General features: G+C 67.8%; 50 protein-coding genes (1 of these 50 running past the window's edge). 27 read left to right on the top strand and 23 right to left on the bottom strand.

The features are described from left to right. On the top strand, positions 1 to 1178 hold the 3' portion of the coding sequence (locus tag BSZ36_RS08175) for a preprotein translocase subunit SecA (RefSeq protein ID WP_094547745.1). It extends 2269 nt beyond the left edge of the window; 1178 of the gene's 3447 nt are visible here — the last part of the coding sequence; its start codon lies off the left edge, out of view; it ends in the stop codon at positions 1176 to 1178. 69 nt (positions 1179 to 1247) lie between these two features. Here BSZ36_RS08175 and BSZ36_RS08170 read toward each other — a convergent pair whose 3' ends face one another. Then, positions 1248 to 6155, bottom strand: coding sequence for a beta strand repeat-containing protein (locus tag BSZ36_RS08170; protein WP_094547742.1), 4908 nt, complete (start codon positions 6153 to 6155; stop codon positions 1248 to 1250). A 282-nt stretch (positions 6156 to 6437) separates the two neighbouring features. Between BSZ36_RS08170 and recN the strand changes: the two genes are divergently transcribed. After that, the gene (recN, locus tag BSZ36_RS08165; protein WP_094547740.1) at positions 6438 to 8171 is read left to right on the top strand and encodes a DNA repair protein RecN; all 1734 of its coding nucleotides are present in this window, start codon (positions 6438 to 6440) and stop codon (positions 8169 to 8171) included. Continuing rightward, on the top strand, positions 8164 to 9135 hold the full coding sequence (gene miaA / locus BSZ36_RS08160) for a tRNA (adenosine(37)-N6)-dimethylallyltransferase MiaA (protein WP_094547738.1): 972 nt from the start codon (positions 8164 to 8166) through the stop codon (positions 9133 to 9135). Before recN ends, miaA begins: the two co-directional genes overlap by 8 nt. 19 nt (positions 9136 to 9154) lie before the next feature. On the opposite strand, the gene BSZ36_RS08155 is transcribed toward miaA, so the two are convergent. Together BSZ36_RS08155 and proS are read right to left on the bottom strand one after the other, a co-directional pair. Then, a complete protein-coding gene (locus BSZ36_RS08155) occupies positions 9155 to 9880 on the bottom strand; it encodes a hypothetical protein (protein ID WP_143536812.1) in 726 nt (241 codons plus the stop codon). Positions 9881 to 9952: 72 nt separating this feature from the next. After that, entirely contained in the window at positions 9953 to 11437 is a 1485-nt protein-coding gene (proS, locus tag BSZ36_RS08150) for a proline--tRNA ligase (protein WP_094547734.1), read from the bottom strand. A gap of 191 nt (positions 11438 to 11628) precedes the next feature. Here proS and BSZ36_RS08145 point away from each other — a divergent pair, with 191 nt between their 5' ends. Beyond that, positions 11629 to 13191 carry a hypothetical protein gene (locus BSZ36_RS08145; RefSeq protein WP_094547732.1) on the top strand — a complete coding sequence of 521 codons (1563 nt, stop codon included), beginning with the start codon at positions 11629 to 11631 and terminating at the stop codon, positions 13189 to 13191. A 270-nt stretch (positions 13192 to 13461) separates the two neighbouring features. On the opposite strand, the gene BSZ36_RS08140 is transcribed toward BSZ36_RS08145, so the two are convergent. From BSZ36_RS08140 to queF, 3 genes are all read right to left on the bottom strand, one after another. Next, positions 13462 to 15036 (bottom strand): hypothetical protein, encoded by a 1575-nt coding sequence (locus tag BSZ36_RS08140; protein WP_143536811.1) that lies wholly within the window; start codon positions 15034 to 15036, stop codon positions 13462 to 13464. 33 nt (positions 15037 to 15069) lie between these two features. Next, positions 15070 to 16170 carry an endolytic transglycosylase MltG gene (mltG, locus tag BSZ36_RS08135; RefSeq protein ID WP_094547728.1) on the bottom strand — a complete coding sequence of 367 codons (1101 nt, stop codon included), beginning with the start codon at positions 16168 to 16170 and terminating at the stop codon, positions 15070 to 15072. 105 nt (positions 16171 to 16275) lie between these two features. Then, complete coding sequence (gene queF / locus BSZ36_RS08130; RefSeq protein ID WP_094547726.1) at positions 16276 to 16851, bottom strand: preQ(1) synthase; 576 nt, start codon at positions 16849 to 16851, stop codon at positions 16276 to 16278. 150 nt (positions 16852 to 17001) lie between these two features. Here queF and queC point away from each other — a divergent pair, with 150 nt between their 5' ends. Together queC and BSZ36_RS08120 are read left to right on the top strand one after the other, a co-directional pair. Further along, complete coding sequence (gene queC / locus BSZ36_RS08125; RefSeq protein WP_094547724.1) at positions 17002 to 17706, top strand: 7-cyano-7-deazaguanine synthase QueC; 705 nt, start codon at positions 17002 to 17004, stop codon at positions 17704 to 17706. A gap of 32 nt (positions 17707 to 17738) precedes the next feature. Continuing rightward, on the top strand, positions 17739 to 18506 hold the full coding sequence (locus tag BSZ36_RS08120) for a 7-carboxy-7-deazaguanine synthase QueE (RefSeq protein ID WP_218827610.1): 768 nt from the start codon (positions 17739 to 17741) through the stop codon (positions 18504 to 18506). Here BSZ36_RS08120 and BSZ36_RS08115 read toward each other — a convergent pair. Continuing rightward, positions 18503 to 18883 carry a chorismate mutase gene (locus BSZ36_RS08115; RefSeq protein ID WP_218827609.1) on the bottom strand — a complete coding sequence of 127 codons (381 nt, stop codon included), beginning with the start codon at positions 18881 to 18883 and terminating at the stop codon, positions 18503 to 18505. The genes BSZ36_RS08120 and BSZ36_RS08115 overlap by 4 nt on opposite strands. 96 nt (positions 18884 to 18979) lie before the next feature. Between BSZ36_RS08115 and BSZ36_RS08110 the strand changes: the two genes are divergently transcribed. Beyond that, on the top strand, positions 18980 to 19288 hold the full coding sequence (locus tag BSZ36_RS08110; protein WP_094551242.1) for a hypothetical protein: 309 nt from the start codon (positions 18980 to 18982) through the stop codon (positions 19286 to 19288). A 157-nt stretch (positions 19289 to 19445) separates the two neighbouring features. Here the strand turns inward: BSZ36_RS08110 and BSZ36_RS08105 are convergent, their stop codons facing one another. The 3 genes from BSZ36_RS08105 to dxs form a co-directional block, all read right to left on the bottom strand. Then, entirely contained in the window at positions 19446 to 21524 is a 2079-nt protein-coding gene (locus tag BSZ36_RS08105; protein ID WP_179271089.1) for a peptidylprolyl isomerase, read from the bottom strand. A gap of 366 nt (positions 21525 to 21890) precedes the next feature. Further along, positions 21891 to 22154 (bottom strand): hypothetical protein, encoded by a 264-nt coding sequence (locus tag BSZ36_RS08100; RefSeq protein WP_094547718.1) that lies wholly within the window; start codon positions 22152 to 22154, stop codon positions 21891 to 21893. After that, on the bottom strand, positions 22151 to 24106 hold the full coding sequence (gene dxs / locus BSZ36_RS08095; protein WP_094547716.1) for a 1-deoxy-D-xylulose-5-phosphate synthase: 1956 nt from the start codon (positions 24104 to 24106) through the stop codon (positions 22151 to 22153). The genes BSZ36_RS08100 and dxs overlap by 4 nt, the downstream gene beginning before the upstream one ends. A 295-nt stretch (positions 24107 to 24401) precedes the next feature. Here dxs and rseP point away from each other — a divergent pair, with 295 nt between their 5' ends. The 9 genes from rseP (at position 24402) to bcp (ending at position 33368) form a co-directional block, all read left to right on the top strand. Further along, on the top strand, positions 24402 to 25874 hold the full coding sequence (rseP, locus tag BSZ36_RS08090; protein WP_179271088.1) for an RIP metalloprotease RseP: 1473 nt from the start codon (positions 24402 to 24404) through the stop codon (positions 25872 to 25874). After that, positions 25867 to 26154: a hypothetical protein gene (locus BSZ36_RS18905; RefSeq protein ID WP_143536810.1), complete on the top strand. Its 288-nt coding sequence runs from the start codon at positions 25867 to 25869 to the stop codon at positions 26152 to 26154. The genes rseP and BSZ36_RS18905 overlap by 8 nt, the downstream gene beginning before the upstream one ends. An 87-nt stretch (positions 26155 to 26241) precedes the next feature. Then, complete coding sequence (locus BSZ36_RS08080; protein WP_094547710.1) at positions 26242 to 27021, top strand: undecaprenyl pyrophosphate synthase; 780 nt, start codon at positions 26242 to 26244, stop codon at positions 27019 to 27021. 257 nt (positions 27022 to 27278) lie between these two features. Further along, positions 27279 to 29714 (top strand): outer membrane protein assembly factor BamA, encoded by a 2436-nt coding sequence (gene bamA / locus BSZ36_RS08075; protein ID WP_094547708.1) that lies wholly within the window; start codon positions 27279 to 27281, stop codon positions 29712 to 29714. Positions 29715 to 29728: 14 nt separating this feature from the next. Further along, positions 29729 to 30277: an OmpH/Skp family outer membrane protein gene (locus tag BSZ36_RS08070; RefSeq protein ID WP_094547706.1), complete on the top strand. Its 549-nt coding sequence runs from the start codon at positions 29729 to 29731 to the stop codon at positions 30275 to 30277. 42 nt (positions 30278 to 30319) lie between these two features. Then, on the top strand, positions 30320 to 30913 hold the full coding sequence (locus BSZ36_RS08065; RefSeq protein ID WP_094547704.1) for an OmpH/Skp family outer membrane protein: 594 nt from the start codon (positions 30320 to 30322) through the stop codon (positions 30911 to 30913). Positions 30914 to 31037: 124 nt separating this feature from the next. Then, positions 31038 to 31871 carry a 3-methyl-2-oxobutanoate hydroxymethyltransferase gene (gene panB / locus BSZ36_RS08060; protein WP_094547702.1) on the top strand — a complete coding sequence of 278 codons (834 nt, stop codon included), beginning with the start codon at positions 31038 to 31040 and terminating at the stop codon, positions 31869 to 31871. Between the two features lie 164 nt (positions 31872 to 32035). Further along, positions 32036 to 32833: a 5'/3'-nucleotidase SurE gene (surE, locus tag BSZ36_RS08055; RefSeq protein WP_094547699.1), complete on the top strand. Its 798-nt coding sequence runs from the start codon at positions 32036 to 32038 to the stop codon at positions 32831 to 32833. A 46-nt stretch (positions 32834 to 32879) separates the two neighbouring features. After that, positions 32880 to 33368 carry a thioredoxin-dependent thiol peroxidase gene (gene bcp, locus BSZ36_RS08050; protein WP_094547697.1) on the top strand — a complete coding sequence of 163 codons (489 nt, stop codon included), beginning with the start codon at positions 32880 to 32882 and terminating at the stop codon, positions 33366 to 33368. On the opposite strand, the gene BSZ36_RS08045 is transcribed toward bcp, so the two are convergent. From BSZ36_RS08045 to BSZ36_RS08035, 3 genes are read right to left on the bottom strand one after another with little or no spacing between them, the layout of a single operon-like run. Continuing rightward, a complete protein-coding gene (locus BSZ36_RS08045; protein ID WP_094547695.1) occupies positions 33365 to 33649 on the bottom strand; it encodes a putative quinol monooxygenase in 285 nt (94 codons plus the stop codon). The genes bcp and BSZ36_RS08045 overlap by 4 nt on opposite strands. Further along, entirely contained in the window at positions 33643 to 34863 is a 1221-nt protein-coding gene (locus BSZ36_RS08040) for a molybdopterin molybdotransferase MoeA (RefSeq protein WP_094547693.1), read from the bottom strand. Before BSZ36_RS08040 ends, BSZ36_RS08045 begins: the two co-directional genes overlap by 7 nt. A 46-nt stretch (positions 34864 to 34909) precedes the next feature. Next, positions 34910 to 35248 carry an SCP2 sterol-binding domain-containing protein gene (locus BSZ36_RS08035; protein ID WP_094547690.1) on the bottom strand — a complete coding sequence of 113 codons (339 nt, stop codon included), beginning with the start codon at positions 35246 to 35248 and terminating at the stop codon, positions 34910 to 34912. A gap of 83 nt (positions 35249 to 35331) precedes the next feature. Between BSZ36_RS08035 and BSZ36_RS08030 the strand changes: the two genes are divergently transcribed. The 4 genes from BSZ36_RS08030 (at position 35332) to uvsE (ending at position 39233) form a co-directional block, all read left to right on the top strand. Continuing rightward, the gene (locus BSZ36_RS08030; RefSeq protein ID WP_094547688.1) at positions 35332 to 35784 is read left to right on the top strand and encodes a hypothetical protein; all 453 of its coding nucleotides are present in this window, start codon (positions 35332 to 35334) and stop codon (positions 35782 to 35784) included. Between the two features lie 125 nt (positions 35785 to 35909). After that, a complete protein-coding gene (locus tag BSZ36_RS08025) occupies positions 35910 to 36701 on the top strand; it encodes a hypothetical protein (RefSeq protein WP_094547686.1) in 792 nt (263 codons plus the stop codon). Positions 36702 to 36768: 67 nt separating this feature from the next. Then, on the top strand, positions 36769 to 38175 hold the full coding sequence (locus BSZ36_RS08020; protein WP_094547684.1) for a M20/M25/M40 family metallo-hydrolase: 1407 nt from the start codon (positions 36769 to 36771) through the stop codon (positions 38173 to 38175). Between the two features lie 116 nt (positions 38176 to 38291). Further along, positions 38292 to 39233, top strand: coding sequence for a UV DNA damage repair endonuclease UvsE (uvsE, locus tag BSZ36_RS08015; protein WP_094547682.1), 942 nt, complete (start codon positions 38292 to 38294; stop codon positions 39231 to 39233). 106 nt (positions 39234 to 39339) lie between these two features. Here uvsE and BSZ36_RS08010 read toward each other — a convergent pair whose 3' ends face one another. From BSZ36_RS08010 to BSZ36_RS08000, 3 genes are all read right to left on the bottom strand, one after another. After that, positions 39340 to 39705: a hypothetical protein gene (locus BSZ36_RS08010; protein ID WP_094547680.1), complete on the bottom strand. Its 366-nt coding sequence runs from the start codon at positions 39703 to 39705 to the stop codon at positions 39340 to 39342. 115 nt (positions 39706 to 39820) lie between these two features. Beyond that, the gene (locus tag BSZ36_RS08005; protein WP_094547678.1) at positions 39821 to 41479 is read right to left on the bottom strand and encodes an ATP-binding protein; all 1659 of its coding nucleotides are present in this window, start codon (positions 41477 to 41479) and stop codon (positions 39821 to 39823) included. Between the two features lie 15 nt (positions 41480 to 41494). Next, a complete protein-coding gene (locus tag BSZ36_RS08000) occupies positions 41495 to 41758 on the bottom strand; it encodes a hypothetical protein (protein WP_094547676.1) in 264 nt (87 codons plus the stop codon). 156 nt (positions 41759 to 41914) lie between these two features. Here BSZ36_RS08000 and BSZ36_RS07995 point away from each other — a divergent pair, with 156 nt between their 5' ends. The 4 genes from BSZ36_RS07995 (at position 41915) to BSZ36_RS07980 (ending at position 46158) form a co-directional block, all read left to right on the top strand. Further along, complete coding sequence (locus BSZ36_RS07995; protein ID WP_094547675.1) at positions 41915 to 42280, top strand: MmcQ/YjbR family DNA-binding protein; 366 nt, start codon at positions 41915 to 41917, stop codon at positions 42278 to 42280. A 68-nt stretch (positions 42281 to 42348) separates the two neighbouring features. Next, positions 42349 to 42984 (top strand): superoxide dismutase family protein, encoded by a 636-nt coding sequence (locus tag BSZ36_RS07990; protein ID WP_094547673.1) that lies wholly within the window; start codon positions 42349 to 42351, stop codon positions 42982 to 42984. Between the two features lie 197 nt (positions 42985 to 43181). Beyond that, positions 43182 to 45878: a DNA mismatch repair protein MutS gene (gene mutS, locus BSZ36_RS07985; RefSeq protein ID WP_094551240.1), complete on the top strand. Its 2697-nt coding sequence runs from the start codon at positions 43182 to 43184 to the stop codon at positions 45876 to 45878. A gap of 43 nt (positions 45879 to 45921) precedes the next feature. Continuing rightward, on the top strand, positions 45922 to 46158 hold the full coding sequence (locus tag BSZ36_RS07980) for a hypothetical protein (RefSeq protein WP_094547671.1): 237 nt from the start codon (positions 45922 to 45924) through the stop codon (positions 46156 to 46158). Positions 46159 to 46274: 116 nt separating this feature from the next. Here BSZ36_RS07980 and BSZ36_RS07975 read toward each other — a convergent pair whose 3' ends face one another. The 3 genes from BSZ36_RS07975 to BSZ36_RS07965 all read right to left on the bottom strand — a co-directional run bounded on the left by BSZ36_RS07975 (position 46275) and on the right by BSZ36_RS07965 (position 47921). Next, entirely contained in the window at positions 46275 to 46670 is a 396-nt protein-coding gene (locus BSZ36_RS07975) for a hypothetical protein (protein ID WP_094547669.1), read from the bottom strand. A gap of 152 nt (positions 46671 to 46822) precedes the next feature. Further along, positions 46823 to 47302 carry a hypothetical protein gene (locus tag BSZ36_RS07970; RefSeq protein WP_094547667.1) on the bottom strand — a complete coding sequence of 160 codons (480 nt, stop codon included), beginning with the start codon at positions 47300 to 47302 and terminating at the stop codon, positions 46823 to 46825. Between the two features lie 151 nt (positions 47303 to 47453). Beyond that, positions 47454 to 47921: a carboxypeptidase-like regulatory domain-containing protein gene (locus tag BSZ36_RS07965; protein WP_094547665.1), complete on the bottom strand. Its 468-nt coding sequence runs from the start codon at positions 47919 to 47921 to the stop codon at positions 47454 to 47456. A gap of 929 nt (positions 47922 to 48850) precedes the next feature. On the opposite strand from BSZ36_RS07965, the gene BSZ36_RS07960 reads away from it, so the two are divergent. Next, positions 48851 to 49828: an integron integrase gene (locus BSZ36_RS07960; RefSeq protein ID WP_094547663.1), complete on the top strand. Its 978-nt coding sequence runs from the start codon at positions 48851 to 48853 to the stop codon at positions 49826 to 49828. A gap of 45 nt (positions 49829 to 49873) precedes the next feature. Here the strand turns inward: BSZ36_RS07960 and BSZ36_RS07955 are convergent, their stop codons facing one another. The 3 genes from BSZ36_RS07955 to BSZ36_RS07945 form a co-directional block, all read right to left on the bottom strand. After that, a complete protein-coding gene (locus tag BSZ36_RS07955) occupies positions 49874 to 51976 on the bottom strand; it encodes an ABC1 kinase family protein (RefSeq protein ID WP_094547661.1) in 2103 nt (700 codons plus the stop codon). A 282-nt stretch (positions 51977 to 52258) separates the two neighbouring features. Beyond that, the gene (locus tag BSZ36_RS07950) at positions 52259 to 53809 is read right to left on the bottom strand and encodes a hydroxymethylglutaryl-CoA reductase (RefSeq protein WP_094547657.1); all 1551 of its coding nucleotides are present in this window, start codon (positions 53807 to 53809) and stop codon (positions 52259 to 52261) included. A gap of 78 nt (positions 53810 to 53887) precedes the next feature. Next, positions 53888 to 54355, bottom strand: a complete 468-nt coding sequence (locus BSZ36_RS07945; RefSeq protein WP_094547655.1) for a GNAT family N-acetyltransferase — start codon at positions 54353 to 54355, stop codon at positions 53888 to 53890. Between the two features lie 84 nt (positions 54356 to 54439). On the opposite strand from BSZ36_RS07945, the gene BSZ36_RS07940 reads away from it, so the two are divergent. Next, complete coding sequence (locus BSZ36_RS07940) at positions 54440 to 55186, top strand: endonuclease III domain-containing protein (RefSeq protein ID WP_094547653.1); 747 nt, start codon at positions 54440 to 54442, stop codon at positions 55184 to 55186. Between the two features lie 44 nt (positions 55187 to 55230). Continuing rightward, positions 55231 to 55587 carry a nuclear transport factor 2 family protein gene (locus BSZ36_RS07935; protein WP_094547651.1) on the top strand — a complete coding sequence of 119 codons (357 nt, stop codon included), beginning with the start codon at positions 55231 to 55233 and terminating at the stop codon, positions 55585 to 55587. Positions 55588 to 55707: 120 nt separating this feature from the next. Here the strand turns inward: BSZ36_RS07935 and BSZ36_RS07930 are convergent. Continuing rightward, positions 55708 to 56905 (bottom strand): vWA domain-containing protein (locus BSZ36_RS07930; protein ID WP_179271087.1); only part of this gene is annotated, 1198 nt, incomplete at its 5' end.

The following is a 56905-nucleotide window of genomic DNA, read 5'->3' as shown; positions in this document are numbered from 1 at the left end:
GAGGCCGCGCCGGCCGCCAGGGCGACCCCGGCGTGAGCCGCTTCTACGTCTCCCTCGAAGACGACCTCATGCGCCTCTTCGGCCACGACCGCACCGCACGGATCATGGACAAGCTGGGCATGGAGGAGGACGAGGTGATCGAGCACAAGTGGATCACCAAGGGCATCGAGCGCTCGCAGACGAAGGTGGAGCAGAACAACTTCGCCATCCGCAAGCGGCAGTTGGAGTACGACGACGTGCTCAACGCGCAGCGCGAAGTCATCTACGACCGCAGGATGCACGCCCTCTCGGGCGAGCGCCTGCGCGGCGACATCCTCGACATGCTCCGCGGCCTCGCCGAGCGGATCGTGGGCGAGCACTTCGCCTCTGGCGACATCGAGGAGATCCAGGAGGACATCCGCCGGACGCTCGCCTTCGAACTCGACGTGGACCAGCAGACCGCGTACAACCTCGGTGAGGGCGGCTTGGTGGAGCGCATTCTGGACGAGGCGACGGCGCACTACCGCCGCAAGCGCGCCGCGTTGGCCCGCCCGTTCTACGAGAGCGCGCGGCAGATGATCGAGAACACGCCCGAAGGCGCCGAGGCGCCGAAGCGGTTCTTCGTCGACTTCTCCGACGGCCGCCGCGTGCTCCGCGCGATGGTGCAGGCCGAAGACGTGCTCGCCACCGAGGGCCAGGAGATCAACGACGCGCTGGAGCGCTCCGCCGTGCTCTCCACGATCGACTCCAAGTGGACCGAGCACCTCCGCGACCTCGACGAGGTCAAGGAGGGTGTGGGCCTCCGCGCCTACGGGCAGAAGGACCCGCTGATCGAGTACAAGATGGAGGCGTACCGTCTCTTCAAGGAGATGATCACGGCCATCGACGAGGACGTCGTCGGGCTCGTGTTCAAGGCCGGGCCGCTGATCCAGGGCGACAGCCAGGGCCAGGCCGCGCGCCGCGTCAAGGAGGTCAGCAAGCCCCGCTTGGACGAGCGCCGCGCCACGACGCAGCACGCCGCCGGCGATCCCAACTACGCCGCCACGTTCGGGGCCTCTGGCGCCAGCGGCCAGAGCAGCGCCGAAAAGGACCCGACCGTCAAGGCGGATCCCGTCGTGGTCGGCGAGCAGATCGGGCGCAACGACAAGTGCCCGTGCGGCTCCGGCAAGAAGTACAAGCACTGCCACGGGCGCGGATAGCCCCGCCAGAGGCCCGCGGTCCCATGCTGCTCGGTATGGGATCGCGGACGCCTCAGGCGCACGCCGAGGCTACCGCACGACGGTAACGGACTGCGTCACGGTCTCACCTGCGGACTGCGCGCGAACCACGTACGCACCCGTAGCCACCCTTGAGGCCTCCCAGGGCAGCGCGTGCCACCCGGCGGCGTGCTCCCCATCGGCGAGGCGTGCCACCTCTCGCCCGAGCGCGTCGAACACCGTTACGCGGACGGGCCCGGCCTCCGGCACGCCTAGCCGGAACGCCGCACGCGTGTGGACGGGGTTGGGCCATGCCGGCGAGAGCGAGAGCGCGCTTGGGAGGTCCGGCCCGCCTTCGGCGCCCACGGCGACGGTCGTCGTGGCCTCCGCATCGGTCTTAAAAGGCTCTGCATTGCCTACGGCGTCTACTGTGAGACTGTAGAACCCATACACGCTCCCCGGTTCGCCCTCGAACACGAACGTCGGGGTGTCTGACCGCGCGACGAACTCAAAATCACCGCCGTTGCGAGAGGCGAATAGTGCATACTGCTGCACACCGGAGTCCGCGTCGCTCGCGCTCACGGTGATCCGGATGGGGTTCTCCACCGTGGCGTCCAGCGCCGCCACGGTGGATGCCGGGGCCTCGCGGTCCACGGTGTTCGTCCAGACCGGCGTGACGATGGGTTCGTTCACGTCGAAGACGATCTCGGCGCGGTTGCTCACCTCGGCGCCAGAGGCCAGTCGCTCATGCGCGGAGACGACGAACGAGACGCTGCCCTCGCCTTCCGGTGAGGTTTGGTTGGGAGGGAGGAAGCCCACCGTTCCGTCTTCTGGGAGGTCGCCCGTGTCGGGGTCCAACGTGAGGAAGTGCCACACGGCGCGCCCGGTAGTCGGGTCCAGGCTAGCGGTGATGAGCAGCGTGGCATCGAGGTCCGGCGAGAGGTCCACCTCGGTCTCGAAGCTCGTGGCCCCTGGCGGAGGCATCACGGTCTTGTCTGCGCCCCACCGGATCGGTCCGAGCGAGAACGTGTCGAGGTCGAACGCCGCCGTATCGAGCGTGTCCACGATGATGACCTCCTGGGCCGGGAGAGAGGCTGTGGCGAGGTTCTCGAAGCGAATCGTGTACGGCGTCGTAACCGTGGAGGGGTCGTAGTAGCGGGCGCTACCGAACCCCGCCGGGCCGAACTTGTCGTTGGGGTCGAAGGAGCCTCCTGTCTGGCCGCACGCCCCTCCGGTCCCCGGTCCCTGCGCGGTCGTGCCAGCCGGGACCGCCGGCGGGTAGCGCTCGCAGAAGTCGGTGCGTGGGAGTGAGCCTTCCGCTTGTCGGTCACAGATGACCTGCCGGGAGTACAACCCCGAGGACCGCATAAACGACATCGTCGAGATTCCCGCTGCTACGATTCCGCCGGCGCCAGCGGATGTGTAGCCCGCCGCGCTCGCCGCCTCGGGGATGATGACCGCCAGCGAGAACCCCCCGAACTCCGAGACGGCCGTGCTAGTGCTGGGCTGGATGTCCGACCCGTAGTATCGGTTGAAACGTGCACCCTGGTCGTACATCCGGATCAGGTCCTCAGCCGAGACATCTTGAATGGGCGGGATCACGTCGTCGTCGGGGGGGCAGTCGTCTTCGGGCGCCGGGTTGGCGAGCGAGACAGCGGCCAGTGAATAGTTCGCGGGTGGGTACTCGTCAACGTGCGCCGCTAATGCGCCCATCAGGAGACCGAGGTTGAACGGCGTGTCGGCTTCGAAATCCCCGCTCCAGGTGGCCGGGTTGTTCCCATCGGGTGGGAACAGCTCGTAAGCCACGCCTACGTCGTCCCCGATAGAGAGCGGTGAGGTGGGCCGGACACGAACGCGGAACGAGTTCGCAGAGCCTGCGGGGAGTTTCTTGAAGTACAGCGGGACCGATTGCACGCCGGGCACGGCTGGCTGCACGAGGGTTTGCAGGTTGGCGGGACGATCGCTGAGGTCCAAGATCCCGTCCATGAACTCGATCTCGGCGCCGTCAGTGATGCGGAGCACCAAGCCCACGTCGTAGATGTCGGCGTCAGCGTCGTTTCCTAGGAAGACCGTGTACGTGCTCCATCGGCCAAACCGCGGCGCCGGCGTGCCCGCCACGTCAGCCCAGACGCGGACGCGGCGCTGGGCAGGAACCACTTCGAAGGCGCCGGCCAGCGTGGCCGTCTCGCCGCCCTGCACCACGACGACATCGTAGCGCCCGGGCGGAGCGAGGGCGAGGTCGAACACGACGCCGAGGCCTGCCGCGCCGCTGGCGGCCTCCACGCGTGTGGCCGGCAGCGTGACGGCCCCTACCAAATGGACGGTAGCGCTGGCATTGAGCGCCGTACCCAAGATGGTGGGTGAGATCGTCCCCGCGTTCTCGCCGCGCGCGGGCACAACGCCGCTCACCGCCAGCGCGTCGGACGATGGGGCGTCGCGAATCACTACGGACGCTTCCGTCGAGCCGTCGACGGGCGAGGCATCCCCGCTGGGGAGGAGCCGGAACGTCACAGTTTCCGGCCCTTCGCTCGCGTCCGCATCACGCCTCGCGAACAGCGAGACGACGGTCTCGGTGGTGCCCGGCTGGGTGCGGAGCACGCCTCCGCGCGCGGTGAGCGTGTAGTCCGCTACGCGAGTGGCCGTGCCGTCGGTCTCGAAGGCGATGCGGAGAGGCTCGGGCGAGGCCGGGTGGCGAATGCGGAACGATGCGGGCTCGCCCTCGGAGACCTCCGCAGCGCTGGTGGCGACGGTGGCCCCGGCGACGGCCCGGAGCACTACAGCCCCGGGGTTCGACGTGTCGACCACGAACGTGACGCCGCCTGCATCTCCTTCCACCTCAATGGTCTCGAAGATCCCTTGTGGCAGGTTATTGCGGAGGTCGGTCACAATGGTCCACTGGTCTCCGAACGATGGCGTGAAGCCGTCCGCCAGCCGGATCACCAGTGTGCCGCCGAGGTAGATCGTGAACTGCGTGGTGACCACATCGCTCGCGCCACCCGCGCCGACGTCGATCATGAGGCGGGCGTCACCTTCGGTCGGGGACAGCCGGAGGCTGCTCGAGAGCGCCAACGTGGCGATGGGCTGCTCCGGGGTACCGGGGCTGAGCGTGCCTTGGAGCGGCGGGCCGATGTAGATCTGGGCCGTCTCGCCGGCCCCCGTCAGGAGCACCCCCGCCCCGTAGTTCTCGGCGGGCTCGTCGCGGAAGAAGAACTGTCCGTCGAGCACCCGGAGCTCGGAGCCGGGCCGGCCGCGGAGCAGGCCCCGGAAGCTGCTCGTGTTACCGCCGGTCTTCGTTACCAAGCCCTCGTTGACGAACAGGCCCGACCCTGAGAACCCGCCGGGACCCACGAGGTCCACCGTCGCGCTGGTGGCGTTCGTTACCGAGGACCCCTCGCGAACTATCAGGCTTGAGCCATCAATGCGAAGCGTACCCTCGTTGAGGAGCGTCGCGTCAGTGAGACCGCTCCCGCTGCTGATCACAGTGAGGGTGGTCCGGTTAACGAATGGGCCTCCGGAGAGCGTCGCGTAGCCTCCACTTCCGGCGGCCATCGTGAACCCGTTGCCGCCGAGGTCGAGCGTGGTTCCTGTCGCAGTGGTCTGCATCTCTGCGCGGCTCAGGCGAAGGGATCCCTGCACGTCGCCGGAGAGCGTGCCCGAGGTTTTGATCACACCCGAGAGGCCACCGCTGTTGGAGGTCGTCAGCAGCACCTCGCCTGTCTCAGCCACGTCGAACGCCACATCCTGCCAGACGCCCTCGCTCATCTGGAGCCGCACGTTGGCTGCCACCTCGACCGTCGCGTTGGTCAGATCGACTGGCACCTGGATACTCTGGGACCGCGACGACGAGGCGTCGAGCCGCGCCACCAGCCGACCGGCGCTCATGATTCGGCCTCCATCCGGGCCGCCGGAAATGCCGGCCGTGTCCACCAGGTCGAGCAGGCCGCTGGCGGTGTTCTCGAACCGTGCGCCCTCGGCAAGCGAGAGGTTGGAGTTGTTGGCGATGCGGAAGGTACCCTCGTTGCGGAGCGTGGCCCCTTGGAGCTGGGTGGTGCGAGCCTCGATGGTGACGAGGCCGACGTTTCGGAGGATGCCGCCCTCGCTCGCGAGTGTCGTTCGGCTCCCGCTGCCGGCGAAGAGCCGCAGTCCCGTGCCGCCCACGTCCAGGGTCGCTCCGGTCGTGGCGGCCATGAGCGTGCTCCCGCTACTGAAGGTGAGCGCTCCATCGATGTCGCCGGAGAGCGTGCCTTCCACCGTGAACACGCCCGAGAGGCCGCCGCTGTTGGAGGACGTGATCGACACCGAGGCGGCCTCGGCGATCTCGAACGAGGCGTTGCGGAGCGTGCCCTGGCTCATTTGGAACCGACCTGCCCGCACGCGGATGAGCCCTGCCTCGACTTCGACGGGGGAGTAGACGCCCGCGTTGTTAGGGGCGTCCACTTCGAGGGTGCCGCGCACGCGGATGAGCCCGGTCCCGGTACCCGCGCTGGCCCCGGTGCCCATGCGAAACACGCCGCTCTCGGCCACGTCGAGCGTGCCGCCGGTCGTGAGGAAGGTGACGCCGTCGGGAAGCTCCACGGCTCCCTCGACGACGAGCGTGCCAGTGCCGCCGTCGAACACGAGGCCGTCGCTGCCGCCCGGCGTGCGGTTCAGGAACGTCCAGCGGCCGTTCGTGCCGACGGTCCCGTCGCCGCTCATCGTGATGCGGCTGTTAGTCGTGAGCGTCTGCGTGCCGCTGGCGCCTCCGATGACCAGTCCGGCCAGCGCCTTATCCCCGCGGCTTGCGGTGACGGTGTAGCTGCCCGCCGCAGTGATGCAGGCCACGTCCGCGTCGTCCGGAACGCCGTCTGTCCAGTTGGCGGCGGTTTCCCAGTTGCCGTCGGCGGGCGCGGCCCAGGACGTGGTGCATGGCTGCGCCGCGGCGCCAGAGGCAAGGGCTACCGCGGTGAAGGCCACGAGAGCGAGGGAGGAGGGAGTGAGCATGAACGGGGAATGGTGACGGCCAACAGAAATCGGAATCCCGGGGCAGATCGGCTCATGCCCAGGGCGGAGGATCTGCGGTCGTGCGCGGAGCCTGGCCTCTGGCGCCCCCCGTCCACAGGAGGCCTCGTCTCATTTTCGCCACCGCCTGACGCAGGACCCCCCGTTTCGGTTGTAGCCTCTGACGGTGCCGCCGCCGGAGCGCCAACTTTCGGGGTGTGACACCACGCCGCCAGAGGCCCGCCCGAACCTCGCCGCCCTCACCAACCGCCCCGCGAAGCAGCCATGCTGCGAAGCCTTTACATCCGCGATTACGCTCTGATCGAAGAGCTCGAGGTCGAATTCGACAGCGGGCTGAACATCATCACGGGCGAGACGGGCGCGGGTAAGTCGATCCTCCTGGGCGCGCTGAAGCTGCTCTTGGGCGAGCGTGCGAGCACGGAGGCGCTCCGGACGGGCGCCAAGAAAGCCGTCATCGAAGGCGTGTTCGACAACGCGCACGAGGGGCGCCTGCCGGCGCTGTTGGAGGCGCACGAGATCGAGCCCAACGCGACGGGCCTTCTCACGATCCGCCGCGAGGTGAGCGAGCGCGGCTCCCGCGCGTTCCTCAATGACACGCCCGCCACGCTCGACGTGCTCCGCGACGTGGCGAGCAACACCATCGACCTTCACGGGCAGCACGAGCACCAGAGCCTCTTGCGGACCGAGACGCACGTCGAGTTGCTGGACAATTTCGGCGGGCTCGGCGGCTTGGTGAGCACCTACCGCACGCGCTACGACGCGCTCGCGGCGCTTCAGCGCCAGAGGCGGGACCTCGTTACACGCAAGGACGAACTCGCGCGGCAGAAGGAGCTGTACGGCTTCCAGATCGAAGAGATCGACCGCGTCGAGCCGGTCGTGGGGGAGACCGATGATCTCGAAGCGGAGCGGCGCGTGTTGGAAAACGCGGAGACCCTGTTTGAGGCGACCGCGGCGCTCTACGAGAGCCTGGGCGAGAGCGACGACGCGCTATATGACCGGCTCGTGGTCGCGCGGAACCAGGTCCAGGACCTCGCGCGGATCGACGCCACGTTCGAGGACACGCTGGGGGAGATCCGCGGCGCCGAGGTCATGCTCAAAGAGACGATGCAGTTCCTCCAGGACTACAACGCGCGCATCGAGTTCAACCCGGAGCGGTTGGACGAAATCCGAGAGCGGCTGGGCGAGCTGGACTACCTGGAGCGGAAGTACGGCGGGACCATCGAGGCCGTGCTCGCGCACCGCGAGGACATCGGGCAGGCGTTCGACTTGGCGGCCAACTTCGACAAGGCCATCGAGAAGCTGGACTCGCAGGTAGACGACGCGAGCGAGGCGCTCAGCCGCGCCGCCTACCGGCTCTCACAAAAGCGCCACGAGGTCGCCGAGCGCATCGAGGCCATGATCGCCATCGAACTCGCCGCGCTCGGCATGCCGCACGCGCGCTTTGAGGTCCGCTTCGCGCTCCAAGACGACGCGAATGGTTGGATCGCGTTTCCCTCTGGCGCCAAAGAGCGTCGCGTGGCGGCCTTCCCGGCCGGCGCCGACCTGGTGGAGTTCTACATCTCCGCGAACCTCGGCGAAGACCCGAAGCCTCTGGCGAAAACGGCCTCGGGCGGCGAGGTGAGCCGCATCATGCTGGCGCTCAAGACGATCCTCGCCAAGTCCGAGCGGCTCCCGATCCTCGTCTTCGACGAGATCGATACGGGCATCTCCGGCCCCATCGCGCGGCGCGTGGGCGAGAGCATGCGCGGACTGGCGGCCTACCACCAGATCATCGCGATTACGCACCTGCCGCAGATCGCGAGCCTGGGCGACGTGCACTTCTCGGTCGAGAAGCACGTCTACGAGGGCCGCACCCGGACGCGGATCCGCACGCTGGACGAGTCGGAGCGCGCCGAAGCCGTCGCCCAACTCCTCTCGGGCGATGACCCGACCGAGGCCGCGCTCCAGAGCGCCCGCGAGCTCATCGACGCCGGCCGCGAGATGGAGCGCGATGCCTGAGCCTCTGGCGGACGAAAACCGACCCGCGGCGGAGGACGGACGGCCTCTGGCGCCAGAGGCCGCGCGCCCGCGCATCGTCGTGATCTCCGGTACCAACGCGTCCGGCAAGAGCCGGCTCGCGCTGGACCTGGCCGCGCGTCTCGGCGGCGAGATTGTCAGCGCGGACTCGCGGCAGGTCTACACCGGGCTCGACCTCGGGACCGGCAAGGTCACGCCCGAGGAGCAGGCCCGCGTGCCGCACCACCTGTTGGACGTGGCCGATCCGCGCGAGCGGTACACGCTGTTCGATTACCAGCGCGACGCCTACGCAGCGCTGGACGACATCCTCGCCAGAGGCAAGGTCCCCTTCATGGCGGGCGGGACAGGGCTGTACGTCAACGCCGTCGTGGACGGCTACGCGCTCGTAGACGTGCCGGTCGATCCCGACCTCCGCGCCGAGATCGAGCCTCTGGCGCCAGAGGTGCTGGCCGCGCGCCTGGAGCGCGATCACCCGGAGTACGCGGCCATTACGGACCTCAACAACCCGCGCCGGCTGGTCCGCGCGATCGAGGTGGCGAGTGCAGGCGTAAGCGTGGATGACTTTCACACGAAGCGGCCGCGCTATAGCGCGCTCCATTTCGGCGTGACGTGGCCTCGCGAGGTCCTGGCCGATCGCATTGAGGAGCGGCTGGACCGTCGCCTCGCCGACGGCATGGTCGAGGAAGTCGAGGCGCTGCTCGCCTCTGGCGTGACGCACGAGCGGATGCTCGAACTCGGGCTGGAGTACCGCTCCGTCTCCGAGTACCTCCGCGGCGAGTGGCCAAGCCTGGACGCCATGAAGGCCGAACTCGCGATGCAGATCCGGCGCTACGCCAAGCGACAGATGACCTGGTTCCGCAAGCGGACCGACATCGAATGGATGGACATGAGCGCGCCGGACGTGGACGCCCTCGAAGCCCGCATCCGCGCGTTTACGGCCGCCTAACGCCTCTGGCGCCAGAGGCTCACGCCAGGTCCAGGATTGTGTAGGTGAGGAGGTACAGCTCCGCCAGAGGCACGAACAGGCCGAAGGCTGCGCCGGCTACGACCTGTCCGACGGTGTGCGCCCGGATCTTGACGCGCGCCCACATCAGGACCGGCAGCAGCAACATGAGCGGGGCGGTCGTCGCGAGTGTGAGCGCGGCCTCCCAGTCGGCGGGCAGGTCCCGCCAGGCGACGAGCGACACGAACAGGAGCCCGCTCACAAAGGCAGCGAGACCGGCCATGTGGATCGAGATCTTCCACCAGTGCGTGATCGCGATCAAAATCAGCGTGTTGACCGGATAGATGAGCGCGAACGCGACCAGCACCGCCGTCGCCGTGCCCGTCGACGCGCCTAGCGCGACGATGCCCACGAGGTACGAGCCGACAGCGACGAGGAGCGGGAACCGCCGCCGCGTCCGGTCCCGGATCTCGACCGACTCGGCCCGGCCCTCGCGCACCATCCACAGCAGCGCGAGCAGTGGCACCACGCAAAAGAACGTGACCGAGAGCGCGAACACCCACGCGACTTCCAGAGGGGGCGCCCCGAAGTGCCACGAGACGAGCGTGAACGCGATGGGCGGAAACGCCAGCGGGTTCAGGAAATACGACAGCGCGTTCGCCACCCGCTCGGCGCGCGTCGAATGGGGGCCGACGTGGCTCATGGCCTCTGGCGGAACAGGAGAGGGGCCATTGCCAGCGACGCGCACGTCCCCGGCGCCAGAGGCCTCTGGCGCCAGCGGCTCGATGCGTGCGCGGACTGCGGGTCGCGAGACCCCACCCTAGTACGCCTTCGCGTAGACGACGCGGCGCTCGGACGGCTCGCCTGAGACGGGGTCGATTCCCGCTTCCTCGGTGTCCACGCCCTCGAACTGGCCGGGGAACGGGATGCAGCGGATCGTGGCCTTGGTTTCGGCTTTGATCTCCGCCTCCGTCTCCGCCGAGCCGTCCCAGTGCATGAGCGCGAAGCCGCCGGCCTCCACGACCTCCTTGAGCCGGTCGTAGCTGTCGACCACGTGCGTGTGGTCGGTCCGCCTCTGGCGCGCGGACTCGAACAGCGCTGCCTGCATGCTCTCCAACACGCCGCCGACCGTTTCCGCGATGCCCTCGCGCTGGACCGACTCCTTCTCGCTCGTGTCGCGGCGCGTCATCTCGACGGTCCCGTTTTCCACGTCGCGCGGTCCGATGGCGAGGCGCACGGGGACGCCCTCTACCTCGTACTGCGCGAACTTCCAGCCGGGCCGGTACTGCTCGCGGTCGTCCACGGTCACGCGGACGCCAGAGGCCTCCAGCGCGTCACGCATGGCGTAGGCGGCGTCGAGCGTGGCCTGGTTGTCGGCGTTCTTCCGCGTGATGGGCACGATGGCGACCTGGGTCGTCGCCAGCTTCGGCGGGAGGACCAGGCCCTTGTCGTCGGAGTGCGTCATGATGAGCGCGCCAATCAGGCGGGTGCTCACGCCCCAACTCGTGGCCCAGACGTACTCCTGCTCGTTGTCCGCGTTCTGGAAGGTGCACTCGAACGCTTTGGCGAAGTTCTGGCCTAAGAAGTGGCTCGTGCCGGCCTGCAGCGCCTTGCCGTCCTGCATGAGCGCCTCGATGCAGTACGTGTCGATGGCGCCGGGGAACCGCTCGCTCGCCGTCTTGACGCCCTTGACAACCGGCATCGCCATCCACTCCTCGGCAAAGGTCGCGTAGACGTCTAGCATCTGGCGCGTCTCCTCGATGGCTTCAGCCTCGGTCGCGTGGGCCGTGTGGCCTTCCTGCCAGAGGAACTCCGCCGTGCGCAGGAACAGCCGGGTGCGCATCTCCCACCGGACGACGTTGGCCCACTGGTTGAGCTTGAGCGGCAGATCGCGCCAGCTCTGGATCCACCGCGAGTACGTGTCCCAGATGATGGTCTCCGACGTAGGCCGCACGATCAGGGGCTCTTCCAACTCGGCGTCGGGGTCCACGATCAGGTCACCGTCCTCCTCTTTCAGCCGGTAGTGCGTCACGACGGCGCACTCCTTGGCAAACCCCTCGACGTGCTCGGCCTCCTTCGCGAGAAAGCTCTTGGGGATGAAGAGGGGGAAGTACGCGTTGCGATGGCCTGTGGCCTTGAACATCGCGTCCAGCGCGCCTTGCATGTTCTGCCACAGCTCGTAGCCGTTGGGCGGCAGCACCATGGAGCCGCGGACCGGCGAGGTCTCGGCCAGCTTCGCGGCGCGGATCACGTCCTGGTACCACTGCGCGTAGTCCTGATCTCGGGGGGTAATGGTGTCAGCCATGTGCAGATGCGAACGATTGGGCGCCAGCGGCGTTATGATGGGGTGCGGAATCCTGATCCCGCGCGTTACCCCGGCGCCAGAGGCGGCGGCCCGTAGAGTAAGCCGCCAAGATAGACGGCCTGTTCCCCCCTCCGCCTTCCCCGGCACCCGACCTTGCGCGGCCTTCATGCCGCCTGCTTCCCCACCCCGCGATGAGACCACGACTTCGCATCCCGTTTGCGCTCGGCTGCGCCCTGCTCCTCGCGGGGTGCTCGGCAAGCCAACGCACCACCGACCGGTCCGAGACCGCCGTCCGGCCCGCGGATCAGAACGCCTCGGAGGAACTCCCGGCGTCCGTTCGTCCACGCATCGGCGTGATGGCCGCGATGGACGTCGAGGCCGACTCGCTCGAATCCCAGCCGTTCGGGGACCCTCTGGCGACCGACGCCACCGAGCCGCTCGACGAACTCCCATGGGCCTCTGGCGAGAGCGACCTCGATACGATCACGGTCAACCGCTACTACTACGACGACGACGGCCAGTACTACGTGGACGAGGAGGGGACATCCGTCTATGGAGGTGAGGACTACTACCAGGCCAGCTACTCCTCGTACGACGCGGACTACTACCACTACGACGACCCGAGCTACTACTCGTCGCCGTACGCGTACTACGAGCCGTACCGGACCTACAGCCCTTACTACAACTACGGCTGGTGCCGCAGCCGGTACTACGGCTACTACGGCGGCTACGGACGGTACCGTTGCCACCGCCCGACGTACGCGTACGCCGGGTACTACAGCCCCTACTGGCACGATCCGTTCTTCTTCGACCCCTACTTCTACACGCCGGGCATCTACGTCTCCGTAGGCTGGGGATACGGCCACGGGTACAGCGGCTACCGCGCCGGATACTGGGACGGCTACTCGGACGGGAGCTACCGTGGTAGCTACCGCGGGAACGGACGCCGCTGGCGCTACGAGGACCACGACCGTGACCGCGATCGCAGAGGCCGCGACGACGGAGAGCGCGGTGCCGTAGGCGTTGGAATCGCCCGCGCGCCTGCGTCTGCCGGCGTACCCTCCCGCGGCAGCGTCCCAAGCATCGGCCAGCCGACTCGAGTCTCGCGCCTGCCTGCTGCTGCGACTGATCCTGTGAAGCCGGGAGTCGCCACGCGTTCCACGCCTTCTCGCACCCCTGTCACGCGCTCGCCAGAGGCCGGTCGCGTCTCCGAAGGGACCCGCACCCGCGGCGACCTGACGGGGCTGCCGTCCCGTGGTGAGGCGAAGCCCTCGACGAGAGAGCCAGTCCGGACGCGGCCGTCCCGCGAAGCGGCGACGCGCGAGCCCGAGGCCGCACGTCCTGTGACGCGTGCCCCCGTTACGCGCACTCCCCGTCAGGCGACACCCGCGGAAACCCGCACGACGACTCCGCCACGCCGCACTGCTCCTCCCGCACGGAGAGCAGAGACGAACCGGAGCACACAGTCGCCGCCACCGCGCCGGACGCGCCCGGCGCCCCGTCGCGAGCAGACGACGCCCGCTCCAGCGCCCCGCCGCGAGAGCCGTCCTGCACCCGCGCCGCGCCGTGAGAGCCGCCCCGCGCCTACGCCCAGGCAGAGCCGTCCGGCGCCCGCGCCTCGCACGGAAAGCCGCCCCGCCCGCACCCGCGGAGGCAACAACGGTTCGAGCAGCCGCTCGAACTCTCGCTCCGGCCGCTCGTCCGAGAGCAAGTCCAGCGGCAGGTCGTCACGCAGCCGTGGCGGCAACGACTAGGCCTCTGGCGCCGCGATAGAACCGAGGGGAGTCCTGAATGGGGCTCCCCTCGATTGTTTTAACCCTCTGCGATGCCGTGCCTTCCGTCGCCTCTGGCTCCAGAGGCCACACGCAGCCCGTCGCCGTTGGGGGCGCGGGGAAACCGGGCCGGTGCCCTGCGCCGCTACGCGCGCGAAGTAGTGGGCACGCCTCTGCATACGCTCGGCGAGTAGGCCGCGCTCGGCTCAGGAGAGCACTACAGTCCGCCTCCATCTCGTGAAGGCGTGGTTGCTAACCCGCTACGGCAACAGGCCGGGACGGGCGCACCACCATCCGTGGGACCTCTGGCGCCGAGTGGTGAGGTGGACCGGTCACGACACGCGCCAGAAGCGCGTTGACGGCCAGAATCACGAGCGACACGAAGATGGCTCGCACGGGCGAGGTGAACGCAAACGTCTGGATCAAGAGCGCCGCGAGGCCAGTCGGGACAGATGCCAGAAGCGGAATAAACCGGGCGGCGATGCTGAACCGATCCGAGCGTCGGGAAAACGGCGTGGAGCGCTGAAAGAGCGAGTAGACGCGCGTTGTCACCGCCGTGACCGAAAACCAGAACAGGGCGTGTACGCACGCGTCCAGCGCGGGCATCTGGAGTGCGAGCGTGGCCGCCAGAAGCGCGTGGAGAGGCAGAAGGACGCGGAAGGTCAGCGCCTGTTGCGCGCCGAGTTGCAGCCGTCTCGGGCGCGCGTCCGGGAGCGTGTCGAACACCCACGAAGCCTGATCGTGGTCGGAGACTTGAACGGCCTGGACCAAAGTTTGGGCGCAGAAGAGCAGGATGACGAGCAGCGAGAGGTGCAGCTGCGTTTCCTCCAGCGCGAGGGCGTTCTCGGCGCCGTGGATGAAGAGGCTTTCCAAGCCTCCGCCGAGCCATCCGAACACGGCGAAGCCGAGGGGGAGGAGCGCGGCGGGCCACAGGCGGCCTCTCACGATCCTGTCTCGTGTGATGGCGGCGAGTGCGAACCCGTACGCCGCGCGCGCCGGCGCGCCACGCACCGCGACCCGTTCGGGCCACGTCAGGGTGTTCTGGCCTTTCCCTGAGTCTTCGGCCCACCGCGTGCCGTCCGCGATGCGATCGAGCAGGGTGAAGTAGCGCCGCGGGAACGCCGTCGCGAACGCGACGATGAGTGCGCCTGTGGCCCCGACGAGCATCGCGAGGCCCAGGGTGGAGCGGCCGGCCATCGCGTCCGAGAGCCACGCCGCAGGCCACCACGGTGCGGACGCGGCCTCGGGCTCGGCCCCGATCCACTGGTAGCCGAGTACGAGCGTCGCGATCAGGATCGTGCGGGCAGCGGTCAGGGCAGGGCGCGCGATCCGGGGAGGGAGCGCGAGCGAGATGGCCCACATCAGCGCAAGGCTGAGGGCTGCCGTCCACATCACGCCGATTCCCACCAATACGCCGACCTGCACGCCGCTGGAGACTCCGAATCCCAGTCCGAGGCGGACCGCCACCGGGACCGCGACGGAGATCGCCATCAGGCCGACGTACGCGGCGATCCCGAGCAAGCGCGCCGCGTAGTGCTGGCGCTCCGTCGCGGGAAGCGTCGCGAGCCACGCGTTCTCTTTGGGGCGCCCCATCAACTCGTCGTACGACCCCACAACGCCGAAGGCCGCGAGGACCACGCCGAAGGAGGACGCGACAAAAACGGCCTGCTCCGGCGTCGCGCTTCCCAGCGAAAGCGCCAGGACAAGCCCAGAGAACCCGTACGCCAGAAGCGTCATGCCGACTCGGCTGGACCCCGGCTTGCCCGTGCGAGGATCGCGGAGATCCACGCGCAGCTGCGCTGAGGTGAGGAGTCGGATGGGGCTCATGTCGGGACGGGAGGCCTCTGGCGCCAGAGGCGGTTACTGGGCGGGGACCGGGACGGCGGGAGCCGCGCCAGAGGCCTCAGCCCGCTCGCGGGCGTTGCGCTCGCGGACCTGCTGGCTGATAAACTGGCTCCAGGCGCGCGCCTTCGCGTTGTGCTCGGCGACGGTCCGGCTAAAGTCGTGGTAGCCCAGCTTGGTGGGGCTGGCTACGAAGAAGAGGTACTCGTGCTCCTCGTTGTCCAGCACGGCGTCCAGCGCGGCGTCGGACGGGTTGTTGATCGGGCCGGGCGGGAGGCCGTCGATGAGGTACGTGTTGTAGGGGTGCGAGAAGCCGTAATCGCGCAGGAACAGGCGGCGCATGGGCATCCCGTCGGACTCCATCAGGGCGAACTGAACGGTCGGGTCGGCCTGGAGGCGCATCGTGCCGGCGGACGTGCGGCCGAGGAGTCGGTTGAGGTAGACGCCTGCAATGCGCGCCTTCTCGTCGTCGTACCGGGCTTCCCACTCCACGATGCTCGCCATCGTGACGACCTCGTCCGGCGTGAGTCCAAGCGCTTCGGCTTTGGCAAGCCGCGCGTCGGTCCAATAGCGCTCGTGCCACTGGTGGATGCGGCTGACGGCGCGCCGAGCGTCCTGGGTCCACATCACGTCGTAGGTGTCGCCGCGCATCTCGGCGAACAGGTGGCGGGTGTCCGTATCGAGTTGCTCAGCGAGGTCCTCGGCGAACAGGGCGTCCATCACCTCAGAGGAGTCCGCATCCATCTGACGCGCGATGGCAGCGGCGATGACGGGCGCGGTGCGCCCAGCGGGCAGCGTGATGCGAACCGGGTCCTGGAGCCCCTTGCGGATTTTGTCCAGCACCGCCCAGTTGTTCATCCCCGGCTCGATGAGGTAGTGCCCGGCCTTGACCTGATCGCCCCAGCCGGTCAGTGTGCCGAACAGCCGGATGCTCGTCGCCGAGCCGATCGCGCCAGAGGCGTCCAGGGAGTCCAGCGCGGCAGCGAACTCGGTCCCGGCCGGGAGCTTCACGCCGACGCTCTCGTCACCGGAAACGTTGGGCAGAAAGGCGAGCCACGCCACGAGGCCGCCTCCGATGAGGACGACGAGGAGAACGGTGAAGAGAAGTGCTTTGCGCATGATGCGGTGGGACAGGCGCGGAAGGTCACAGGTCGCGCCAGGGCGGGGGAGGGGCGTTTAGCGGCGGCGATTGTCGCGCACGGCGTGCGCGTGAGGCCGCTGGCGTTAGGACGAGGCGGCCGTGGCGTCGTCAGAGGCGGCGGCCTCGCCAGAGGCCTGCTCGCGGCTGTCCACGCGGCACACGGTGTGGATGCCACCGCGGACGGTGTAATCGGTCGTGACGACGAGCTGATCGAACGGCGCGAGGTGCCGCGCGAGGTCCTCGTACATGAACGCCGTGATGTCCTCCTGCGCGGCGCCGATGTGGCGCCAGCTCATGAGGTAGTACTTCAAGCTTTTGAGCTCGAGCAGCCACTCCCCCGGGACGTACTCGATGTGGACGCTGCCGGAATCGGGAAGGCCGGAAAACGGGCAGAGCGCCGTGAACTCGCCGGGCTCGGTCTCGTAGCTCACGCGCTGCCGCGCGGCGTGCTCGTACGGCAACCGGTGGATCTCGTGTTGCCGGACCTCTGGCGGGAGGAACGTGGCCACGCGCCCCTCCGGCTTGATGCCGTAGCGCGCCATGTGCGCGATGGAGAGCCGAGCGTGCTCGGCAGCCTGCGCCTGGATCTCAGCGAGACGCGCCTCGGCGCTGTCGCCAGAGGCCGCCTCTGGCGCGGCCGGTTCGGTCGTGATGTGCATGCGTGTCGGAATGAATCGGGCGAGGATACAACGATGCAGACGGGCGCATCGGCGCCGGAGGTCCGTTCTTCGCGGAGAACCGATGCCGCCGCGCGTCCACTCGGGGCCTCTGGCGCCTCAGGCGGGGCGCGGCTCCCACACCGCCACGCTATGACCGACCGCGCCCCCCTCGGCTCCCGCGCGCTCGTCCTGTTTTCAGGCGGGCAAGATTCCACGACGTGCCTGTTCTGGGCGCTCTCGCGCTGGGAGCACGTCGACGCGCTGGCGTTCGACTACGGGCAACGGCACGCGGTCGAGTTGGAGCAGGCACGTGCCATCGCCGAGGCCTCTGGCGTGCCGTTCCACGTAGCCGACATGCGCGGACTCCTTGCGGGCTCCGCGCTGACCGACGGCGGCGACACGAACGCCGAGCACGCGCTCGCGCCGGACCTCCCTGCGTCGTTCGTGCCGGGCCGAAACGCGCTGTTCCTGACGCTCGCGGCCTCTCGCGCGTACCTCACCCAAACGCGAGACCTCGTTACCGGCGTGTGCCAGACCGACTACTCCGGCTACCCGGACTGCCGTCTGGATTTCGTTGCTTCGCAAGAGGCCACGCTCGCGCTTGCGCTGGACGCGCCCGTTCGCATTCACACGCCGCTGATGCACCTCACCAAGGCGGAAACGTGGAAGTTGGCGCGCGACCTAGGAACGGTGCGCGGGCTGGACGTGCTGGAGACCGTCCGCGAGATGAGCCACACGGATTACAACGGCGACCGCTCCGAGCGCCACGACTGGGGCTACGGCAAGCTGGACAACCCGGCCTCCGTGCTCCGCGCACGCGGCTGGGAAGAGGCGCGCGAAAAGGGGTGGGTGTAGTGCACGACGAGAGAAAAAAAGAGAGTGCGCCTTTGCCGCCAGAAGCCTCGCTCACCGCGCCAGAGGCCGAGCGCGAGGACGGGCTCGCCTCTCGCGTGGCGCCGAGTGCGGCCTCTGGCGAGAAGACGTACCGCGTGCGGGCGCTGTGGCGGACGCTCCAGGGTGAGGGGTTCTGGGCGGGCCGCCCGGCCGTGTTCGTGCGCCTCGTCGCGTGCAACATGTGGAGCGGCTACGAGGCCGACCGCGCGCGCGACGCCGAGCGCAACGGCGCCGACTGCCCGCTCTGGTGCGACACCGCTTTTACCAAGGAAGGCAGCGTGCGCCTTACGGCCTCGGACCTCGCGGATGCGGTCGTCGCCACGGGCGACGGCGTCACGTTCTGCGTTCTCACGGGCGGCGAGCCGCTTCTCCAGGCCGATGCGGCCCTGATCCGCGCGCTCCACGCCAGAGGCGTGACCGTGGCCGTGGAGACCAACGGCACGCTCTCGCTTGCCGGCGCCTTCGGCGACGAGGCCGACTGGCCAGACTGGATCGTGTGCAGCCCCAAGCTGGCCGCAGCGCGGCTGGAGATCGAGACGTGCGACGAGCTCAAGCTGGTGGTCCCGGACTACCGGCCCGAGGCGTACAGGCCTCTGGCGCAGCGCGTGCGGGAGCGGAGCCTGGCAGGGCCGTTGCTGTGGCTCCAGCCCGAGGACGGCCCCCGCTTCGAGGCCGCGGCGCGGCTCGCCGTAGACCTCGCGCTGGCCGACCCGCGCTGGCGCGTGAGCGTGCAGGGTCACAAAGCCCTCGGCGTGGACTAGCCTCTGGTGTCAGGGGCTGCATGGGATGGCGCCGCGCCAGAGGCCTGGCTGGCCTCGCGCTCCAGCGTCCGCGTCTCGTCGATGATGCGCTCGAACAGGCGTCGCACCACAGCCTCTGGCAGCGGGCCTGCCACGCTCGACGCGTTGCGCAGCACGTCCTCCTCCCGCCGTGGCGCGTAGACCGGCACGTCCAAGAGGCGCTTGATCTCGCCGATGGCGTGCGCGCACCGCATCCGCTCGTTCAAGAGCGTGCTGATCGCCCGGTCGATGGCGTCGATCCGGTCGCGCCACGGGCCGAGCGCGCGTGCGTCCGCTTCGATGGCCGGGTCTTGAGCCGCGAGGAGGGGGCGGAGGGCGTCGAGGAAAGCGTCGGGCACGGTCACATGTGGGGCGAGAAGGAAGATCCCTTCCCCGCGCCGCGAGCGCCAGAGGCCTCTGGCGGAGCCTGCGCCGCGCTCGCGCGTATGGGCGGCATGTCAGCACGCAACTACCACCTCGTCGGCAAGCGCGTCCGCGTTCACCTCTACACACGTGAGGGCTTCCTGCTCGGCGCCCTCGAAGGCCGCGTGGCCGACGCCTCTGGCGACGTCCTCGTCGGCACTGACGCTGAGGGCCGCGAGATCCGGAAGGACCTCGTCTACGTCGTCGATATCGAGCCGTCCAAGGGACCCGAAGGGGAGGAGGTGCCCTACAAGAACTCCGCCGGCGGCGAGGGCGAAGGATGGTTCGCCGTCCAAGACGTGACGGTGGTCGGCGATGGACCGCCGCTCATGGCGAACTGACCCTCTGGGTTGAGTCCGCGGTAGCCAGAGTGCCATCGCGCGCCGCTTGCGCCAGAGGCGAGGCTTCTATCTCCCCGGCCTGCGGCCACAAAAAAACGGGCCGCCTCCGTAGAAGCGGCCCGTCTAACTGGCCGTCGAGCGCCTCTGGCGCCAGAGGCTAGAGGAAGCGAGAGCGGTAGTCCTCGATGTCCGCGCCGTCGCGGAGCGCTTGGAGCCAAGCCTGCTGCACCTGCTGACGCTTGCGCTGCAGGAGCTGCGTCGCGATCTGGTCGCGCGTCTGGTCCGTCATCTCGTTTGGCAGACCGCCGCGGAGGCCTGTCGTGCGGACGACGAACGCGGCGTTCTCGCCTTCGATCACGCCGCTACGCTGGCCGGGGCGGAGACCGAACGCCGCGCCGACGAGGCGAGGCTCGCGGCCGAAGCCCGGTACCGTGGGGTTGGCGAGCGTGAGCGCTTCGACGGTCTGAACCGTCCCGCCAGAGGCCTGCGCGATCGCGTTGAGCGAGGCGGTCGACGTGGCAGCGGCGCGGAGTCGCTCGGCCTGCACGGCCCGCTTCTTCGCGATCAGCACCTCGGAGCGAACCTGCGACTCGACCTCCTCGAAGGGACGCGTGCCGGCGGGGATCTTCTCGGCCAAGCGAGCGACGATGATCTGGTCACCGGCGTCGAGTGGGTCGGAGAGGTCTCCCACCTTGGCTCCGCGGACGAAGCGGAAGAAGTCGCGACCGACCTGAAGATTCGGAAGCGCGTTCTGGTCCTCGGTCACGAGCACGCTCGTGGTCTGGAGGTTCTGCTCGCGGGCGGCATCGGCGAACACCAGACCTTCCTCCTCGGTAAAGACCTGGAAGTCCTCCGCGCGGTCCCGGATCTTGGTGTAGTCACCCTGGACCGGGCGCGTGATGCGCACGATCTGCGCCTGCTGGTTCGCGCGGGCCTCTACCCGGACGAGGTGCAAGCCGAACTGCGTCTCCACCGGACCGACGACCGTTCCAACGGGAGCCGCGAATACGGCCTCCTCGAACGGACGAACCATCCGGCCACGGCTGAACCAGCCGAGATCACCGCCAGTGGCCTTGTTGGCATCGTCGATGGAGTTCTGACGTGCCGCGTCCTCGAACGAGATCTCGCCGCTTTGAATCCGAGCCTTGAGCGAGTTGGCCTGCGCCGCCTGGGTGGCGGGGAGCAGGATGTGACGCGCGTGGACGATCGGGTCTTCCGCATCGCGGACGCCAGTAATCTTGACGACCGCCGCCTCGCCTCCTGCGACGACCGGCCCGACGACGCGGCCGACCTGGACGTTGGAGTAGATGGCGTCGGCGAGCTTCGGCGGCAGGTCCGCCGCTGGCGTGAACTCCGGGGCCGTGACGGCGCCGAACGTGTACTGCGACGCGAACGCGCCGGGGTCCTGCGCGGCAGCGAGACCGCTGCGGATCTCGCGGAGCTCGTTGAGAGCCTTGGCGGAGTCGGCTGCCGTCGGCGTCTTCGGGAACGAGACGTACTCCACGGTGGAGGTCGCCTCGCGCTCGTAGTCGTCCGAGTTCTCGCGGTAGTAGGACTGAAGGTCCGCGTCGCTGATCTCGACCTCGCTGTCGGCCACGTCCGCGTAGCGGAGGGCGACGTACTGCACGGCGGCGCGGCGGGCGCGGCGCACGAACTCCCGCTCAATCTCGGCGGAGCTCACGCGAACGCTCGCGTTCACCATCGCGTCGAGCTTGGCCTGGCGGCGGCCCTGGCGGATCTGCTCTTGCAGGCCGACAAGCTGCGTGCGGAGCTGTGGGTCATCGCTCGCGCGGTCCACGAGCTCGCGGATGCTGGCGCGATCCACGCCGCCCTGCCCGTCGGGGAAGAGCTGCAGGATGAGCGGGTCCGGGTTGGCGCCGGTGATGAGGTCGGTGACCTCGGCGTCTGAGACCTCGATGCCGAGGCGCTCCATCTCCTTCTCGCGGAGCGCGTTGTCCACGAGCGCGTCGAAGACCTCGGTCTCGATCTGCGCACGGACGGTTTCGGTGACCTCGATGCCCTGCTGTTCGTAGAGCTGTACGCGTTGCTCAACGGCCTGGTCAAACAGCTCGGCGGACACGTCGATGCCGTCGACTCGCGCGATGGAGCTGCCCTGTGGGCCGCCGCCGATCGCGTCGAAGACGCCGGAGTCCTGGAGCATCCAGAGCCCGCCGAAGGCCAGCACCAGCACGAAGATCATGGCCGATCCCACCTTCTGGCGGATTTTTACCATCATGCCCATAACGCGTACCCCGCCGTGCGGGGGAGAAGTCTGAGGAGGCGGGCGCGCGCGGCAGAGCCTCTGGCGTCCCGTAGAAACAACGCCGCCGGGTCTCCTGCGAGGCCCGGCAACGTGCGCCGAAGATAGCGGCGCTTCGCCAGAGGCTTCAGGAAAAACCGGTGCACCACCCGCCCGGGTGCCCGCGTCCGGCGAGGTGCCAGCCTCTGGCGCCAGAGGCTAGACCACCACGGCCCGCATCCGGTAGGCGCTCAGGGCGCTCATATAGAGAGCCCACGCACCCAGTAGCGAGAGCAGCGGAATGTCCGCGATGAACATCGCTGAAATGCCCAGAACGACGGCGTTGAAGGCGAGCGAAGTGGCCTACAGAAGGCGCGCGCGCTTCAACGTGCCTCTGGCGGCACGCCAGTAGCCGACGAGAAGCACTGTCCCGACCAGTGGCGCGACAAACATCCCGGCCGTCATAAGCGCCAGGGTGCTCGCGTCACTGCCTCCCAGACCTATCAGGAGCCATCCGTACAGGGTAAAAAGCAGGACGGGGACACCGATCAGCGTGTTGATGATCGCTGCGATCCACAGAGGGGCACGACCCTGCCGATCAGAGGCTGGGCGCGCGGAAGCGGTCACGCCGCCTCTGCGCTTGCGTGTGCGCCGACAAGCGCGCGGACCGCTTGGGCGATTCCGTCCGGTCCGATGCCGACCTCGTCGTGCAGCTGCCGCTGCGAGCCGTGCTCCACGTAGGAGTCCGGCAGGCCGAGACGGACAACCTGCGTGCCGGAGAGTACGTCGGCGTCTGCCGCCCACTCCAAGACCGCGCTGCCGGCGCCACCTTGAACCACGCCGTCCTCGACGGTGATGACCTTGTCATAGCGCGCGAAGACATCGCGCAAGAGGCTCTCATCGAGCGGCTTGCAGAAACGCAGGTCGGCGTGCGCGGCAGTGATGCCGTCAGCCTCCAGCGTTTGCCGCGCCTCGGCTACGTATCCACCGATGGCGCCGTAGGTGAGGATGCACACGTCGCCAGAGGCGCCGTCGGCCTCTGGCGTGATCCAGCGGCCCGTCCCGAGCGGGATGGCCTCGAAGCCTTCGCGCATCGGCATGCCCGTGGCTTCACCGCGGGGGTAGCGGAGCGCAAACGGGCCGTCGTGTTGCGTGGCGGTATAGAGGAGGTCACGAAGGTCCTGCTCGTCCATCGGCGCGGCGCAAACCATGCCTTGGACGGCCCGCATGTACGCGATGTCCAGCGCGCCGTGGTGCGTGGGGCCATCGGCGCCGGCCACGCCTGCGCGGTCCATCGCGAACAGGACGGGGAGGTTCTGGAGCGCCACGTCGTGCACTACACCGTCATAGGCGCGCTGCATGAACGTGCTGTAGATGGCGCAGACAGGGTACTTCCCCTGCGTCGCCATGCCGGCCGCGAACACGACGGCGTGCATCTCAGCGATGCCGACATCAAAGGCTCGGTCGGGCATCGCTTTCATCATCTTGCCCATGCTGGTGCCGCTGGGCATCGCAGCGGTCACGCCCACGATCCGGTCGTCCTCGCGCGCCAGTTCGATGATGGCGTCGCCGAACACGTCCTGGTACTTGGGCGCCTTGCCGCCAGAGGCCGTCGCCTTGGCGAGGCTTTTGCCGGTCACCTTGTCGAACGGGCTGGACTGCGCGTGCCACTTCACCTGGTCCGCCTCGGCAGGCGCGAAGCCCTTGCCCTTGACCGTGAGGGAGTGGAGCAGAATCGGGCCGGGCAGATCGCGAAGCTTCTTCAGCGTCGTTGCCAGCTTGACCACGTCGTGCCCATCGGTGGGCCCGATGTAGCGGAAGCCGAGGGCTTCGAACAACATCCCGGGGGTGAGGACCGCCTTCATGCCGTCCTCGACACGAGAGGCCAGGCGCTGGAGGTGCCCGCCGCCGAGCCCCTTCATCTTGTCGAACATCTCCCAGACCTCGTTCTTGAGGGTGTTCCAAGAGCCGCTGGCGCTCACCTTGGCGAGGTACTCGTGCAGAGCGCCCACGTTGGGGTCGATGGAGATGCGGTTGTCGTTGAGGACCACCAGCAGGTCGGTGTCCATCGCGCCCGCGTTGTTCATGCCCTCGAAGGCAAGCCCGCCGGTCATGGACCCGTCACCAATCACGGCGACGACCTTGCGGCCGCTGGCGTTCAGCTTGCTCGCCGTCGCCATGCCGAGCGCGGCCGAGATGCTCGTGCTCGCGTGGCCCACGCCGAACGTGTCGTACTCGCTCTCGCTCCGCTTCGGGAAGCCGCTCAGGCCACCGTACTTCCGGTTGGTGGGGAACGCATCGCGGCGGCCCGTCAGGATCTTGTGCCCGTATGCCTGGTGGCCCACGTCCCACACCAACTGATCCTCTGGCGTGTCGTACGCCCAGTGGAGGGCGACCGTCAGCTCCACAACACCGAGGCTCGCGCCAAAGTGACCACCGTAGACCGCGACGATGTCGACGATGTACTGGCGGAGCTCGTCGCACAGCTGAGGGAGCTGCTCAACGTCGAGCGCGCGGACGTCTGCCGGGCGTTCGATGGTAGCGAGAAGAGGGCCGGGGGTGATCGCCGGGTCGGTCATGGACGAGCAGGAGGGAGGGGGACGAATCTAGCCGCTGGCGCGAGGAGAGCCGCCGAATTGGGCGCAGGGCTGGGACGAGGTCCCCTAGGGCGTGGTTTCAGTCGCGGCTGAAAGCCAGAACTGTGCGTGTCTCAGGCCCGGGGTGCCAGGCGTTCAGTCTGCAGCGCGGGGGGAGGCCAGCACGCCAGAGGCCTCTGGCGCAGCGCCCACGTCACATTTCACCGACACCTCCGTTCATGCACGCGGCCCCGGCTCCATCGGGTTCGTTTCTTTCGGTCCTCCGACTCCCTGCATCGTGCTGACAGCGCTCTCGTATTTCTTCTGGGTGGCCGTGGCCCTCGGCATCCTCGTGTTCGTTCACGAACTGGGCCACTTCCTCTTCGCGCGCCTGTTCGGCATGCGCGTGGACGCCTTTTCTCTCGGCTTCCCGCCGAACATCATCGCGAAGCAGGTGGGGCAGACGGAGTACCGCCTGGGCGTGATCCCGCTCGGCGGCTACGTCAAGATCGCGGGCATGATCGACGAGAGTATGGAGATGCCTTACGAGATGCGGCCGGTCTTGGACGCCGACGGACAGCCCAAGCTGGATAAAAAGGGGCGTCCGCTCTACGAAGAGGTGCTGGACGCCGACGGCAAGCCGATCCTCGTGGAGGCCAGCGAGCCGGAGTCCGACGAGTACCGGGCCAAGCCGGTTTGGCAGCGCATCCTGGTGATCACGGGCGGCGTGATCTTCAATGTCATCTTCGCGTGGATGGTCTACACCGGCCTCAACCTCGCCTACGGGGAACGGACGACCCCCCCGGAGAACCTCCCGTTCGAGATCGTTCCCGGCTCGTTCGCCAGCGAGATGGGCCTGGAAACCGGCGACCGCGCGTATGCCATCAACGGTACGCCGTTGCAGCGGATCGAGGACCTCACGCCCATGGTGCTGGCCGACGAGAACCTGCGCCTGTCTGTGATCCGCGGCCAGGACACGGTCGTCGTAAATGGATTGGAGCGCGGCCTGACGCGGTTCAGCATCGCACAGCGCGAAGCCGAGGCCGCTGGCAACCCTCCAGACCTGAGAAACATCATCGGCATCGACGTGATGCTACCGGCTCTGGTGACATCCATCTCACCGGGATCGGCAGCAGAGGAAGCGGGCCTCCAGCCAGGAGACCGGATCGTCGCAGCCGACAGCGAGCGCGTCACGTCTTGGCAGGACTTCACTGAGGCCGTCAACAGCAGTGGAGGCGAGCCTCTGGCGCTGCGCGTCGAGCGCGAAACCGGTACGGTAGAGGTCGACGTGACGCCGCGTGAGTCGGGTGACGGCTACCTGGTCGGTGTAGGGTCGGACCCGACGATGTACGGTGCCCGCGTGGCCGATCTCGGCTTCGGCGAGTCAATGAGCCTCGGCGTGGACCAGACGGCGTCGATGATCGGGACCTACTTCGGCTTCGTCGGCAAGATTGTGACCGGCCGCGAGAGCTTCCGTCAGAATGTGGGCGGGCCGATCATGATCGCCAAGCAGGCCAAAGAGGCGGCAGACATGGGAGGCACTCAGTTCTGGGGCCTCGTCGCGACGCTCTCCATCGCGCTGGCGGTCTTCAACATCCTACCGATCCCGGTTCTGGACGGTGGCCACCTCGTGTTCCTCGTCTACGAGGGCATCGTGCGCCGCGAGCCGTCGCTGCGCTTCCGCATCGCCGTGCAGAAGGTGGGCATGGTGGCGATCCTCGCGCTGATGGTGTTCGTCATCTTCAACGACACGCTCCGCATCTTTGGCTAAGACCTCGTCCCGCTCCGGCCGCAGGCCTCTGGCGCCAGAGGCCGGGCACGCGCTCCCAGAAGCGGAGCGTACGTGCTTCGAGTGCGGCGGTCCGATGGAGCGCGGCTTCTCGCCCGACATGACGCATGGCGGGACCGCGCGCCATCTGTGGGTGGAGGGCGTCTTCGAGAAGAGCATGTGGACCGGGTACAAGAGCAAGGGCCGCCGGCAGTATTTCGTCGAGACGTTCCGCTGCGCCGCGTGCGGCGCCCTCCGCGCCTACGCGACGGAGCCCAAGTAGCCTCTGGCGCCAGAGGCTGAGGGTGTGGCTTCCGGCACAGCCTGCGCCTTTCACCCGCTCTCCAAGCCCGCCGCGATAGCTTCGGCCATGCCCGTCCAACTCTCCGACGCTCCTCAGACCGCCGCCGACATCGCCGCGCAAGAGGCCCTCGCTGCCCGAGGCGCCATCCCCGAGCACGTCGCCATCATCATGGACGGCAACGGACGCTGGGCGAAAGCGCGCGGCAAGCGGCGCGCCAGCGGCCACAAGGTCGGCGTGGAGTCCGTCCGCGAGATCGTAGAGGCCAGCGCGCAGGTCGGAATCCAGCACCTCACGCTCTACACCTTCTCGACCGAGAACTGGAACCGCCCGAAGGCCGAGGTGATGGCGCTGATGGAACTCCTGATCCACACGATTCGGCGCGAGGCCAAAAAGCTCCACGAGAACGGCATCCGCCTCCGCACGCTCGGCGACCTCTCGCGTTTGCCCGCTCGCGCCCAGCGCGAGATGCAGGAGGCCGTGGACATGACCGCCGGCAACACGCGGATGTCGCTCGGCCTCGCGCTGTCCTACTCCGGTCGATGGGAGATCACCGAGGCCGCCCGCGCCCTCGCCCGCCAGGCCGCCTCGGGCGAGCTCTCGCCAGAGGCCATTACGGAAGAGGACGTGGCGCGCGCGCTCCCCACCTCTGGCGTGCCGGACCCCGACCTCCTGATCCGCACCGGCGGCGAGATGCGCGTGAGCAACTTCCTGCTGTGGCAGATCGCGTACTCCGAGATTGTCGTCACGCAAACGCTCTGGCCAGATTTTCGCCGCGAGCAACTGTACGAGGCGATTCGGGACTTCCAGAACCGCGATCGCCGCTTTGGCCGCGTTGAAGAAGCCTAGGGGCCTTCTGGACCACGCGCCTCTGGCGCCAGAGGGACCGCGAGCCCCACAGAGGTCCCGCTCAAACGCGACCGCGGCAGGGCACACTCGGCGCCCCCGGCAATAGGCCGTCCGCACGCGCCGTTGGCAGACGACCGCGCCTCTGGCGGGGCGCCAGAGGCCGGGATTTCGCCCGTTCTGCCCCGAGCGCCCGCAGACCGCCCCGTTACCTTCGCGCTCCCTTTTTCGGCACCCCCTTGTCGAGACCGCTCTCCTCGATGCTCCGACTCCGATTCGTGCTCGCGGCCCTCGTGGCCTTCGCTGCCGTTCCTGCCTCTGCCCAGACCGCCCAGACCTACGAGATCCTCGGGGTCGAAGTGGATGGCGTTACGGAAGACAGCGAACAAACGTTCATCATCAGCATCGCTGATCTCCGCCCGGGCGAACGCGTCCAGCTTCCCTACGACGAAGCGTTCGGCGAGGCCGTCCGCGGCCTCTACGAGCGGGCGCAGGTCTCGGACGCCGAGATCACGGTTGACCGGGTTGTAGGAGACGGCGTGTTCCTCACGATCCGCGTGACGCAGGAGCCCCGGCTCGGCGTCGTCGAGTACGAGGGCCTGAGCAAAGGCGAGCAGGACGAGCTGCGCGACCGGCTCCCGCTGATCCGCGGCCGCCGCGTGCGCCCCGCCGATGTGGAGCAGAGCCGCCTCATCGTGCAGAGCTACCTCCGCGAGAAAGGCTTCCGCCTCTCGTCCGTTTCCGCATCGCAAAAGCTCGACGGCGACCGCCTCACGCTCACTCTCGCCGCCAACAAGGGCGATCGCGTCGAAGTCGAGGACGTGGTCTTCGTCGGCAACGAGAACTTCAGTGAGCGCACGCTCCGCAAGAGGCTCAAGAACACGCCCGAGGACCGCTGGTGGCGCTTCTGGAAGCGCGAGACGTTTACGCAGTCCGGCTTCGAGGAGGACAAAGACGCGCTGATCCGCTACTACAACGACCGCGGCTACTACGGCGCCCGCGTCGTCCGCGACTCGGTCTACCTCCGCACGCCAGAGGCCTCTGGCGAGGACCCCGAGCTCGTCGTCGAACTCGAGATCGACGAGGGCCCGAAGTACCACGTCCGCGAGGTGGTCTTTGAGGGCAACACGCTCTACACCGATGAGCAACTCGAATTCGCGCTCGGTATCGAGCCCGGCGACGTGTACAACCGCTCGCTCATCGACCGGAACCTGTACTACAGCCCGGACCACTCCGACGTCGCCAGCCTCTACACCGACCGCGGCTACCTCCGCTTCAACGTGGCCCCGCAGGTTGTAGAGGTCCCCGGTGACTCGCTCGACATTTACGTCGAGATCACCGAGGGCGACGTGTACGAGTTCGGAACCGTCGAGATCGCGGGCAACACGCGCACAAAGGAGCACGTCATCCGCCGCGAGATCCGCACGGTCCCTGGGCAGACGTACAGCCGTCAGGCCATCGAGCGCAGCGTGCGCGACCTGGTCCAGCTCAACTATTTCGACCAGAGCAGCATCGGTGGCGGCCCGGCCATCCGTCCCAACGACGAGGACAAAACGGTCGACCTGACTTACTCGCTGGCCGAGACCTCGTCGGACCAGTTGGAGCTGTCCGGCGGCTACGGCGGCTCGCTTGGTCTTCTCCTCACCGCCAAGGTGACGTTCAACAACTTCTCCGCCCAGGGCATCCTGGACGGAAGCGCTTGGAAGCCGATTCCGGCCGGCGACGGCCAGCAGCTCTCGCTGCAGGTGGTCACGAGCGGCACGCGCTACCAGAACTACACGCTCGCGTTTACCGAGCCGTGGTTCCGTGGCCGCCCGACGCCCGTTGGCTTCTCGCTGGGCTTCCAGAACTTCTCCAACAGCCCCACGCAAGAGGACTACAAGATCCTCCTGGGCACGGCGCAGGTCTTCGCGCGGACACGCTTGAAGTGGCCCGATGACTACTTCCAGACGGGCACCACCCTGGGCTACCGGATCTACGACATCGACGGCCGCTCCAACCTCTACGGCCTTCCCGAGGGCGTAAGCCAGGAGCTCACCGTGCGTCAGACGCTGAGCCGCAACAACCTCGACAACCCGCTCTTCCCACAAGCGGGTTCGCGGAACGAGCTCTCCGTCACCATCGCGCCGCCGGTTCCTGGCTTTATCCAGTACCACAAGACCGACCTGGAGAGCAACTGGTATGCGCCTCTGGCGAACAAGCTGTCGCTCTCGCTCAAGACCAAGTTTGGCTACATCGGCTCACTCACGGGTGAGGACGTGGAGTTCCAGCGGTACCTCGTCGGTGGTTCGCCGCTGGAGACCAACCGCAACTTCGTCGGCTTCGGCAAGGACCTCGTGTACCTCCGTGGCTACCCAACCACGGCCATCGGGCCCCGGAGCGAGGGAGAGCCGGTGGGCGGACGGATCCTGAACGTCTTCCAAACCGAGCTCCAGTACGTCGCGCTGCAAACCCCACAGCTCTCCGTTGCCCCATACGTCTTCGCCGACGCCGCGAACTCCTACGACGGCTTCAGCGACTACGACCCGGCGCGGCTGTACCGCTCGGCCGGTTTCGGCGCCCGCGTCATCCTGCCCATCCTCGGCCTTGTAGACCTCAACTACGGCTACGGCATCGACCCGTTCGATCCCGTCAGCACGCGCGACGACGGCTTGCCGAAGTGGCGCGGACAGGTCACCCTCGGCGCCGGCCTCTAGCGACCCCCACTCTGATGACACGCTTTCTCCCGGTTCTCGCACTGCTCCTACTCGCGACGCCTCTGGCGGCGCAGCAGCAGATCGCGCACGTGGACTCCGAGCTCATCCTCTCGCGCTTGCCCGAGTTCCAAAGCCTCCAGCAGGAGATCGAGCGGCTGACGACTCAATACCAGGGCGAGGTCGACGCGCTGGACCGAGAGGCGGAAGCCCTCGCGAGCGAGTTCGCCGGCCGCGAGCTGCTCTACACCGATCAGGAGCGCCGCGCCAAGCAAGGCGAGATCCAGGCCAAGCGCCAGGAAAGCGTTGCGCTCCGCCGTCGCTACTTCGGCCCACAGGGCGAACTCGTCCGTGACCAGCAGCAGCGCCTCCGGCCGATCCAAGAGCGCGTGCTTGACGCTGTGGCCACGGTCGCAAGCGAGACAGGCTACGACTACGTCCTCGACCGTTCAGGCGAGGTGGTCTTCCTCTTCGCCAAGCCACAACACGACCTCACCGAGCGCGTCCTCGACGAACTCGGCGTGACCTCTACCGCCACCGGCGGAACGAACCGCAGCGGGCTCTAGCCGCTGCCTGTTCTGCCTCCCCACTGATTCCAATCCATACCGATGACGTTCCGACTCCCCCTGTTTCTCCTGGCGCTTCTCGCGGCCTCTGGCGTCGCCCAGGCGCAGAACCTGAAAGTCGGCGTGCTCGACCCCGACTTGATCGTGGTCCGCATGCCGGAGTACGAGCAGGTGCGCGGCCAGATCGCCCAGCTCGAAGCCCAGATCGGCGCCACGCTGCAGGCCAAGCAGGACTCCGCCGTTGCGATCAACAACGAGCTCCGCGCCATGGCCGATAGCCCCGTCGTTTCCGCGGGTGCCCGTGAGGAGAAGCAGGCGAACCTCCAGCGGCTCGTCGGTGAGCTGCAGAACGGAGAGGAGCAGGGCCTGCGCTACCTCAGCGATCAGGAGGTCCGCCTCCTGCAGCCCGCGCTGATCCGCCTCAACACCGCGATCCAGGAGCTCGCTGAGGAGATGGGCATCGACCTCGTGATGACCCCGGTCGCGAACAACGCGCCGGTCCTCCTCTACGCCAACTTCGACAGCGACCGCGTCGTCGACATGACCATGCCGCTGTTCGCGAAGCTCGGGATCGAGATCCCAGAGGAGGGCGAGGCTGCTGTGGAGATGTCCACCCCGGTGCCCCCCGGCAACTAGCTCTCGCCAGAGGCCTCGGCCTCTCCGCCAGAAGCCCTCGCGCCCATCGGCTTAGGTCGGTGGGCGCGTCTTGTTTGGGCGCTGCGGCTCTCGGCGTATCCTGCCGCCCCTCTTCTCGACCGCCATGAGCACCCAGACGACGTCCCTCACCGCCAAAGACGCTCGCCCCGTCACCACCCAAACGCTTCTGGAGATGCGCGAGGCCGGGACGCGCATTGCGATGCTCACGGCGTACGACTACACCTCGGCGCGCATCCTGGACGCCTCTGGCGCCGACGTGCTCCTCGTCGGGGACTCGGCGTCGAACGTGATGGCGGGCCACGAGACCACACTCCCGATCACGCTGGACCACATGATCTACCACGCGCAGTGCGTGGTGCGGGGCGTGCAGCGCGCGCTGGTGGTGGTGGACCTCCCGTTCGGGACGTATCAAGGTTCGTCGCGAGAGGCCCTGCGCTCGGCGATCCGCGTGATGAAGGAGACGGGCGCGCACGCGATCAAGCTGGAAGGAGGCGAGCGCGTGGTGGAGACCATCGACCGGCTGGTCACGTCTGGAATCCCCGTCATGGGCCACCTTGGACTGACCCCGCAGAGCATTTACAAGTTCGGGACCTACAAAGTGCGCGCGCGTGAGGACGAGGAGGCCGACCAACTCCGCGCCGACATCAAGCGGCTCGAAGAGGTCGGGTGCTTTAGCGTCGTGCTGGAGAAGATTCCCGCCGCCCTAGCCACCGAGGTGACCGAATCGGTCTCGATTCCTACTATCGGCATCGGCGCCGGGGGAGGCACGAGCGGGCAGGTCCTAGTCACACACGACATGCTCGGCCTCACGGTTGACTTCAACCCACGGTTTGTCCGCCACTACGCCTCGCTGGCGGAAACCGTGACCGGGGCGGTTCAGCAGTACGTCCAGGACGTCCGCGATGGGACGTTCCCGGACGAAAGCGAGAGCTACTAGGGCGAAGAAGAACCCCTCCTCGCGCCAGAGGCCAGCGCGGTCCGCTTCTGGCGAGAACGCGGAACGGCGGGTGAGTCTCGCGTTGGGGCCGGAGAACTTCCCCGGCGCTCCGTGGTCCCGAGAGGCCTCTGGCGTCAGCTTGGCGCACGACCTCTCCCGACCGCATGCTAGACTCCATCCCGACGCCGGACGGCGCCGACCGCCCGCTCATCCTCTTCGCCAACGACGACGGGATCGATGCCAGAGGCCTCCATGCGCTCGTCGCCGCGTTTGACGGCATGGGCGACTTGGTGGTCGTCGCGCCGTTCGAGGAGCAGAGCGCCGTGGGGCACTCCATCACCATCCGCGATCCCATGCGGGTGCATACGTGGCCGTTCGAGGGCGCCAGCGGCCCGGTCTGGGCGCGCGCCGTCACGGGCACGCCTGCGGACTGCGTCAAGATCGCGTGCCAGCGGCTGCTGCCCCGGCACCCAGACCTGGTGATGTCCGGGATCAACCACGGGCCGAACACGGCCGTCAACGTGATCTATTCCGGTACGGTCAGCGCGGCTACCGAGGCGTGCATCCTCGGAATCCCATCCATCGCGGTCTCACACGCGGAGTGGCGGCCGACAGACTTTACCGCTGCCGGCCACGCCGCGCGTCGTCTCGGAGAGCGCGTGCTCGCGGATGGTTTGCCCGATGGCATCCTGCTCAACGTGAATGTGCCCGGGGGGGCGCCAGAGGACATCGCGGGGACCCGCATTACACGCCAGGCGCGCGCGCGCTGGAACGAGGCCTTCGAGGAGCGCCGCGACCCGACCGACCGCCCGTACTACTGGCTCGGCGGCGAGTTCGTAGACCTCGACGAGGGGACGGATACCGACCTCCAGGCCATCCGGGACGGCTACGTCTCCGTGACGCCGCTCCAGATCGACCTCACCGCTCATCAGCACCTGAGCCGCTTCGCGGACTGGGTGTAACGCTCTCATCTCCCTAACGCCAGAGGCCTCTGGCGCCCCGATTCTCATGTCCGATATGCCCGCCGCGGGCGACCGCGCGCCCCAGTTCGAAGGCCCCACGCAAACCGGCGACACGTTCTCGCTCGACCGTGCGCTGCAGCAAGATGGCCTCCGTGCCCTCGCGCTCTACTTCTACCCGAAGGACGACACCCCCGGCTGCACCAAGCAGGCCTGCAACCTCCGCGACAACGACACGCAACTCCAGGCCTCTGGCGTTGCCGTGGTGGGCGTGTCCGGAGACGACGAGGCGAGTCACGAGCGCTTCGCTGAGAAGTACGACCTCGGCTTCCCGCTCGTCGCGGACACGGACCGCGAGATCATGGACGCGTACGGCGTCTACGGCGAGAAGAGCTTCTACGGCAAAAAGGTCGTCGGCGTGAAGCGGACCACGTTCTTGATCGCGCCCGACGGTTCCATCCTGCACGTGTTCAAGCGCCCGAAGACCGACGCCCACTCCGAGGAGATCCTGGCGCGTCTGGAGAAGCTGGGCGTCTAGACCTCGTGCTGGCTCCGGGCCTCTGGCGGGGCCGCAAACAGCGGCTTCGTCTCCGCCCAGGTCGCCTTGAACAGGTCCGAGTGCCGGTACGCGTTGAGCGCGTCCTCGTCGCGCCAGAGGCTGTAGGTCGTGAACACGTTGGGGTAGCGGGCGTCGCGCCAGAGGGCGAGGTGCTCGCACCCGTCCTGGGCCTGGATCTTCTCGCGCACGCCGCCGAAAAGCGTCAGGAAGCGCTCTTGGTGAGCGGGCGCGAAGGTCATGCGGACGGTTCGGATCAACACGTGGGGGTCCAGGCAAACGGTGAGTAGGGGACAACGGAGCCCTCTGGCGCGAGGTCCCAGTCGGCCGGGAGGTGCGCGAGGCCGTCGCCGAGAAGCGTGCGGTACACGTGCGAGCCCTGCGGCCCGGCCGAAGTGAGCACGAGCTGTCCGCAGCTGTCCCGTCGGGCAAAGACGCGCGCAAACGTGTGGAGGCCTCTGGCGGTGGCGAGGTCTTCGCCGAGGCGGGCGTTGATGGGCTCCGCGCCAGAGGCCCGGCCCAGCATGGCGGCGATCAAAGGGCGGCCGTACACCTCGAAGCCGACCGAAGCCGAAACAGGGTTGCCGGGTAGCGCGAGAACGGGCACGCCATCCCACGTGCCGAACAGCAATGGCTTGCCTGGCCTCTGGCGCACGCGCCAGAAGTGCCAGACGACGCCGGAAGCGGAGAGGTCGGCCAGGACGCGGTCGCGCGGCCCTACGGAGACTCCGCCGGTCAGGAGGAGCAGATCCGCGTCGCCGCGCGCGGCCTGTGCCACGGAGCCGCTGGCGTCGTCCGCCTGAACGATCTCGCAAACCTCGGCGCCTGCGGCGTCTATCTGGGCGGCCAGCGCGGGTCCGTTGATGTCTCGGATCTGTCCCGGCGCCAGAGGCGCGCCCGGACCGGCCACTTCGTCGCCGGTCACAACGAGTCGGACGCGGGGCCTCTGGCGGACGCGTACAGATCCCAGGCCCATCGCGGCCAACATGCCGATAGCGGCGGGCGTAACGGCGACGCCAGAGGCCAGCGGGGCGTCTCCGACGGCGAGGGCCGAGCCGGCGCGGCGGATGTAGCGCCCGGCCTCTGGCGCGCGGCTGATCTGGACGCGCTCGTCCTGGGAGGCATCGGCGCGCTCGGTCCACTCGACGGGCACGATGGCGTCGGCACCGGAGGGGAGGGGGGCGCCGGTCGCGATCGGCATCGCTGTTCCGGGCGCCAGCGGCCCAGAGGGCGCCGCGCCTGCCATGCTGGACCCCGCGACCGGGAGCGCCAGAGGCGCATGCGCGCAGTCCTCGGCGCGAACGGCGTAGCCGTCCATCGCGGAGGTATCGAACGGCGGGATCGCCTCTGGCGCGAGCACGCGCTCGGCCAACGTGCGGCCGAGCGCGTCCGCCAGAGGCACGGTCTCGGGCTCGGTCTGGCGCGCCGTCGCGAGAACGGCGCCGAGCGCGTCGGGGACCGAGAGGTCGAGTCGCATGGGGCCTCTGGCGCCCGGCCTCGCAAGGCCAGTCCCAGACCGTCGGTTAGCCCGAGAAGCCGAACATGCCCATGAACTTCATCGCGAAGGGCATCGAGCCGCGCATCTTCGCCTTGCCGGACATCATGGCCATCATGGGGTTGAGCTCGCCGTTCTCGATCTTGAGCCAGTCGTCGGCGTCGGCGGTCAGCGTGAGCGTCGCGTCCTCGGGCGTTTCGCCCTGCTTGATGTCGAGCGTCCCGTCGTTGACGTGGAGCACGACGTCGCGCGCGCTGTCGCCGGTGAGGTTCATGTAGACGGTGTCGTTGACGCCCTGTGCCTTTTCAGGCTGGAAGCGCTCCGGGTAAGAGGCGATGACGTCGTCGATGGATGCGTAGCGAGGCATAAGATTGGCAGAATGGAGGGGCCCGAAGATAGGGGGAGTGGACGGCTCAGGAACGCGCACGCGCGTCCTCGCGTGCCGGGCCGATGCCTAGCCCCCGATCCACCACGCTCGCCACCGCCAGAGGCCTCGTTCGCGTCACGAGCGCTCCTGAGCCCCGCCGCGCCGCGGCCAAGCGCGAGCCCGCGCACCAAACGTTTCTCGCCGACCACTGGGACCAACTCGCAGCGGCGGCGTACGGCGGCTTCCGCGAGCACGGCGCCGGCGCCGTCGTCCTCTGGCGCGACGACAAGCCACGCTTCTGGCGCCCGCGGCCGTTTGAGCCCGAGCGCTTGTGGTTCGCCACCCAGGCCCACGTCATCCCCGGCGCCTCGCGCGTGGACTTTGACGGGTGGGAGGCCGAACTGATCGAGACCTACGATCCCGAACGGGAGGCGATCGTCGTGTTCGTGGAAGGCGGCACCATCGCCGGCTACCTCGTCTCGGGCACGCTCCCGCCGCCAGAGGCCCACGTGGCGGTGGGAGCCCGGCTCAACTGATCCGGCCTCTTGCGTCATCCCACATGAGGCGAGCAGGCGCTGAGGCCTACAAATCTGCGCGGCCGGCCGGACCACGGGCCGCCCGCCGTGCGTTGACCACGCTCCCATCTACCCAACCCTATCTCATGGCCCAGTTTATCGCCGCCGTCCACGCCACCGGCGCCACGCCTCACGCCCTCGCCCTTGTCGAGACCGGCATGTCCGCCTCTGGCGCGACCTACACCGTCCGCACCGTCCGCTCGCTTGGGGACTCCCCGTTTGACGAGATCGAGTCGCTGCTCGCGTCCGAGCGGCAGTACGTCGGCAACACGGTCGTCGTAACCACGGGCGGGCAGAAGGCGGCCGACGCCCTCCACGCGCACGGCCCAAGCGCCGCCGCCGTCACGCTCCGCGCGGACTCCAGCGCCGACCGCGACGCGCACGACACGACCACGCAGGTGCTCGTCGACACGTTCGAGATGCTGTACCGCGCCGGCGCCGTCACGCTGCCCACCCCCACGGACGCCGCCTCTGGCGCGCTCCGCGCGCTGTACCAGGGCGCCGATCTGGACAACGCCGCCCCCGACGGCGAGCGCGACGAGTCCGGAGACCTCGACGCCTCGGACGCCAGCGGCCCGTCCGCCGTCGAGGTAGAGCAGAGCGGCTCGTCGGCTGCGCTCTCTACCGAGACCGTGAAGCGCCCGTTGGACGCCCGCGAGGCCAGCGCCGCCGCGGTCGCGATGGATGTCCGTACGGGTCGCATCGCCGCTGAGACCAATGAGGACGCGCCGGACCTCGGAGAGCACGAGGCGCCCGCTCTCGCGCTCGCTCTCGCCGTCTGGTACGGCGAGACCACCGCAGACGACCTCCCGGAAACCGACCAGGCCGACGAGATCAACCAGAAGCGCGCCAACCGCAACGCGGCGCGCAACGGCTAAACGCCAGAGGCCTCTGGCGGCAAGACCCAAGGCGGGGCGTAGGTTCGGGGATCATCCCTCCGTATCTATGCCCCGCCTTTTCTGTGTCGCCCTCGTGCTCGCCAGCGGCCTCCTGCTTGGCCTGGCCTCTGGTGCGAGTGCCCAGACGCCTCTCGACGTCGACCCGTACCGCGAGGCCGCATCGCGCATCATCGAAGCCGCACTAGCGGACTCGGCCGCGTACGACCGCGCGGCGTACATGGGCGACACGTTCGGCCACCGCTTCTCTGGAAGCCAGTCGCTCGAAGACGCGATCGACTGGATCTTGGACGAGATGCGAGCTGACGGGCTGGAATCCGTGCGCGGCCAGCCCGTCATGGTGCCCGCGTGGATCCGCGGCCAGGAGTCCGTCCTGATGACGCACCCCCGCGTTGAGCCTCTGGCGATGCTTGGGCTTGGCGGGAGCGTCGGCACAACCGCTGCGGGCGTTGAGGCCGAGGTGCTGGTCGTGGGCTCGTTCGACGAACTCACGGCGCGGGCGAGCGAAGCCGAGGGCAAGATCGTGGTCTACAACGTGCCGTTTACCAGCTACGGCCGGACGGTCGCGTATCGCACGCAGGGCGCCATCGCCGCGGCGAAGGTCGGCGCTGTCGCGAGCCTGGTCCGCTCTGTCGGTCCCGTTTCGCTCTCCACGCCGCATACGGGCACGATGAGCTACGAAGACGGCGTGCCGCGCATCCCGCACGCCGCCATCACCGTCGAGGCCGCGGCGATGCTCCAGCGCATGGCCGACCGCGGCGAGGCGCCGCGCCTCCGCGTCACGATGGGCGCGACCACCGCACCCGACCGCCTCTCGCGCAACGTGATCGGCGAGATCCGCGGCCGCGAGTCGCCCCAGGAAGTCGTCGTCATCGGGGGACACATCGATTCCTGGGACGTCGGGCAGGGCATGCACGACGACGGTGGCGGTTGCGTCGTGGCCTGGGAAGCCGTTCGTCTCTTGCACGATCTCGGCCTCCGCCCGCGCCGCACCATCCGCGTCGTTCTCTGGACGAACGAGGAAAACGGTCTACGTGGCGCGACGACCTACGCCGACTCCGTCGGGGCCTCTGGCGCCGCCAACACCCAACTCGCGATCGAGAGCGACGGTGGCGTCTTCGAGCCCATCGGCTTTGGCGTGACGGGCTCGTCCGGGGTGTTCGAAACGCTCAAACCCATCGAGGCGCTGCTCGCGCCCGTCCTGGCGCAAGAGGCCAGCCAGCCCATCGGCATCGTGAGCGGCGGGGGAGGGGCCGACATCGGTCCGCTGATGCGGCAGGGCGTGCCGGGCGTCGGCCACCGCACGGCCAACGAGCGCTATTTCTGGTACCACCACACCGCGGCCGACACCGTCGACAAGCTCGACGCGGGCCACGTACAGCGGAACGTCGCCGCGATGGCGATCCTCGCCTACGTCGCCGCCGAGATGCCGCAGCGGCTGCCGCAGGGGGAGTAGCCCCTGGCGGAGTAGATGCGCCAGAGGCCTCTGGCGCGGACCCGCGGCGCGGACCCGCGGCGCGGACCCGCGGCGCGGAGAGGCCGTATCCACGTCCCATCTCTCAACGCCCTTCGATGCGCCTCCGCCACCTCGGCTACGCGTGCCAGAACGTCACGCTCGGCACCAAGTCCCGTACCGTCCGCCTCGCCAACGTCCGCACCGAGACGCTCATCCCGGTTATCACGCAGAACCTGGAAGACATCGAGCGTGCGCTTGAGTGGAACGCGGAGCGCGGCCTGCACTTTTTCCGCATCTCGTCCGATCTCATCCCGTTTGGGCCGCTGCCCGTTTTCCCGTTCGATTGGGAAGAGGCCTTCGCGTGGAAGTTCAAAAGCATCCGGCGACTCGCCAAGACGCACAAGATGCGCATCACGAGCCACCCCGGGCAGTACACGGTCCTCAACTCGCCCCGGCCCGAGGTCGTCGCTTCCAGCGTAGAAGAGCTGGACCACCAGGCGCGCGTGCTGAAGCAGATGGACCCCAAGGGCACCATGACCTTGCACGTCGGCGGCGCCTACGGCGACAGGCCGGCGGCGCTGGAGCGCTTCGAGGCCAACCTGGAGAGGCTCAGCGAGGACGCCCGCGCGATGCTGATCCTCGAAAACGACGACACGACGTGGAGCCTTCCCGAGGTCGTCCAACTCGCCGAGCGGACCGGGTTGCGGGTGGTCGTGGACCTGTTCCACCACCTCGTGTTTCCCGGCGAGAGCATGCCGGAGGACGAGCTGATCGAGTGGCTGGACCGCGCCGTTGCTACGTGGGGCAAGCGCCCGCCCAAGCTCCACCTCTCGTCGCAAAAACCCGGCGCGCGCGTCTCGCACGCGGACTACCTCGACATGGACGACGTCGATCGCCTAACGCGGCTCATGGACCGGGTCGGCGCGCCAGAGGCGCCGTACGACGTGATGCTGGAGGCCAAGCAGAAGGAAAAAGCCGTCCTCGAAGTCAAGCGCTACCTCGGCACGGGCGAGCGGCCCGACCGCCCGATCCCGATGGAGGCCACGGACGACGCCTGAGGCCGCCGTCCCTCTAGGCGACCACATGAGGACGTTGGAGGGCGCGGCCATACCGCCAGCGCCCTCAGCACAGAATCCAGGCCTCTGGCGCCAGAGGCCCGGCGCTCTAGCGCGACTCGACCAAGTGCCGTCCCTGCGCGATGCGCTCGCCAGCGGCGTTGTAGGCCGTCGCGACCAACTCGACGGAGCCCTGCGCGAGGACTTCCGCGTTGAGGTGGCGGTCGTCGTTGGTGTCGATCGAGCCCATGACGGGCTGCGAGGGGTTGTTGATCTGGAACCGGTAGCGGACGGCTTCCGGATGGGACTGCGCGAGGTAGGTCGGCAGGTCGCCCGGGGAGACGATCCGTGGGCCTTTCAGCGTGATCAGGTCCAGGTTCTCAGAAGGAAGTGGGGCAAGCGGCTCCGGCTCGACGGAGTACTCGTGGCACCCGAAGGCGAAGACGGCCAGAAGCAGGACGGGGAGTGCGCGCATGGAAGCGTCGGAATGTGCACGGCAAGAGTACGCGACGGGCACACTTCGCGCCAAGGGCAAACCACAGGATCTTCTCACGCCGCGACATCCCGCCAGAGGCCTCTGGCGCGTCGGGCTAGAACAACTCCGTCAGGCTGGCCTGCATCTCGTGCGCCGAGCCCACCACCTCGCCGCCGGGCATCCCTTCGCGGAGCGTTTTCGCCAGGTCCATGTCCCACGTCCGCGTGCGGAGCGTGATGGGCATGGGGACGGCGTGGCCGAGCAGGAGCACCTGCTGCTTGGAGTCCAGCGAGGCGAGGATCTGGCGGAGGCCGCTGGCGCCCGGCGTGCCCACGAGCGCTGCGGCGATGTCCTTCTCATCCGAGAGCTGCGCCACGAACTTGGTCCCGATCTGGCTCAGCACCTCCTCGTCGATCCCGCTCGGGCGCTGGTCCACGATGAGGAGCGAGACGTAGAACTTCCGCATCTCGCGGGCAATCTTGCCAAACGGCGTCTCACCGGCGACCTCTGGCGAAAGGAAGTGGTGCGCCTCCTCCACGACGACCAGCAGTTGGCGCGGTTCATCCTCGGCTTTCTGGCTGGCTTCGTAGCGGTTGACCTTCTCCTCGTAGATCTGCCGCAGCCGTCGCGCGAGAACGTTGGCTACAAGCAAGTACACCTCTCGCGTGCGGTACCGGCCGAAGTCCAGAACGACGGATTTTCCCTTGTCCAGTGCCTCGAAGATCTGCTCGATCCGGTCCTCCTTCCCGTCCATCCGGTCGGTGTGGAAGAATTCGTGGCGGGTGAAGCGCGAGAGCTTGCGTCGGAGCGCCAGAAGCGAGTTCTCGTTTGCGCCGATCTCGTCCGCGATTTCCTTGAGCCGCTCGCCAGAGGCGTCGATCAGCGTGGCGAGCCAGCGGCTCTTGTACGTCCTGCGCATCAACTCGGCGCTTTCGGCGGCGGTCCGGTTGAGGTCGAGCGTTTTCTGAAGCGGGAGGATGTCCGCCGGCTCGATCTGGTCCGCGTACAACTCAATGGCGGCGTCGAACGACTGGTTCCTCTGGCGCATCGTGGCCGGGTCCAGCGTGAACACCTGCACTTGGGAGCCGAACACGTCCGCAAGACCGGGCGCGAAGGCGCCTTCCTCGTTGCGGCGGCCGCTGCCGTACTCGCCGTGCATGTCGAACACGAGCGCGACGCCGCGGCCGGCTTTCATCGCGCCCGCCAGGAGCAGCCGCGTGAGAAAGCTTTTGCCCGTTCCCGTCTTGCCGAAGACGGCATTGCTGCGCTCCACGAACCGCTGGAGGTCCAGGCAGACGGGCACGCCCTCCATGCCGACGGGATCTCCGACCTCGAAGTACCGGCTGGGATCGGTCGCCTCACTTTTGAACACGCGCGCCACGTCCTCCTCGGTTGCCTCCCCGACGTTGGAGAAGTGACTCGGGATCGTCTTAACCGTCTGCGGGTCGGCGTCGGGCCTCTGGCGGTCGAGGACGAGCTGCGGGCGGAGCGACGCTTTGGCGTAGGTCGCGGACGCGGACTGGAGCACGCGGCGCAAGAGATCATCATCCGGCCCCGGAGGGTGGAGAAGAATGCCCTCGTTAGCGGCGTCGATCTCCAAGTCGGTGATGAGCGCGAAAAAGTCGAGCGTAGCGCCTTCGACGACGCAGAACGTCCCCGCGCGGACGCTTTCGATGGGCCGCTCGGCATCGAGCTTGGCTTCGATGCCGCCGGCGAGGGAGCCGCGGGTCAGGACGCCGAGACGGCGGCGGCGGGTGGAGTCAGGAGCCTGCATGGCTCCAAGGTAGACCTAGCGCTTGGCGTCGGTCTTGAGCAGCGCGCTCTTGTCGCCCTTGCGCCCGAAGAGAGTATCAAGCACGTCCGTCCGCGTGAGAAGCGCCGTCACGCCGGCGAACGCCACGTCCGCCAGAAGCCGCTTGGTCACGCCCAGACGGAAAACGGTTTTGAGCACGCCCTTTACCGTCTTGAACAGCAGCGGGATGATCAGGATCGCGCCCAGGAAACCGAGGGTGACTTCGAGGAGGGAGCGGGTAGCGGTGCTGGGCTGAGCCATCGGACGGGTGTGGGGGAGAGGAGTGCGTGTACCCGCGAGGGCCCGTTGCGTTTCCGGCCGCTGGCGTCTGCGTCCGCGCTTGGCGCGCCTTCCAGGTGCGGGCCTCTGGCGCCAGAGGCCGCCCGTGCGCACCTTGGTCGAGCGCACACGCTCTCCATGCATCTGGATACCCTTCGCGACTACTGCCTCGCCAAGCGTGGCGCCACCGAGAGCCTCCCGTTCGGGCCGGACGCGCTCGTGTTCAAGGTGCGCGGGAAGATGTTCGGCCTCCTCAACCTGGAGCGCTTGCCGCCCGGCATCGGGTTGAAGTGCGACCCCGAGCGAGGGCGCGACCTGCGTGAGCGCTTTCGCGGCGTGACGACCGGGCCGTACCTCAACGGCAGGCACTGGAACCTGGTGCTGCTCCAAGACGACGTGCCGGACACGCTGATCCGCGAACTCGTCGACCACTCCTACGCGCTCGTCGTGGCCAAGCTCACGCGCAAAGAGCGCGCGGCGCTGGACGCGGCGCCAGAGGCCTGAGCACTTCGCCTCTGGCGCGAACGCAACCCAAACAGAAGCGTAGAGACGGCCACCCACCTTCCGACATCATGCGCAGACTCCTCCTTTTTGCCCTTCCGCTCGCCCTCGCTGCGTGCGGAACCGACGCCGATCCCAACCAGGCCGGCCCCGACTCCGCGACCGGACCCGACGGCGCAAGCGCGCCAGGCGTCGGCGAGACCGACGTGAGCAACACGGGCGTCACCTACGCGACGGCGCGGCTGGATCCTCTCGGTGAGAGCAGCGCGACCGGGACCGTCACGTTCACCGAAACCGACGAGGGCCTGCTCGTGGAGTACGACTTCACCGGTCTCGAGCTCGGTGAGCACGGCTTCCACGTCCACGAGAACGGCGCCTGTGGCCGCGGGGACGACGGCACGCTCGGTGGCGCCGCTGGCGGCCACTTCAACCCATACGACGCGCCCCACGGCTCGCGCGAGGGCAGCCGCGACGAGCGCCACGTCGGCGACCTCGGCAACATCACCTCCGCCGTTGGCGGCGTGACTGGCGGCGTCGCCAGAGGCTCGTTTACCGATCCGCTGATCTCGCTCTCCGGCCCGAACTCCATCGTGGACCGCGCGATGATGATCCACTTCAAGGCCGACGACCTTTCCAGCCAGCCCTCGGGCGACGCGGGCGACCGCGTGAGCTGCGGCGTGGTCCAGATCGCGACGGCACCCAACTAGCCTCTGGCGCTCCAGGGCGCCTGCTCAGGATTCATCCCGCCAGAGGCCTCTGGCGCCACGGGATCTACACCGCCCGCTGCCGCATCGCTGGCAGCGGGCGGCTCTAGTTTGTAGAAAACGACCGAGCCCCCGTGAGCGATCAGAACGACCTTTTCCTGAACGAGAAAGACCGCCGGCGCCAGAACATGACGCCGCTCATGCGGCAGTATTGGAAGATCAAGGACCGCAACCCCGGCGCGATCCTCCTCTTCCGCATGGGCGACTTCTACGAGACGTTCGAGGAGGACGCCGTGCTCGTCGCCGACATCCTCGGCATCACGCTGACCAAGCGCGGCAACGGCGCGAGCGAGGACACGCCTTTGGCGGGGTTCCCGCACCACGCCATTGATCAGCACCTGCCCAAACTGGTGCAGGCCGGGCACCGCGTCGCCGTCTGCGAGCAGTTGGAGGACCCGAAGATGGCGCGCAAGATCGTCAAGCGCGGCGTGGTCGAAGTCGTCACGCCGGGCGTGAGCTTCCGCGATACGCTCCTCACGCCCAAGCACTCCACGTACGTCGCGGCCGTGCACTGGGGCGAGGGCCGCGACAAAGGCCGCGCCGGCGTCGCCTTTGCCGATGCCACGACGGGCGAGTTCTACGTCGCCGAGACGAGCGCCGAGCGCGTACCGCACGTTCTCGGGACCATCGCGCCCGCCGAACTTCTCGCGGACAAGCGCCAGAGGCCTCTGGCGCAGCCGCTGGCGACGAGCCTCGGCGCCGCGCTCACGCCGCAAGAGGACTGGGTGTTCGGCGTCGACTTCGCGACCGAGACGTTGCTGCGGCACTTCAAGACGCACAGCCTCAAAGGCTTCGGCGTGGACGACCTCGACCTGGGGACGGTCGCCGCGGGCGCGGTCCTGTACTACCTCGGGGAGACGCAGAAGGGCCGTCTTCCGCACGTTAACCGCATCCGCCGCTACCGCGCCGAAGACCACCTCGCGCTGGATTCCGCTACCAAGCGCAACTTGGAACTCACCGCCAGCATGGCCGACGGCCGGCGAGATGGCTCCCTTGTCGGCGTGCTCGACGCCACGCACACGCCCATGGGCGGGCGCCTCTTGCGCCAGTGGCTCGTCCGCCCGCTGTGCGACGTGGACCGCATCCGCCAGAGGCTGGACGCCGTGGAGGCGCTGTTCGTAGAGCCGTCGCTGCGCCGGAAGGTCCGCGAGGCGCTGCGCCACGTGGGCGATTTGGAGCGCCTCGCGGGCAAGGTCTGCACCGGCCGCGCGACGCCGCGCGATCTCGTCGCGCTCCGGCTCACGCTCGCGCAGATCCCCGAGATCAAAGCCCTTCTCGAACAGGAGGGCGCCGAGCCTCTGGCGGCCATCCGCGGCAAGCTCCACCTCTGCGCCGACATCCGAGACCGCATCGCGGCAACGCTCGTGGACGAGCCCCCGGCCAAGATGGACAGCGGCGGCTACGTGCGCCCCGGCTTCAACGCCGAGCTGGACGAGTTGCGCGAGATCGCTTCGGGCGGCAAAACCTATCTCGCGGAGTTGCAGGCGCGAGAGGCGAAGGCGACCGGGATCACGAGCCTCAAGGTGGGCTACAACCGCGTCTTCGGCTACTACCTCGAGGTCTCGAACGCGCACAAGGGCAAGGCGCCAGAGGCCTGGATCCGCAAGCAGACGCTCGTCAACGCCGAGCGCTACATCACAGACGAGCTCAAGACGTACGAGGAGAAGATCCTGACCGCGCAGGAGCGCAGTTCGGAACTGGAGACCACGCTGTTCGCAGAACTCCGGATGCGCGTGGCCGAAGAGGTAGAACCGCTGCAGGCCAACGCGCGCGCCCTGGCCACGCTGGACGTGTTCGCGAGCTTCGCCGAGAGCGCCGAGCGCAACGGATACGTCCGCCCCGAGGTGGACGGCAGCGCCGTTCTGGAGATCGAGAACGGGCGTCACCCGGTCGTTGAAGCGTCGCTTCCCGCGGGTGAATCATTCATCCCCAACTCCGTTCGGCTCGCGTCGCCGGTGGGGGAGGAGGCGCCTCTGGCGGACGCGTACGGCCAGGTCCTGGTCATCACCGGGCCGAACATGGCGGGCAAGAGCGTGGTCCTGCGGCAGACCGGCCTGATCGTGCTCCTGGCGCAGGTGGGTGCGTTCGTACCGGCCTCTCGCGCGCGCGTGGGCGTCGTGGACGCGCTGTTCACACGCGTGGGCGCCAGCGACAACCTCGCTGCGGGGGAGAGCACGTTCCTCGTGGAGATGAACGAGACGGCGAACATCCTCAACAACGCCACGCCGCGCTCGCTCGTCCTGCTGGACGAAGTGGGGCGGGGGACCAGCACCTTCGACGGGCTCAGCATCGCGTGGAGCATCGTGGAGCACCTCCACGAAGCGCCAGACGTGCAGGCGCGCACGCTTTTCGCGACGCACTACCACGAGCTCAACGCGCTCGCAGACCGGCTGGAGCGCGTCAAGAGCTTTTCGGTTCGCGTGCAGGAGCACGAGGGCCGCGTCGTCTTTCTCCGCACGCTCGTCGCTGGCGGTGCCGACCACTCGTTCGGCATCGAGGTCGCGCGCATGGCCGGACTCCCGCCCGAGGTCGTCAGCCGGGCCAAGGACGTGCTCCGTCACCTGCAGGCGCACGACGTCGCGGCCGAGGTCGGCGTCAGCGGCCACACCGCGCCAGAGGCCTCTGGCGGCGACGGCGCGCTCGCGATGCCGGTCGTCTCCGGCGTCCAGGCCTCTGGCGTCCCGGCGCCCTCGGTGCGCGTGGAGCCGGCCTCGGACCCCGTCGGGGAATCCCTGAAAGCGGAGGTGGCGCGGCTGGATCCCGACCGGATGACGCCGATTGAGGCGCTTATCGCCCTCTCAGAATTGTCAAGATTGCTGGGGAGCGGCACGAAGTGAGCGCGTGCGTAGTTTCGTGCCTTCACCCACACCCCCTCTTCCCATGAAGAAGTTTTTCATCGCGCTGTTCGCGCTCGGCATGACCCTCCCCCTCACCGCATGTGAGGAGACCGCCACCCCCCCCGTGACCGAGGCCGAAGAAGAGGCCTACGAGGAGGGCGCCCCCATCGGCGACCAAGAGGATGTCATCGGCGACGGTGAGATCATCGATGAGCCCGGCGAAATGGAGCCCGGCGAGGCTGACGACACGATCCTCGAAGAGGACCCGATCGTCGACTAAATCGACAGGTCTCACGTGAGACTCGCGCCCCTCGGCTCTAGCCGGGGGGCGTTTTTTGTGGCCTCTGGCGCCAGAGGCCGAACGCGGCACGGCGGGCTGTCGGCTGCAGCGCCGGGTTACACGGCCACTGGCGCGGGGGCTGAGTTAAGACTGCTAAGCGCAACGAGTGAGAGTGCGCCGAGGCCGCCACTGCTGATAGCGAGGAGGATGGTATAAGCCACATCGTACCACGTCCAGATTCTCGTACCAGCTCCCGTGATGACGAGCGGTGCACCCTTCCATGATGCGAACACCGACGACAGTACGCGTTGCCAGAGGAGGAAGGCGAGAGGTGCCAACGACGCGAGAAGCGGGACCGCTGTGCTGAGTAAAACCGAAGCTGCGGCGCCAGAAGCCGCTATCAGAACCGCGAGGATGAAGAGACGCTTCCGAATCGTAACCTTCTCGGTCAACTCCGCAAACACGAAGCAGAACAGGATGAAGGCAGCGGGGACGAAGGCGAGTAGCTCCAAGGCCGTGTAACAGGGGGCCGCTCAACCGCGAAGGGCTGAGGGCTGAGGGCAGGATGATCGAACGAGGCAAAAGTAGCGCCGACGTTCGGGCGAGCCGAGAACGCTGATGCCCTTCGTCGGCTTGCAGCGGCGGGTTATGCAGCCCGAAGTATTTAGTTTGTGGATTCAACCAACCCTGAGAGGTCACTCCCAACAATTTCCGATGGTGGCTCAATTTCCCCAAGCTGCTGAGCGACGTACTCAACCGCCGCCCAAACCTGCGTCTTGCTCAGCTCGCGCCGCGCCTCATCCTTCCAGGTTAACAGGCTCGCTCTCCAATCTTCAATCGTCGCCACTAGGTGAGGTCGGAGATGCCTCGCGACGTAGAGCACCTGGCGTCGGTCCTCATCCATAGCGAGCGACTCGTCGCCGGTGAATATCTCCTCCGCGATACCGCCGCCAATAGACATGGTGATGTAGTCGCCGACAGACGAATCGTCTGAATTTGGCAGCGAGTAGTCGTGCTCAACCCCTGTCATCTCAGCGCTGAGCACCACACGCTTAACATTAAAGCCGAAAAGCAAACAGAGCACGAAGTGACCAGCCTCGTGGTAACAGAGCGCTTCGATCTTGCTCTCAAAGTCTGGGATCACGAGGAAGTGTTAGGCTGCATAACGGATGGGCGCTCAGACGCAGCACGCGCCGAGCAGATCAGACGAGCCCCAGAATACGCCTCTGGCGCCAGAGGCCGAACGCGGCACGGCGTGCTGTCGGACTGCAGCGCCGGGTTCTACGGCCCGGTGTCTAATGAGGGCAGACAACCGCCACCTTGAGTTGTTGCTCCGCCGTTCGGCCTCGACTGACTCGGACGGCCGCGAGGTCCACCAGTTTGGCGTCCGTCTCAAACCGTCCGCTGAAGACGCGCGTTACCGTGGGGCACCCCTGCATCAGATACCTCTCGGGCGGCATCAGCGCAGCGACGAAGTAGGTCCCCGGACGAGCACGCACCTCGAACCGCCCGAGTGAGTCCGTGGTAGTCTCGGCGACCGGGCTACCGGCTTGCCAACGGAAGCGCTGGAGCAGGCCACCTCGGTAGCGAGGGCGGAGTTGAACGGTCACGTTTGGGACTGGAGCGCCAACGCGAGACTCACCCGCCCACCTCGTCACGTCCCCGGTGACGTGCCCATTGTCTCCACTCGCAGCGAGGAGGTTGGAGGAGTCGCATCCTGCCGCCAGCAAGACGACGATGAGGAAGGCGGATCGCTTGAGCACGAGGGCCGTAGAACAGATGGCCGCTCAACCGCGAAGGGCTGAGGGCAGGATGATCGAACGAGGCAAAAGTAGCGCCGACGTTCGGGCGAGCCGAGAGCGCTGACGCCCTTCGTCGGCTTGCAGCGGCGGGTTAGCTGGCACGGGTTTAGGAGGCATTTAAGAAACGCTCTATCAGTCTCCCAGCCGCGCTGAGCTTACGCCATTGGTTGTGATTCAACACAGCTGCTTCAACCGCTCGATACGCCCCTTCTTCTAGGACATACTCATCATGAACCTTGCTTAGGGCGCCTGAGACGACGGCTATTGCATCTTTCAGCGATTTGTAAGCCGCCTCGATGCTTGCGTCGCTGAGCCGGATGGATGTCGTGGCTAAGTCTCCCGATTCTAAGCGTGTGAAGACAGCCAAGCACGGAAGCTGTTCAGTGGAGCGGAGGCCGAAATCACTGAGCAATTGCTTGTTCGCATTGGGTTCTCTCCATACCTGGACCATCATGCTGATCTGCCCAGGCCGCGATCTCGGAAACGTATATCGGCCAGGCTGAGCCCTTACGGCTAGAACGTGCCAGAGTGGACCGGACACTTCGTCAAGCGAAGCCCAGTAGTCCTCGTCGTCGAGCAGCCGCTTGATGTTAGCGTGCTCCCTCGTATACAAGACGATTCCGAAGACCCGTGAGGTGCCATCCCCCGGCACGTGGAGACTAGCGAGTTCAGTAGCCCAGTTCACAGATTGCAGGGTGGGAGTGCCAGCTAACTAGTACTTCAGCGGCACTGAGTGCCGGATGAAGTCCGGAATCGGGACAAAAAGCGGAAGCTGGGCGGTATGAAGCGACGGTTTCCGCACTTCATGCGTCAGAACATCCGTAAAGCGTCCATGTTACGAACGATGCAAAAGCGTGTCTACACGGGCAAGTTTGGCCTCTGGCGTCCCTATGAACCCAGCGCAGACGTCCCCGAAGCTTCAAGAGCGGGTCCGCACAGCCGCACTCGTGCGGCACCTGAGTGCTGCCACGCTCACCACCTATTGGTACTGGATCAAGCGCTACATCCGCTATCACGGCACGCACCACCCGCGTGAGATGTCAGAGCCCGAGGTGCAGGCATTTCTCACGCACCTCGCCGTGGAGCGCAACATCGCGGCCAGCACACAGGTCCTGGCGCTGTCGGCGCTCCTGTTCCTGTACGATGCCGTGCTGGGCCGCCCGCTCGACGCCGTCAACGGCATCGTCCGCGCGACAAAGCCCCCGCGCATCCCGACCGTGCTGAGCAAGACGGACATCTCTGCCCTGCTGCATCGCATGGAGGGAACGCCCAAGACCGTCGCTTCCCTCCTGTACGGAGCGGGGCTACGCCTCCGAGGTGCCCTCCGGCTTCGGGTGAAGGATCTGGACCTGGAGCGGAATCAGCTCACCGTGCAGCAAGGCAAAGGGCGAAAGGACCGCGTGAGCATCGTGCCCCTTTCTCTTACCGAGGCGCTCGCGTTCCAGCGCGACCGCGTCCGACGCCTCCACGCGCGCGATCTCGCCAGAGGCTACGGCGAAGCCCGCCTCCCACACGCCCTAGGCGCCAAGTACAGCCGCGCCGCCTGGGAGATCGGATGGCAGTTTCTCTTTCCCTCCCGGCAACTCTCACGCGATCCAGAGACCGGCCGCACGCATCGCCACCATCTCTCGCCCTCCGTCGTGCAAAAGGCCGTGCGCCGTGCGGCCCGCGAGGCCGGCCTCGAAAAGCGCACGACGTGCCACACGCTTCGGCACTCGTTCGCGACGCACCTACTCGAATCCGGGACCGATATCCGAACCGTTCAGGATCTCCTGGGCCACGCGAAGATCAAGACGACGCAGATCTACCTCCACGTCGCCGACCTCAACGGCCGCGGCATCCGTAGCCCGCTGGACGCCCTGGCCTGAGCGCCCACGCGCGCCTCAGGCGTCTTGGCCTCTGGCGCCAGAGGCTCAGGAGCGCTTCATCGCCAGCATCGCCGCGAGGGCGTAGGCGGGCACCCACAGCCACCAGATCGAGACCGTCGCGTCCAACAGGTCCAGCGTGGCCGCGAGCGTGCCGGAGACGAAGAGCGCGCCCGCGAGGAGCGCCGAGCGCAGCCCCGCCAGAGGCGAGCCGCCGGGCTGCCGGATCTTGGTCTCCAGGAAGCGCAGACCCTCGGCCGCCAGGCTCGGGCTCTTGATCAGGAGGTCGACAAGCTCCGGCGCATTGCGGAAGCTTTCCTTGAGCAGCGTCGCCGGGTTGAACTGGCGTCGGAACAGGCGCGAGACGTGCTTCTGGCTCACGTCCGCCACGTCGATGCCCGGAATCAGCGCGTTGCCCACGCCCTCGAACGTCACGAGCGCCTTGGTCATCAGCACGAGCTCGATGGGGAAGTACATCCGGTACGTGCCGCCCAGGCTCACGCTCTCCATGATGAGCTGCGCGATGGAGAAGTCTCCGTACTTGCTCGCGCGGTAGAAGCGGCGGCAGATCTCGGCCACGGCGCGCTGGAACCCCGCCGTGTCGCTTTTCGGCCCGGCCTCGGCCACGCTCGTGAGGTACCGCGCCGCGTTCTCCGCGTCGCCCGTCACGAGGGAGAAGTAGTAGTACATCAGCGTCCGCCTGAGCTCGCCGTCGAAGTACCCCACCATACCAAGGTCGATGAATCCGATCTTGGGCTCGGTCTTGCCCGTGGCCGGGTCCGGCGCGGTGTCCAGCAAGAAGAGGTTGCCCGGGTGCAGGTCGGCGTGGAAAAAGCCGTCCTGGTACAGCATCCGGATAATGCTCCTGGCGCCCAGGTCCACGATCTCCTCTCGCACCGCCAGAGGCAGCGTCGTAGCCGCGGGCATGTCCGGCCGGATGCCGTCGAACAGCTCCATCGTCATCACGAGCCGCGAGGAGAGGTCGCGGTAGATGCGCGGGAAGCGGATCTGCGGCATGTCCGCGAAGTTGAGCGCAAGCTGCTCCGCGTTGTCCGCCTCGCGCCGCAGGTCCACCTCGCGGAGGGTGTATTCCGCGAACTCGTCCAGGATGCGCTTGGGCTGGTAGCGCGAGAAAAAGATCTGCAGGAAGCGCCCCGCGAAACCAAGCAGCCGCGCGTCCCGCTTCAGGATCACGTAGATGTGCGGCTTGACCACCTTGAGGATCACGTTCTCCCCCGGCGCCTCTGGCGTGCCCAGCGTGCGCGCGCGATGGATCTGACCGATGCTCGCGCTGCCGATCGGCGTCGGGTCGATCCACTCGAACATCTCGTCGATGGGCCGCCCGAGGCCTCTGGCGACGCGGTCCTGGTACTCCGGGAACGGCATGACCGGGAGACGGTCCAGCAGGTTTTTCAGCTCCTCGGTGATAAACGCCGGCAGGATGTCCTCGCGGAGGGCCAGCACCTGCCCCAGCTTGATGTAGGTCGGCCCGAGAAGCTCCAATCGGCGGCGGAGCTGCGTTTCCAGCGGCAACCGGCGGAGCTCTCGCGAGGTAAACGGCCGCACGAAAAACGCCGCGATGCGGATCAGAAAGAGGGGGAACCCCTTTACCCACGCGAACTGCTCCCGGTCTCGCGCGACGGCCACCGCGCTGCCGTACACGAGCCCGATGGAGTGCCGCAGGATGGTGAAGTAGCGCCGCACGAGCGTCGGCGGTGGGCCGAGCTCCATCACTTCGAAGCCGGCCTCTTGCGCCGCGAGGGTGCCCGCATCGACCTCCACCTCGGGCTTCTGGCGCCGCGCGAGCTTGCGCAACTCACGGACGATGACCCGCTCGCTTTCGGCGGGCGTCGTCTTGGTCTGCCGCACGCGGGAGGAGATCACCGAGACCGGTCCCGGCGCGGCTTCGGCGCGGACCGCCGCGCTCCCGCCAGAGGCCGCTGGCGTCTCGGCGTGCTCAATCTCTTCGCTCAGCGTCTCGCCCTCGGCGTTCTCGGTCGGCTCGGCGCCTGCGGGCGGCACGTCGTCTGGCCCCGAGCCCTCGGCGCCGTCGCCAGAGGCGGGCGTGACGTAGGGGCGGTGCGCGTCGGGGACCGTCTCCGAGAACGGGACGGTCTCCTCTGGCGAGTCGAGGTCAGGGCGGTCGGCCATGCGTCAGTCTACCATCGGGGCGGGGGGAGGCTCCCGGGGCCTCTGGCGAATGGGGGGGATCGGCCCGGAACGCGAGCCTCCGGCGTAACCGATCCGACGTATTGAGCAACACAGCCTACCGAGTCGCCTTTAGGGCAGCGCAGCAGTCGCGAACGCCACAGCGGTCCGGCCGGTGGACACACCGGCGGTGTGTCCCTACGGGAGGCCAGGGCGCGCCTCTGGCGCCAGAGGCCGCTCTGAACGCCAGAGGTCAGGACTGCATCCCTCGATTCCGAATCGCCCTTACCGGTTGCGGCCGTACTTCTCGTGGGACGAAACCCAGTCGTTGGACGAGATCGCGCTCGCGAGGCTGATCTCGCCCGCGAGGACGACGCCCGCGATGATCTCGGCCAGCTTGCGCACCTTGTCCTTGCCGTAGCAGCCCATCATCTCCAGGCTCTCGCGCTGCGTCGCCAGCCCCGTCCCGCCGCCGTACGTCGCGACGATCAGGCTCGGGATCGTGATGGACATGAACAGATCGTCGTCGTCGGTGTGCTCGGCGTAGAGGATCGCGGCGGAGGACTCCGAGACGTTTGCGACGTCCTGGCCTGTGGCGATAAACATGGCCGTGATCCCGTTGGGGCTGTGGAGGCCGTTGTTGTTCGCGCCCGAGAGCACCGAGCCGATGCCGGCGGCCACGCCCCAGTGGTAGGCCAGCCCCTTGGGCTCCACGCGCATGTGCTGGCGCAGCACGTCGCCCGAGATCTTGCACTCCGCGGTGACGCGCTTGCCGCGCGTCCGCATGATGTTGACCATCGAGGCCTTCTTGTCCGTCGCGAAGTTGGACTCCAGGTAGAAGCGCCGGATGCCGGGCGCGTTTTCCAAGATCCACGAGCACGCCGCGAAGGTGGCCCGGCCCACCATGTTCTGCCCGGCCGCGTCCCCCGTGTGGAAGTTGAAGCGGCAGAACGCGAAGTGGTTGGAGAGGTACGTGTCGATGTACTGCAGCTTGCCAACGCTCGTCGTCGATTCCGCCTGAGCGGCGATCTCGTCGAAGTTCTCGTCCAGCCACGTGCGGAAGTCGCGGGCGCCTCTGGCGTTCTCGAAGATGAAGACCGGCGCGCGCTGCATGGAGTCGTCCGAGACCGTGCAGGTGACCCCGCCCGAGAGGTTGAGCACCTTCATGCCCCGGTTGTAGCTCGCCACGAGCGTGCCCTCGGTCGTCGCCATCGGGATGTAAAATTCGCCCTGCGCGTACTCGCCGTTGACCCGGAGCGGCCCCGCGATGCCGAGCGGGATCTGCGCCACGCCCGTAAATGCCTCGATGTTGCCTTGCAGGCCTTGCGGATCGAACGAGTAGCTCGGGATGTGCTCCAGCGTGGTCCCGGCGTGCTCCTCGATAAACCGCTGGCGCGTCTTGATCGCCTCCTCGCCGTAGTCGTCCTCGGCGATGCGCGGCACCTTTTTCTCGTCCAGCGCTGGGCGCTCTGCCTGGATGGAGTCCTTGACTTTGAACTTGAGCGGGCCCATCCCCTCGATCTCGAACTCCAGCTTGATCTCGTGGACGCCCTCGTCCACGGTCACGCCCGGCGCCATCACGTGGACCACCTGGCGGAGGGGGAACTGGACGGGGTTGGTCGAGGAGATGTCGCTCGCGTCGAACCGCTCCCCGCCTTCCACGCTAAGCGTGAGCCGGTCGGCCGAGACTTCCTGCCCGCCGATCGTGACGCGCTTGAGCCCGGTCAGTTTGGCGTCGGTCAGGCGGTTCTTGAGCGAAAACTGGGCGCCAGAGGCCGTGGGCGTGAGGCTGCCGTTGGTGTAAAGCTGCCGGAGGACGAGGGAAGGGATTTTCATCGCGAGGGGAAGACCAAAGGGAGGTTGTGAACCTACGGAGAACGAAGCGCTTCCGAGAGGGCCTCTGGCGTGGCGCGCTCAGCCCAGGTCAATCCACATCACGTAGTGCCCGCCAATGCCCGGCATGTCAAACTCCTCGCCGACGGCGGTCCAGCCCATCCGCTCATAAAACCCGAGCGCTCCGATCCGCGCGTTGCACCACAGAAAGCGCCCGCCAGAGGCCCGGATGTGCTCAAAGCACGCGAGGAGCACCTCGCGTCCGAGTCCTGTGCTCCGGGCGATGTCGCTTGTCGCCATGCCGCGCAGGCGGAACGTGGCGGACGTGCCGTACGCCTCCTCGGAGATGTCTCCGCGATGGGCCTCTGGCGGCGGCTCCGGGTAAACCGTCGCGATGCCGTGGATCTCGTCGCCGATAAAACCGCCGGCGTGGAACGCCAGAGGCGCGTCGTCGCCGGGGTAGACGAGGGATTCCGGCGTGCGGCCGGGGCGCAGGACTTCGGCGCGGAGGGGGCGGACGGCGGACGCGGGGACGGAGCGGACGGTCATCGCAGAGGGCGCAGGCGAGCGGTGGGGGAGACCCCGAAAAGCTAGGCGCGTGGACCCGGTCCCGGCGCGCGAGGTCGGACGCGCATGACCGTTTCCCGCGAGCGATTCCTCGCCGTCCACGACGCGCTGTGCCAAGAGCACGGCTGCCCCATCGACTGGTTCTCCAGCAAGGACCCGCTGAGCGAACTCGTCTCCGCGCTGCTCTCGCATCGGACCAAGAACGCGGACAGCGCCCGCGCCTACCGCGCGCTCCGCGATCGCTTCCCCTCGTGGGAAGCCGTGCGCGATGCGCCGACGCCAGAGGTGGAGGCGGCCATCGCGCCGTGCACGTGGCCCGAGCAAAAGGCGCCGAGGCTTCAGGCCGTGCTGAAAGCCATCGGCGACCGGCGGCCGGCTCCGGACCTGTTCACGGCGGAGGCCCCTGGCGCCAGAGGCCTCTCGCTGGACTGGCTCGCGGACCTCGGCGTGCGGGAGGCGCGCGCGTGGCTGGAGACGATCCCGGGCGTCGGGCCAAAGACGAGCGCGGCGGTCTTGCTGTTCAGCCGCTTGCGGATGCCGGCGCTGCCCGTGGATAGCCATCACCACCGCGTGGCGCAACGACTGGGGTGGATTCCCGAGAAGATGCCGGTTGGCCCGTCGCACGAGGCGCTGGAAGCGATGCTCCCAGAGGAGTGGGGCGCGCGCGAGGTGTACGACCACCACGAAGTGCTGATGCTCCACGGGCAGCGCGTCTGCCACTGGCGGACGCCGGAGTGCGAGCGGTGCGTGGTCCTGGAGTTGTGCCCGTTCGGGCAGCGGCGGCAGGAAAAGGTGACCTCTGTTGAAACATAGGTTGTTGTAACAGGTATTGAGGCCACACCTCACAACCCCACCCCATGTCAGATCTCAAAGAGAAGGTCGAAGACCTCAACAACCGCATCCTCAACGGCGACATCCTCGGCGCGTTCGAGGACTACTACGCCGAGAACGTCGTGATGATCGACGCCGGTCAGCCGCCGCGCGAGGGCAAGGACATCAACCGCACGTACGAGGAGGCCTTCGTCAACGGCCTCTCCGAGTTCCGCGGTGCCGAGGTCAAGGCCGTCGCGATCGACGAGGACAAGGGCAAGGCGCTCGTCGAGTGGCACTTCGACTTCACGCACAACGACTACGGCGTGCAGAAGTACGACCAGGTCGCTGTCCAGACGTGGAAGGACGGCCAGATCGTGGAGGAGCGCTTCTACAAGCTGTAGGCGCTCGCGCCCGCTCAAACAGAGAGCCCGCTCCGGTACGTCGGAGCGGGCTCTTTTCGTCGCGAGAGGCCTCTGGCGGGAGGAGCCGAGTAGCAGCGCCACGCCAGAGGCCTGGGACGCTTACTCGCTCGGTGTGAGGTAGCCGCCCAACTCGTCCCGCCCGCGCGGCGAGATCTGGGGGCCCTGCTGAGCGAAGGGCTGGCTCTCGCACACGCCCGCGTCGTAGTCGCCGACCTCGCGGATGACCTCGCGGCGCGAGGGCTCCACCCGCCGGCCTTCGATCTCGCTGGCGATCACGCGCACGAGCAAGTCGTTGAGCTTGGTCACGACAAAGCACTCCACTTTGGGCTCCTGGTGGCTACGGCCGATGCCGGAGTCGTCGGTCAGGAATAGGTGGCGGCCCTGCGTGAGCGCGGCGGCGGTGCGCATCACCACTTCGGCGGTCTCAGCCACGCCGCTGGCGGCGAGCGGGTACACGCGCACGCCAGAGGCCCTCGCGCGACGCACGTGCGCCATCATGTCGTCGATGTTGCCATCGTGCGGCGGCGCGTCGGCGACGAGGAAGAGGAGGCGCGTGGCGCCCGGACGCCAGTCGAGATCGAGGGCGGCCCGGAAGGCCTCGTCCATCGCCTCCGGGTAGTCGCCGCCGCCAGAGGCGCGGAGGTCGCTGAGCTGACCCTGCATCCGCTGGATGTCGCTGGTGAACGGGTAGTCGCGGACCACGAACTCGTCGCCCTGGTCGCGGTAGGCGACGAGGCCGAAGCGGAGGTCGACGCCATCGTAGCGGCTCTTGAGGCGCTCCACGATGGACTGGAACTCCTCGGTGAGGTAGTTCAACTCGTCGCCCATGCTGCCGGTCACGTCGATCGTGAACGCGATGTCCATCTGGCGCGTGCGGCCGGGAGCGTCGCCCGCGAGGCGGATCGTGACCTCCCGGTCGGCGCCCAGGCGGTTGAGCCGGATGCGCTCCTCGGTCGCGCCGCGTTGCCCCGCGAGCGTCACGGACAGCTCCAGGTCCCGCACGCCCTGGCCGAAGTCGTAGGTCGGGAAGAGTTCGAGCCGTCCGTCGGTCCCTGCCTGCGTCACCAGCCCGCCGGCGCGGCGTCCGCCAGAGGCCTCGACGCGCACCTGCGCGTTCGCGACCGGCGCGCCCACGCGGTCCACGATGCGAACCGTCACACGGTCCGCTAGGTCGAGGTCGCCGATCAGCCTCTGGCGCTGCTCGGAGACGAGCGAGCGGCCGAGCCAGCCGAGGAAGTACTCGTAGTTGAGGTGGTCGTCCACGTCGCCGGCGGTGAGGAGGCCGGGAGCGGGACGC

It is taken from the genome of Rubricoccus marinus, assembly GCF_002257665.1.
GTDB classification, from domain to species: Bacteria; Bacteroidota; Rhodothermia; order Rhodothermales; family Rubricoccaceae; genus Rubricoccus; species Rubricoccus marinus.
The sequence above is the reverse complement of the archived record's forward strand: the minus strand, read 5'-3'. Positions and strand labels throughout refer to the sequence as shown.

What these genes read in the sequence shown, in the direction of transcription:
- BSZ36_RS08110 (WP_094551242.1), top strand. Translation starts at nt 18,980, where the DNA reads ATGTCAGCACGCAACTACCACCTCGTCGGCAAGCGCGTCCGCGTTCAC.
- BSZ36_RS07960 (WP_094547663.1), top strand. Translation starts at nt 48,851, where the DNA reads ATGAACCCAGCGCAGACGTCCCCGAAGCTTCAAGAGCGGGTCCGCACA.
- mltG (WP_094547728.1), bottom strand. Translation starts at nt 16,170, where the DNA reads ATGCGCAAAGCACTTCTCTTCACCGTTCTCCTCGTCGTCCTCATCGGA.
- BSZ36_RS07945 (WP_094547655.1), bottom strand. Translation starts at nt 54,355, where the DNA reads ATGACCGTCCGCTCCGTCCCCGCGTCCGCCGTCCGCCCCCTCCGCGCC.
- miaA (WP_094547738.1), top strand. Translation starts at nt 8,164, where the DNA reads ATGCCTGAGCCTCTGGCGGACGAAAACCGACCCGCGGCGGAGGACGGA.
- BSZ36_RS07940 (WP_094547653.1), top strand. Translation starts at nt 54,440, where the DNA reads ATGACCGTTTCCCGCGAGCGATTCCTCGCCGTCCACGACGCGCTGTGC.
- BSZ36_RS08005 (WP_094547678.1), bottom strand. Translation starts at nt 41,479, where the DNA reads ATGCAGGCTCCTGACTCCACCCGCCGCCGCCGTCTCGGCGTCCTGACC.
- recN (WP_094547740.1), top strand. Translation starts at nt 6,438, where the DNA reads ATGCTGCGAAGCCTTTACATCCGCGATTACGCTCTGATCGAAGAGCTC.
- BSZ36_RS08080 (WP_094547710.1), top strand. Translation starts at nt 26,242, where the DNA reads ATGCCCGTCCAACTCTCCGACGCTCCTCAGACCGCCGCCGACATCGCC.
- BSZ36_RS08140 (WP_143536811.1), bottom strand. Translation starts at nt 15,036, where the DNA reads ATGAGCCCCATCCGACTCCTCACCTCAGCGCAGCTGCGCGTGGATCTC.
- BSZ36_RS08000 (WP_094547676.1), bottom strand. Translation starts at nt 41,758, where the DNA reads ATGGCTCAGCCCAGCACCGCTACCCGCTCCCTCCTCGAAGTCACCCTC.
- BSZ36_RS07990 (WP_094547673.1), top strand. Translation starts at nt 42,349, where the DNA reads ATGCGCAGACTCCTCCTTTTTGCCCTTCCGCTCGCCCTCGCTGCGTGC.
- panB (WP_094547702.1), top strand. Translation starts at nt 31,038, where the DNA reads ATGAGCACCCAGACGACGTCCCTCACCGCCAAAGACGCTCGCCCCGTC.
- queC (WP_094547724.1), top strand. Translation starts at nt 17,002, where the DNA reads ATGACCGACCGCGCCCCCCTCGGCTCCCGCGCGCTCGTCCTGTTTTCA.
- BSZ36_RS08105 (WP_179271089.1), bottom strand. Translation starts at nt 21,524, where the DNA reads ATGATGGTAAAAATCCGCCAGAAGGTGGGATCGGCCATGATCTTCGTG.
- queF (WP_094547726.1), bottom strand. Translation starts at nt 16,851, where the DNA reads ATGCACATCACGACCGAACCGGCCGCGCCAGAGGCGGCCTCTGGCGAC.
- BSZ36_RS08025 (WP_094547686.1), top strand. Translation starts at nt 35,910, where the DNA reads ATGGCCCAGTTTATCGCCGCCGTCCACGCCACCGGCGCCACGCCTCAC.
- BSZ36_RS07935 (WP_094547651.1), top strand. Translation starts at nt 55,231, where the DNA reads ATGTCAGATCTCAAAGAGAAGGTCGAAGACCTCAACAACCGCATCCTC.
- uvsE (WP_094547682.1), top strand. Translation starts at nt 38,292, where the DNA reads ATGCGCCTCCGCCACCTCGGCTACGCGTGCCAGAACGTCACGCTCGGC.
- surE (WP_094547699.1), top strand. Translation starts at nt 32,036, where the DNA reads ATGCTAGACTCCATCCCGACGCCGGACGGCGCCGACCGCCCGCTCATC.
- BSZ36_RS08020 (WP_094547684.1), top strand. Translation starts at nt 36,769, where the DNA reads ATGCCCCGCCTTTTCTGTGTCGCCCTCGTGCTCGCCAGCGGCCTCCTG.
- proS (WP_094547734.1), bottom strand. Translation starts at nt 11,437, where the DNA reads ATGGCTGACACCATTACCCCCCGAGATCAGGACTACGCGCAGTGGTAC.
- BSZ36_RS07980 (WP_094547671.1), top strand. Translation starts at nt 45,922, where the DNA reads ATGAAGAAGTTTTTCATCGCGCTGTTCGCGCTCGGCATGACCCTCCCC.
- BSZ36_RS08010 (WP_094547680.1), bottom strand. Translation starts at nt 39,705, where the DNA reads ATGCGCGCACTCCCCGTCCTGCTTCTGGCCGTCTTCGCCTTCGGGTGC.
- bamA (WP_094547708.1), top strand. Translation starts at nt 27,279, where the DNA reads ATGCTCCGACTCCGATTCGTGCTCGCGGCCCTCGTGGCCTTCGCTGCC.
- BSZ36_RS08040 (WP_094547693.1), bottom strand. Translation starts at nt 34,863, where the DNA reads ATGCGACTCGACCTCTCGGTCCCCGACGCGCTCGGCGCCGTTCTCGCG.
- BSZ36_RS08065 (WP_094547704.1), top strand. Translation starts at nt 30,320, where the DNA reads ATGACGTTCCGACTCCCCCTGTTTCTCCTGGCGCTTCTCGCGGCCTCT.
- bcp (WP_094547697.1), top strand. Translation starts at nt 32,880, where the DNA reads ATGTCCGATATGCCCGCCGCGGGCGACCGCGCGCCCCAGTTCGAAGGC.
- dxs (WP_094547716.1), bottom strand. Translation starts at nt 24,106, where the DNA reads ATGACCGACCCGGCGATCACCCCCGGCCCTCTTCTCGCTACCATCGAA.
- BSZ36_RS08035 (WP_094547690.1), bottom strand. Translation starts at nt 35,248, where the DNA reads ATGCCTCGCTACGCATCCATCGACGACGTCATCGCCTCTTACCCGGAG.
- BSZ36_RS08030 (WP_094547688.1), top strand. Translation starts at nt 35,332, where the DNA reads ATGCCTAGCCCCCGATCCACCACGCTCGCCACCGCCAGAGGCCTCGTT.
- BSZ36_RS07950 (WP_094547657.1), bottom strand. Translation starts at nt 53,809, where the DNA reads ATGAAAATCCCTTCCCTCGTCCTCCGGCAGCTTTACACCAACGGCAGC.
- BSZ36_RS08070 (WP_094547706.1), top strand. Translation starts at nt 29,729, where the DNA reads ATGACACGCTTTCTCCCGGTTCTCGCACTGCTCCTACTCGCGACGCCT.
- BSZ36_RS08170 (WP_094547742.1), bottom strand. Translation starts at nt 6,155, where the DNA reads ATGCTCACTCCCTCCTCCCTCGCTCTCGTGGCCTTCACCGCGGTAGCC.
- mutS (WP_094551240.1), top strand. Translation starts at nt 43,182, where the DNA reads ATGCGGCAGTATTGGAAGATCAAGGACCGCAACCCCGGCGCGATCCTC.
- BSZ36_RS07955 (WP_094547661.1), bottom strand. Translation starts at nt 51,976, where the DNA reads ATGGCCGACCGCCCTGACCTCGACTCGCCAGAGGAGACCGTCCCGTTC.
- BSZ36_RS07995 (WP_094547675.1), top strand. Translation starts at nt 41,915, where the DNA reads ATGCATCTGGATACCCTTCGCGACTACTGCCTCGCCAAGCGTGGCGCC.
- BSZ36_RS08145 (WP_094547732.1), top strand. Translation starts at nt 11,629, where the DNA reads ATGAGACCACGACTTCGCATCCCGTTTGCGCTCGGCTGCGCCCTGCTC.